Below are 57,047 nucleotides of genomic sequence, written 5' to 3'. Positions count from 1 at the left end.
CTTCGCGCCGGCTTCACGGGCCATCTGGATGATCTGCTTGCAGGTGGTACCGCGAACGATCGAGTCATCCACCAGCATCACGTTCTTGCCGCGGAACTCCAGCTCGATGGCATTGAGTTTCTGGCGCACGGATTTTTTCCGCGCGGCCTGGCCCGGCATGATGAAGGTCCGGCCGATGTAGCGGTTCTTCACGAAGCCTTCGCGGAACTTGACGCCCAAGTGGTTCGCCAGCTCCAACGCCGCGGTACGGCTGGTATCCGGAATCGGGATGACCACATCGATATCGTGATCCGGACGCTCGCGCAGGATCTTCTCGGCCAGCTTCTCGCCCATGCGCAGGCGCGCCTTGTACACCGACACACCGTCGATGATCGAGTCCGGACGCGCCAGGTAGACATGTTCGAAAATGCACGGAGTCAGTTTCGGATTGGTCGCGCACTGACGGGTGTGCAGCTTGCCGTCTTCAGTGATGTAGACCGCTTCGCCCGGCGCCAGGTCGCGAATCAGAGTGAAGCCCAGCACATCCAGGGACACGCTTTCAGAGGCGATCATGTATTCGACGCCTTCGTCGGTGTGACGCTGACCGAAAACGATCGGGCGAATACCGTGAGGGTCGCGGAAGCCAACGATGCCATAACCGGTGACCATGGCGACTACCGCATAACCGCCAACGCAACGGTTGTGCACGTCGGTCACGGCGGCGAATACGTCTTCTTCGGTCGGTTGCAGCTTGCCGCGCTGGGCCAGCTCGTGAGCGAAGACGTTGAGCAGGACTTCCGAATCGGAATTGGTGTTGACGTGGCGCAAGTCAGACTCGTAGATCTCCTTGGCCAGCTGTTCAACATTGGTCAGGTTACCGTTATGCGCCAGTGTGATGCCGTAAGGCGAGTTGACGTAAAACGGTTGAGCTTCGGCCGAAGTCGAGCTGCCAGCGGTCGGATACCGCACATGGCCGATCCCCATGTGACCGACCAGGCGCTGCATGTGCCGTTGATGGAAAACGTCACGGACCAGGCCGTTGTCCTTGCGCAGGAATAACCGGCCATCATGGCTGGTCACGATACCGGCAGCGTCCTGGCCGCGGTGCTGGAGGACGGTTAGCGCGTCATACAGCGCCTGATTGACGTTCGACTTACCGACGATACCGACGATGCCACACATGCGACGCAACCCCTACTTAATGAAACTGAACTGAACACATCTTACTGAGGCGTTTTGGCCGGTAAGAGTTGTTCCTTGAACGGTATTTCAGCGGGTACGCTGATACCGCTGGCCAGCCACTGACTGCTCCACCCCAATATGAGGTTTTTTGACCAGTCTGCAACCAATAGAAATTGTGGCACCAGTCGCGACTGCTGCCACCAGGAATCCTGTTGTACCGGCCCCAGGCTCAACAGCCCGACGGCCACGACCACCAGCAATGCGCCACGCGCCGCGCCGAAGGCCATGCCGAGGAATCGATCGGTCCCGGATAGCCCGGTGACGCGAACCAATTCGCCGATAAGATAATTGATCATTGCGCCCACGATTAAAGTGGCGACAAACATGATGGCACAGCCCGCGATCACGCGAGCCGAGGGAGTCTCGATGTATCCGCTGAGGTATTCGGACAGAGAGCCACCAAACATCCAGGCAACGACTCCTGCGACGATCCAGGTAAGCAGCGACAGCGCTTCTTTGACGAAGCCGCGGCTCAAACTGATCAAAGCGGAGATGGCGATGATTGCAACGATCGCCCAGTCAACCCAGGTAAATGGCACAGTGCAGCCTACAGACGGATAAGGCGGCGCATTTTAACAGAGCGCATGGCCGTCGGTAAGCTGCGATTCACTGTGCTTTGCAAATCAAGGCGATAGCCTTAACCGCGCTCAGGCTGGAAGCGCACGACAAAACCCTTGAGGTTCTGCTGACGGCTCAGCAAATCGCGCAGGCGGTCTGCCTCGGCCCGCTCGATCAATGGACCGACGAATACCCGGTTCTTGCCATCGGCGGAACGGATATAAGCGTTGTACCCCTGGCTGCGCAGGGTTTTCTGCAGGTTCTCGGCGCTTTCCCGACTGGACAGGCTGGCCAGTTGCACCGACCAACTGACCGACAGGCCGTTTGCATCGACACGGCTTGGGGTCGCATCGGGCTTGGCTGGCGCTGCGGCAATCGGCTGGGCCGGAGCCGGCTTGGGGGCTGGCGCCGGAGGTGGAGTCACGGGCTTGCTCGCGGCGACTGGCGGTGCCACCGGGACTGGAGCCGGAGCAACCGGAGCGCTTGGCGCAATCGGCATCGAAGGCGCGGCCTGCTGGGCCACTTCTTCATCGCTGGGTACCGGCTCCTGTGGCAGCGCCTGCGGCTCTGGCACCACCACTGGCTCGACTTGCACCTGGGTTACAGCAGGCGCCTGAGGCACTGCTGGCGCCTCGACATTGATATGCCGCTGCTCATCTTCGCGGGAAAACAGCATCGGCAGGAAAATCACCGCCAACGCCACCAGAACCAAGGCCCCAACCATTCGCTGCTTGTAGACGTTATCCAGCATAGCCATGTGCAGCTTCCTCCGTGGAGCGCCGAGCGAGCCACTCGAGCGCCTCGGCAACACAATAAAAAGATCCGAACAGCAGAATCTCGTCTTCGCCCGTAGCCTGCGCACACTGCCCTTCCAAGGCTGCGGCGACACTTTCATAAGACGCTACCGAAGCCCCAAGGTTCTGCAGTGCCGCCTGCAAGTCCGCAACGGGACGCGCACGGGCAGAATCCAGCGGCGCCACCGCCCAATGCTCGACACAGGCATCCAGGCGGGCAACCACGCCCTCCAGGTCCTTGTCCGCCAACAGGCCGAATACCGCCAGGCGCTTGCCCGCCACTGGTCGGCGCATCAGGCGCTCGGCCAGATACTCCGCGGCATGGGGGTTGTGCCCGACATCCAGCAACAGGTTCAGGCGCTTGCCCTGCCATTCGAACTGACGGCGATCCAGGCGCCCGACCACTCGCGTCTGCTGCAAGGCTTCGGCGATGCGTTCGGCCTGCCAAGGCAGCCCCAGCAACAAATAGGCCTGCAAGGCCAGCGCGGCGTTCTCCATGGGCAGATCGAGCAGCGGCAAGTCGCGCAGCTCGACAGCATTGCCCCGCGCATCGAGGCCCCGCCACTGCCAGTTCGCCTCGGTGATCCCCAGGTCGAAATCACGACCGCGCAGGAAGAACGGGCAGTTCAATTCACGCGCCTTATCCAGCAGGGGCTGAGGGGGATTCAGGTCACCGCAGAGCGCAGGCGCGCCCTGGCGGAAAATCCCGGCCTTCTCGAAGGCCACGGATTCACGGGTGTCCCCCAGGTAATCGGCATGGTCGACGCCGATACTGGTGACCAGCGCCAGATCCGCATCCACCAGGTTGACCGCATCCAGGCGCCCACCCAGGCCGACTTCCAGCACCACGGCATCGAGACCGGCACGCTGGAACAGCCAGAAGGCCGCCAGAGTACCCATCTCGAAATAGGTCAGGGAAATTTCACCGCGTCCGGCTTCGACCGCGACAAAGGCCTCGCACAGCTCGGCATCGCTGGCTTCGACGCCATCGACCTGCACGCGCTCGCTGTAGCGCAACAGATGGGGAGAATTGTAGACACCGACCTTCAGCCCCTGGGCTCGCAGCAAGGACGCCACGAACGCACAGGTAGAACCCTTGCCGTTGGTACCGGTCACCGTGATGACCCGAGGCGCCAGCCTGCCCAACCCCATGCGGGACGCTACTTCTTGCGAGCGCTCCAGCCCCATGTCGATGGCTGACGGATGCAACTGCTCAAGGTAGGCAAGCCAGTCGCCAAGGGTACGCTCGGTCATATGTTTGCAGGCACCGGTGGCACCACGATCGCCTCGACAGGCGCGGCCACGAACTCAGGCGTCGGCAAGCCCATCAGTTGAGCCAGCAGGTTGCCCAGGCGCGGACGCAGCTCCTGGCGCGGGATAATCATGTCGATAGCGCCATGCTCCAGCAGGAACTCGCTGCGCTGGAAACCTTCCGGCAGTTTTTCACGCACGGTCTGCTCGATCACGCGAGGACCGGCGAAACCGACCAGGGCCTTGGGTTCGGCGACAATCACGTCACCCAGCATCGCCAGGCTGGCGGAAACGCCACCGTAGACCGGGTCGGTCAACACGGAAATGAATGGCAGGCCTTCTTCACGCAGACGCGCCAGCACCGCGGAGGTCTTGGCCATCTGCATCAGGGAGATCAGCGCTTCCTGCATCCGCGCACCGCCGGAAGCGGAGAAGCAGACCATCGGGCAACGCTTTTCCAACGCGTAGTTGGCAGCACGCACAAAACGCTCGCCAACGATGGCGCCCATGGAGCCGCCCATGAAGGAGAACTCGAACGCTGATACCACCACCGGCATCCCCAGCAGGGTACCGCTCATGGAAATCAGCGCGTCCTTTTCACCGGTCTGCTTCTGGGCCGCGGTCAGGCGATCCTTGTACTTCTTGCCGTCGCGGAATTTCAGACGGTCTACCGGCTCCAGGTCGGCGCCCAGTTCGGCACGGCCTTCAGCGTCGAGGAAAATGTCGATACGGGCGCGAGCGCCGATACGCATGTGGTGGTTGCACTTGGGGCAGACGTCCAGGGTCTTTTCCAGCTCCGGACGATACAGCACCGCCTCGCAGGACGGGCACTTGTGCCACAGACCTTCAGGCACCGAGCTTTTCTTCACCTCGGAACGCATGATCGAAGGGATCAGTTTGTCTACTAACCAGTTGCTCATGCTTTCTTTCTCCAGTACCGGCGGCCCGAACACTCTGGTTCGCGGCCCCGCGTATGCCCTTGAGCTAAATTCATGTGTGCGGCGATGATCTGTTCGCTACCGCGGTCAGCGCGAGCTTGACCTGCCTGTACCGAACGGCTCCTCAGCCATCCCGACAACCCCCGGATAGAGCGGCTGCCACTTCGATTTCGGCCCGCCCAGCGACGGTGCCGGCCTGTTTTGTACAGTGGTGTTATGGACGGCGGCAGACTGCCAGCCGTCACATCGACTAACAGCTGCCGCGAACGGCCTGCATAAATGCGCGAATCTTTGCGTGATCCTTGATGCCCTTGCTCTGCTCCACCCCGCCGCTTACATCCACGGCGTACGGGCGAACCTGCGCTATTGCCTGGCCGACATTCTCGGCAGTCAAGCCACCGGCCAGGATAATCGGCTTGCTCAAGCCTTGCGGTACCAGTGACCAATCGAAGGCTTCGCCGGTTCCACCCGGTACGCCCTCGACATAGGTATCGAGCAGGATGCCGCTGGCCCGCGCATAAGCCGCGCAACGGCTGGCAATATCGTCGCCGGCCTTGACCCGCAGCGCCTTGATGTAGGGCCGGTGATAGCCCTCGCAGTCCGCCGGTGTTTCATCGCCGTGAAACTGCAACAGGTCCAGCGGCACCGCGTCGAGGATCTCGCCCAGCTCGCAGCGGCTGGCATTGACGAACAGGCCCACGGTGGTCACGAACGGCGGCAGCGCGGCAATGATCGCCCGCGCCTGCTGGACGTTCACCGCCCGCGGGCTCTTGGCGTAGAACACCAGCCCGATGGCATCGGCCCCGGCCTCGACCGCCGCCAACGCATCCTCAATGCGGGTAATCCCACAAATTTTGCTGCGAACGGCTGACATGTCGTTTAAACCTCAGGGCAAATCCGGGGAAAGTCCCGGATGGTAGCAAATGCTTTTCCGGGCGTCAGCCGTCAAGTTCCGAGAAGCCGGTGAGGAAATGTGGCCCGATGTATCGCTCGGGCAGCTCGAACTCATCGTGATACTCGACCTGCACCAGATACAGTCCGAAAGGATGCGCCGTCACCCCGCCCGTGCGGCGAATCCGGCTCTCCAGCACTTCCCTGGCCCACTCGACCGGACGCTCGCCCGCGCCGATGGTCATCAGCACTCCGGCGATATTGCGCACCATGTGATGCAGAAACGCGCTGGCACGGATATCCAGGACAATCATCTTGCCGTGCCGGGTGACCCGCAGATGGTGGATTTCCTTGATCGGCGACTTGGCCTGGCACTGCCCTGCACGGAATGCACTGAAATCATGGGTGCCCACCAGATGCTGGGCAGCCTCGGCCATCCGCTCGACATCCAGCGGGCGATGATTCCAGGTGATCTCCTCGTTCAAGTGCGCCGGACGGATCTGGTCGTTGTAGATCACGTAGCGATAGCGGCGGGCAATCGCCTTGAACCGCGCATGAAAATGCGCCGGCATGACCTTGGCCCAGCTCACGCTGATGTCGTGGGGCAGGTTGATATTGGCCCCCATCACCCACGCCTTCATCGACCGCTCGGCCTGGGTATCGAAGTGCACCACCTGCCCGCAGGCGTGCACGCCGGCGTCGGTACGCCCGGCGCAAGACAGCAGCACCGGCGAGTCCGCCACCCGGGACAACGCCTTCTCGAGGGTTTCCTGGACACTCGGGACACCGGAAGCCTGACGCTGCCAGCCGCGATAACGCGAACCCTTGTATTCGACACCCAACGCGATTCTGAAAAAGCCTGCGGCCGCCATTTCGGCGGCCGCGTTATCTATATTTGCCAAGAACTTACAGCCTGCTGATATGCGCAAAGGCGGCCATTATAAGGCGCGCGCAAGCAGACGCCATGCGCGGCCCGCTTTTAGTTGATGTTTGCCCATTAAGCGCCAGCGAGCGCAAACAGGATTGCGTGAAAACCAGGACAAACGCTATATAGATCGATATATAACGAAAACCATAAATCCACTCGACCGGGACCTGAGACCAATGACCGCCATCAACAAGGAGGCCGTGGGCCTCGCCTACAGCCTACAAGGCATGCTCCACGCCAAGCGCAAGACCTGGGAAGCCATCGCGCAGATAGCCGCGCGCATCCAGCCAGGCATGCTCGAATCCCAGGCTCGCGCCTTGGGGCTAGAGGTGCTTGCGGAATTGGGCATGGACCGGATCTGGCACCCGGCGCTGGTGCGCTTTGGCGAAAACACCCTGAAGACCTTCAAGCAACGCTCCGAAGGCGATCCGATATTGGGCGACAACGACATCTTCTTTATCGACCTGGGGGTGGTCTGGGACCGCCACGAAGGCGATTGCGGCGCCACCTTCGTCACCGGCAACGATCCCGAGATGCAAGCCTGTGCCACGGCGGCCCAAACCCTGTTCGAACGGGTTCGTGATCACTGGAGCGAGCACAAGGTCGCCGGCCCCGCCCTGTATCGCTATGCCGAAGAACAGGCGAGCGCCATGGGCTGGGTGCTGAACCTGGAGATCACGGGTCAGCGACTTCCCCCATGCCATTTATCGAGCGGGTGACCTGGGCAACTTCGAGGCATGCCCCAACGTTGGCCTGTGGATTCTGGAAATCCAGATCGCCCACCCTACCCGGCCGTTCGGCGCCTTCTACGAAGACCTGCTGGCCTAACCGCGCAAGCGCTGCCACGGGCCCAAAAACAAAAACGGCAGCCTCGATGGCTGCCGTTTTTTTGCTGCTAGCGCCGACTCAGGCCAGACGCGCGAGCATTTCCTTGGCTTCGCTTTTCTGACCGTCGTTACCTTCGCTGATGACTTCGCCGAGAATATCCCGCGCGCCATCGTTATCGCCCATGTCGATGTAGGCCTGGGCCAGATCGAGCTTGGTCGCCACTTCATCGGCGCCGGAAAGGAAATCGAAATCCCCTTCGTCGGCACTGCCCGCGGCGTCTTCCGCGGTAAAGGTTGGCTCGGCCAGGTCCGGCTGCTCGAGGCTTTGCGACAAGCGATCCAGCTCGGCGTTGACACCGTCCAGCTCGGAAGCGAAAGCATCCTTGGCAGCGGGTTGTGCATCCATCTCGTCCGCCAGGGACAAGTCGAAGTCCGCAGGCAGCTCAAGATCGTCGAGCGCGGCTTCGGTCACCGTAGGCACTTCGGCAGCCGGCAGATCCTTCAGGTCGTCATCCAGGCTGAGCAGGAAATCCTCATCGGCTTGCGCCGCGGCAGGAAGATCCTCACCCAGATCCAGGTCGAAATCCGACAGATCGTCCAGGCTTTCCTTGGCTTCGGTTTGCTGCTGCAGCACCGACTCGAAGCTCAGGTCGTCATCCAGCGGGAAGTCGTCCAGCTCGGGCTCAACTTGAGCAGGAACAGCCGGAGCAACCGGCGACGCCGCAGAGGCGGCCTCCAGATCGTCCAGGCTCAGATCGAAGTCGGTATCCAGGTCGTCGACAACCGGTGCCGGCGCTGGCTCCTGCGGCTCGTCGAGCAACAGTTCCTTGACGTATTGAGCATCCAGCGCCGCCGCCACGGCCGCAGCGCCGAGACCCGCGGCCGCCACAGCAGCCATTGCCGGGAAGCGACTTTTCAGCTGTTCGACTTCAGCGTGATTCTTGCCATTGGCCACCAACTGACGCTCCTGGGCCACAAAGGCGCTGCGATCGCCCTGATGACCGTAGACTTCCATCAGCTTCAAGCGCACCTCGCTACGCTGCGGCTCCAGCTTGACGGCCTCCTCCAGGATCGCCGCCGCCTGGTTCAGGCGACCGCCATCGATATGGGACTGGGCCTGATCCAGCACATCGACCGGGTGCTCGACTGCGGCAGCCACCGGCGCCGCGTCCACCACAGGCGCCACGACCGGGGCTGGAGCTGGAGCTGGAGCTGGAGCTGGAGCTGGAGCGAGCTTGACGCTCGGCGGTGGAACTTCAAGGCCTTCGAAGCTGCTTTCCGGCAGATCCAGATCCTTGGACAGATCAGACTCTTCGGACAGGGCGCGAGCCATGCGCAGATGCTTTTCCGCCTCCTGCTGAGCCTTGCGACGGCGAGCCAGCAACAGCAGCAACAACAGCACCAGCACTGCCCCGCCGCCCGCCAGCCCCAGGAGGATCGGATTGGTCAGCAGGTCGTTGAATTTGTCCTCATCGGACGCCGGTGCTTGCGCCTGGGCCGGTGCCGCTTCAGCCGGGGCCTCGCCCGACGTTGCCGCAGGATCGGTCACTGGCGCCGCCGGGGTCGCAGGCTGCTCAGCCAGTTGTGCCGGCATGGCCGCGGTCGGTTGTGCTGGCGCCACGGCACCCGCCCCTTGCGCCTGCAATTTGGCCAACTGGTCGTTCTTCAATTCGATCAGGCGTTGCAGCTTGTCCAGCTGGCTTTGCAGGTCCGTCAGACGGCTTTTCAGCTCGGCGTTGTCACGCCGGGCCGTATCGAGGCTTTCCTGAGTCACCGCCAGCTTGTTGCTCAGTGCCTGGCTGTCGCCAGCCGCACCCTTGCCCCGCGCCTTGCCGGACTCGGCAGACACCAGGCTCAGATTATCCTTGGCCGCGCCTTGTGCAGGCGCCTTGTCCGCGCCCGCGCGCCGGGTGCCATCCAGTTGCTGCTGAGCGCCACGCGGCGCCAGGCGGCGCCCCTGACGCCACGCCGTATTCTGCGCGGCGACCTCGGCGATCGCTTGCGGCTGCGGCAGGCTGGTGCTCTGCACGGCATCGGGCAGGCGCAATACCTGCCCGGTCTTCAGCCGGTTGATGTTGCCGTCGATAAAGGCATCCGGATTCAGCGCCTGGATGGCCAGCATGGTTTGCTGGACCGAACCGCCATTGCGGGCCTTGGCCGCAATTTCCCAGAGGGTATCGCGGGCCGAGGTGGTGTATTGAGCAGGCTTGCCGACACCTGTGACCGGCGCGGCAACCGCTGGAGCCTGTGCCGCGGATTGCGCGGCCGCTTCAGCGGTTTGCGGGGAAAACTTGGAAGGGTCGAGCAGGACGCTGTAGTCGCGCAGCAGACGGCCATTGGGCCACATCACCTGCACCAGGAACTTGACCATCGGCTCGGAGAGCGGCTGGCTCGACGTGACCCGCAGCACGCTCTTGCCGCTGGCATTGAGCACCGGCGTAAAGCTCAGGTCGTTGAGAAAGGCCTGGCGATCGACGCCCGCCTTGGCGAAATCTTCAGGCGAGGCCAGGCTCGGCACCACCTCGGCGGCGGTGAGATCCTTGACGTCCAGCAACTCGATTTCTGCAACCAGTGGCTGGTTCAGAGTCGACTTCAGGGTCAGCTCCCCGAGCCCAAGCGCCTGCGCCATACCGGAGGACAGCGCCGACGCGGCCGCTATTGCTAACACCAGTTTGCGAACTTGAACCATAGCCTCATCCTTTGTTTGAACATTCCTCGGCCAGCGAGAAGGTGTTGTAGCGCTGCCGTAAGGCATTGCGTGCGGCCTGAAGGGCCGCTTCGCGCGATATATGTCTGCATGCCTTGGAAGCCCGCGACAGCAGCTCACCTCCAGCAACCAGCCAAGCATAGCGCCCAGCTAGAATCATTCTGCAAATTGTTGCCAAGTATCTTTTACAGAAGGTCTTTTATCAACAACTCAGCCAGTTGCACGGCGTTGAGCGCAGCCCCTTTGCGTACGTTATCTGACGTCAGCCAGAGATTAAGTTCCGCCGGGTCGTCGATCCCCGCGCGCACCCGACCAACGTAGACCACATCCTGCCCCACCGCATCGCCCACCGCGGTCGGGTAGTCGCCCGCCTCCACCAACTCGATGCCGGGCGCCGCTTCGAGCGCGGCATTGACCGCGTCCAGGTCGATCGCCGTGGCTGACTGCAGGGTCACGCTATAGCTATCGCCAAAAAACACCGGGGCTTGAACACAAGTGACAGAAATCTTTAATAAAGGCTGCGCCAGCACCTCGCGCAACTCCCGGACCAGGCGTTTTTCCAACAAGGTGTGACCTTGCTCGTCGGGCGTGCCGACCTGCGCCAACAGGTTGAATGCCATCTGCCGGTCGAAGAATCGCGGCTCCAACGGACGCGCATTGAGCAGTTCGGCGGTCTGCCGCGCCAGCTCGGTTACCGCTTCACGGCCCTGGGTGGACACCGCGAGGCTGGCGGTCAGGTTGACCCGCTGGATCTCGAACAGGGCCTGCAACGGCGCCAGGACCACCGCCAGCGACGTGGCTGCGGCGCTGGGGCTGCTCAGTTGAACGGGCTTTTCCAGGCTGCTCAGCACCCGCTCGTTGGCTTCCGGCACCAGATTCGGTGCCTGGGCCGAAGGCAATGCGCCCGACAGGTCGATCACCGCGCAATTGGCCGCCGTGGCCCGAGGGGCGAAGCTCAGGGTCACCGCAGGGCCGGCAGCGAAAAACGCCAGCTGCACCTTGCTGAAATCGAACTCGTCGACCTCACGCACGCGCACATTTTTTCCACGAAACGGCACCGAGTGCCCCGCCGACTCGCTGCTGGCCAACAGGTGCAGGTTGGCGATCGGAAAATCGCGCTCTTCGAGAATCTGGACGAGGGTTTCGCCGACAGTACCGGTGGCACCGATCACGGCGATATCGAAGGACTGGTTCATGGTGCTACCTCTGGCGAAACGGGGGGAGCGGCACTTTACCCGGCGCTTGGGGGCGAGGCAATTTATCAGATCTGGCACATCAGACTTTTCGCAAACATGCTCATAGCCAGCAATCAGAGCTGCTCCGATATGAAAAAAGCCCGCGCCTCTTGCAAGGCGCGGGCTCTTTCAACGGATCAGAGCATCAACGCTCAAGCAGGATCCGTAGCATGCGGCGCAGCGGTTCGGCGGCGCCCCACAGCAGTTGGTCGCCGACGGTGAACGCGCCGAGGAACTGCGAGCCCATGTTCAGCTTGCGCAGACGGCCTACCGGGATGTTCAGGGTGCCGGTGACCTTGGTCGGGCTCAGCTCCTGCATGCTGATGTCGCGCTGGTTCGGTACCAGCTTGACCCAAGGGTTGTGCTGGCTGATCAACCCTTCGATATCGGCGATCGGCACGTCCTTGTTCAGCTTGATGGTCAGCGCCTGGCTGTGGCAGCGCATGGCGCCGATCCGCACGCAGATGCCGTCGACCGGGATCGGGCTCTTGAAGCGGCCGAGAATCTTGTTGGTCTCGGCCTGGGCCTTCCACTCTTCGCGGCTCTGGCCGTTCGGCAGTTCCTTGTCGATCCACGGGATCAGGCTGCCGGCCAGCGGCACACCGAAGTTCTCGGTCGGGTAGGCATCGCTGCGCATGGCTTCGGCGACCTTGCGGTCGATGTCGAGAATGGCGCTGGCCGGATTGGCCAGGTCATCCGCCACGGCGGCGTGGGTCGCGCCCATCTGCTTGATCAGTTCGCGCATGTTCTGCGCGCCGGCACCGGAGGCCGCCTGATAGGTCATGGCGCTCATCCACTCCACCAGACCGGCTTCGAACAGGCCGCCCAGGCCCATCAGCATCAAGCTGACGGTGCAATTGCCGCCGATGTAGTTCTTGGTGCCGGAGTCCAGCTGCTGGTCGATGACCTTGCGGTTCACCGGGTCGAGGATGATCACCGCGTCATCCTGCATGCGCAGGCTGGAAGCGGCATCGATCCAGTAGCCCTGCCAGCCGGCTTCGCGCAGCTTGGGGAAGACTTCGCTGGTGTAGTCGCCACCCTGGCAGGTCAGAATCACGTCGAGGGTCTTCAGCTCTTCAATGCTGTAAGCGTCCTTGAGCGGAGCAATGTCCTTGCCCACGGACGGGCCTTGGCCACCGACATTGGAAGTGGTGAAAAACACCGGCTCGATAAGATCGAAGTCTTGCTCTTCCAGCATCCGCTGCATGAGCACGGAACCGACCATACCGCGCCAACCGATCAGACCTACACGTTTCATCGCAACTACACCTATACAAAAGTGGGCCACCGTCTGAGCGGTGGGCCCGAAAGATTACAGATTCCGCAGCGCGGCGACTACTGCATCGCCCATTTCCTGCGTACCCACCTTGGTGCAACCGGCCGACCAGATGTCGCCGGTGCGCAACCCCTGGTCCAGTACCAGGCTCACGGCCTGCTCGATGGCATCCGCCGCGTCGTTCAGGTTGAAGCTGTAACGCAGCATCATCGACACCGACAGAATGGTCGCCAGCGGGTTGGCGATGCCCTGCCCGGCGATGTCCGGCGCCGAACCGTGGCATGGCTCGTACATGCCCTTGTTGTTGGCATCCAGCGACGCCGACGGCAGCATGCCGATAGAACCGGTGAGCATCGACGCTTCGTCGGAAAGGATGTCGCCGAACATGTTGTCGGTGACCATCACGTCGAACTGCTTCGGCGCACGCACCAACTGCATGGCGGCGTTGTCGACGTACATGTGGCTCAGTTCGACATCCGGGTAATCCTTGGCCACCTGCTCGACCACTTCGCGCCACAGCTGGCTGGACGCCAGGACGTTGGCCTTGTCCACCGAGCAGAGCTTCTTACCGCGCACGCGGGCCATGTCGAAGCCGACCCGGGCGATGCGGCGGATTTCACTCTCGCTGTACGGCAGGGTGTCGTAGGACTGACGCTCGCCGTTTTCCAGCTCGCGGGTGCCACGTGGCGCGCCGAAGTAGATGCCGCCGGTCAGCTCGCGAACGATGAGGATGTCCAGGCCGGACACGATTTCCGGCTTGAGGCTGGAAGCATCGGCCAGTTGCGGATAAAGGATCGCCGGACGCAGGTTGCCGAACAGGCCCAACTGCGCGCGAATTTTCAGCAGGCCGCGCTCAGGGCGGATATCACGCTCGATCTTGTCCCATTTCGGGCCGCCCACGGCGCCCAGCAGGACCGCGTCGGCAGCCCGCGCACGATCCAGGGTCTCGTCGGCCAGCGGCACGCCGTGCTTGTCGATGGCCGCGCCACCGATCACGTCATGGCTCAGCTCGAAGCCCAGGTTGTACTTGGCGTTGGCCAGCTCCAGCACCTTGACCGCCTCGGCCATGATTTCCGGGCCGATACCGTCGCCTGGGAGAATCAGAATCTGCTTGCTCATGCTTTCCTCATTTGCTCTGTCGGTGTGCTGGTTGGCACGCCCGGAAAAATGCTGTTACCTGGCCTGCGGCGTCCGCTCACTCGTAGAGAACGAAGCACTGGCCCGAATATCAAGCCGTCATGGCTTTTTTGGGCGGTTGCAGCGAGCAAAAAGCTCGCTCCTACAGGTTGTGTGTCCTCTCCTGCCGGAGCGAGCTGGCTCGCCATCAATGCATCACTTTAACGCCGATCAGGCGTCGCGAAACAACCACGGCTGGCTGGCCCGATGCTTGGCCTCGAAGGCGGCAATCGCGTCGCCGTCCTGCAAGGTCAGGCCGATATCGTCCAGGCCGTTGAGCAGGCAATGCTTGCGGAACGCATCGATCTCGAATTTCAACACCTTGCCATCGGGACGGGTCACGGTCTGGGCCTGCAGGTCGATCTGCAACTGGTAGCCCGGATTGGCCTCGACCTGCTGGAACAATTCATCGACTTCAGCATCGCTGAGGATGATCGGCAGCAAGCCGTTCTTGAAGCTGTTGTTGAAGAAGATGTCAGCGTAGCTCGGGGCAATGATGCTGCGAAAACCATATTCTTCCAACGCCCAAGGCGCGTGCTCACGGCTGGAGCCGCAGCCGAAGTTTTCCCGGGCCAGCAATACACTGGCGCCCTGGTAGCGCTCGGCGTTGAGCACGAAATCCTTGTTCAACGGACGCTTGGAGTTGTCCTGGTACGGCTGGCCAACATCCAGGTAGCGCCACTCGTCGAACAGGTTCGGGCCGAAGCCGGTGCGCTTGATCGACTTGAGGAACTGCTTGGGAATGATCTGATCGGTGTCGACGTTGGCACGATCCAAAGGCGCGACAAGACCGGTGTGCTGGGTGAAAGCTTTCATGCTGCGCTCCTTAGATCAATTCACGGACGTCGACGAAACGGCCGCTGACGGCGGCGGCCGCGGCCATGGCCGGGCTGACCAGGTGAGTACGGCCACCGGCGCCCTGGCGACCTTCGAAGTTGCGGTTCGAGGTCGAAGCGCAATGCTCGCCGGACTCCAAACGGTCCGGGTTCATCGCCAGGCACATCGAGCAGCCCGGCTCGCGCCATTCGAAGCCCGCTTCGAGGAAGATCTTATCCAGGCCTTCCGACTCCGCCTGGGCCTTCACCAGGCCCGAACCCGGGACCACGATCGCCTGCTTGATGGTCGAAGCCACCTTGCGGCCCTTGGCGATGACCGCCGCGGCGCGCAGGTCTTCGATCCGCGAGTTGGTGCAGGAACCGATGAATACCCGGTCCAGCTGGATGTCGGTGATCGCCTGGTTGGCGGTCAAACCCATGTATTTCAAGGCACGGACGATGGAGTCGCGCTTGACCAGGTCCATTTCCTTGGCCGGGTCCGGCACGTTCTGATCGACCGCCAACACCATCTCGGGCGAAGTGCCCCAGCTGACTTGCGGCTTGATCTGCGCGGCATCCAGCTCGACCACAGTGTCGAACTTGGCGTCGGCGTCGGACACCAGGTCCTTCCAGGCTTCGACGGCGAGGTCCCATTCCGCGCCCTTGGGGGCGAATGGACGACCCTTGACGTATTCCACGGTCTTTTCGTCCGCCGCCACCAGGCCCACACGGGCGCCGGCTTCGATGGACATGTTGCAGATGGTCATGCGGCCTTCGACGGACAGGTCGCGAATCGCGCTGCCGGCGAACTCGATGGCATGGCCGTTACCGCCAGCGGTGCCGATCTTGCCGATCACAGCCAGGACGATGTCCTTGGCGGTCACGCCAAATGGCAACTTGCCCTCGACCCGCACCAGCATGTTTTTCATTTTCTTGGCGACCAGGCACTGGGTGGCGAGCACATGCTCGACCTCGGAGGTGCCGATACCGTGCGCCAGGGCGCCAAAGGCACCGTGGGTCGAGGTGTGGGAGTCGCCGCAGACCACGGTCATGCCGGGCAAGGTGGCGCCCTGCTCCGGGCCGATGACGTGAACGATGCCCTGACGCACGTCGTTCATCTTGAATTCGACGATGCCGTATTCGTCACAGTTGTCGTCGAGGGTCTGAACCTGCAAACGCGAGACCTGGTCGGCGATGGCGCTGATGCCGCCCTTGCGCTCCGGCGTGGTCGGTACGTTGTGGTCCGGGGTCGCGATGTTGGCATCGATGCGCCAAGGCTTGCGCCCGGCCAGACGCAGGCCTTCGAAGGCTTGCGGCGAGGTCACTTCGTGGATGATGTGACGATCGATATAGATCAGCGCCGAGCCATCGTCGCGCTGCTTGACCAAATGCGAATCCCAGAGCTTGTCGTAGAGCGTTTTGCCGGCCATCAGACGGTTCCTCATCATTTTCTATGCCGCGGGTCTCTGACACCGGTCAATAACCCCTTGGCTTGTGAGGCTGATGCTATGGCGTTACATTAAATAACTCAAATTCATATTTTTTATACTTTGGATAACCGACTGGAATACGACCATGGACCTGGCCAACCTCAATGCCTTTATCGCGATTGCCGAAACCGGCAGCTTCTCCGGAGCCGGCGAGCGCCTGCACCTGACCCAGCCGGCCATCAGCAAGCGCATCGCCGGCCTTGAGCAACAGCTCAATGTCCGGCTGTTCGATCGCCTGGGCCGCGAAGTGGGCCTGACCGAGGCCGGACGCGCCCTGCTGCCGCGGGCTTATCAGATCCTCAACGTGCTGGACGACACCCGCCGGGCGCTGACCAACCTGACCGGCGAAGTCAGCGGCCGCCTGACCCTGGCGACCAGCCACCATATCGGTCTGCACCGCCTGCCGCCCCTGCTGCGCGCCTTTACCCGCCGATACCCGGAAGTGGCCCTGGACATCCAGTTTCTCGACTCGGAAGTGGCCTATGAAGAGATCCTCCATGGTCGCGCCGAGCTGGCGGTGATCACCCTGGCCCCCGAGCCCCATACGCTGGTCAAGGCCACGCCGGTGTGGAACGACCCGCTGGACTTCGTCGCCGCCCCCGAGCATCCGCTGGTGAGCAACGGCACGGTCAGCCTGGCCGATATCGCCCTGCATCCGGCGGTATTTCCCGGCGGCAACACCTTCACTCACCATATTGTCCAGCGCCTGTTCGAGGCCCAGGGCCTGACCCCGAACATCGCCATGAGCACTAACTACCTAGAAACCATCAAGATGATGGTGTCCATCGGCCTGGCCTGGAGCGTCTTGCCGCGCACCATGCTCGACGAACAGGTGGCGCGCATTCCTTTACCGGGCATACAGCTCACTCGCCAGCTAGGCTATATCCTGCATACCGAACGGACGCTGTCGAATGCTGCGCGGGCTTTCATGGCCTTACTGGATGCACAAGTCGATTGGCCAGGGACCAAGGCGTAAGCGTCCCGGCATGACTTATGCCACCTCTTTGCTTGCCTGAACCTGCGCCTAACGCTCTTTTCAGCCCAAGGCCCGCTGCTCATGCCAAAACCCGCTGACCGTCTACCGCCCATGCCGCGCGTTCACGCGCTCGACCCGAAACAGTCGGAGCAAAGCTGGGAGAGTGCCCCGCAGTTGCTTGCCGCACTCAATGGCGCACGGCTGGGCGCCTGGTACTGGGACATCGAAAGCGGGCAAATCAGCTGGTCGCGAGGCACCCAGGCGCTGTTTGGCTTCGATCCGCGCCAGCCGCTGCCCAAAGACCTGGAATACCTCGACCTGCTGCCCGAGGAAGACCGCGCCAAAACCATTCGCGCCTTCCATTCGGTGCTGGCCGGCGCGCCGCTGGAACAGGCGATGCATCACCGCATCCGCTGGCCCGACGGCAGCCTGCACTGGCTGGAAATCAATGGCAGCGTGCTGCCGGACAAACATGGCAAGCCCCGAATGATCGGGGTGATTCGCGAAATCACCCACCAACGCCAGCGGGAACAAGCCCTCAGCAGCTCGGAAAAACGCTTTGCCACGCTGTTTCACCTGTGCCCGAACATGGTGCTGCTGACCCGCCTGGAAGACGGCCTGATCAGCGAAGCCAACCAGTACTTCGAAAGCCTCTTCGGCTGGCCGGTGCAGCATGTCATCGGCCGCACCACCCTCGAACTGGGCCTGTGGGTCGACCCGGAACAGCGCGCACAAATGGTCAAGGCAGTACAAAAGCGCGGCCAGGCCGCCACCCTCGAGGTGCAACTGCGCGCCAGCAACGGGCAGATTCACGACGGTATTCTCAGTGCCCAGAAAGTCGAGCTGGAAGGCCAGGCCTACCTGCTCAGCACCTTTCTCGACACCAGCGAACGCAAGCTCGCCGAACAGGCCCTCAAGGACAGCCAGGAGCGCCTCGACCTGGCGCTGGACTCGGCCCAGCTCGGCACCTGGGACTGGCACATTCCCAGCGGCATGCTCTACGGCTCGGCCCGCGCCGCGCAGTTGCACGGCCTGGAGCCGATGCCGTTCCATGAGTCCTTCGATGCATTTTTCGAGGGCGTGCCCGACGAAGAGCGTAACAGCATGCGCGATGCCTACCGCAGCCTGCGCGAAGGCCCGGCCGGCAATTATCAACTGACCTACCGCGTGCAACTGGCCGATGGCTCGTCACGCTTTCTGGAAAGCCGCGCCCGCCTCTACCGCGATGAGCAGGGCCATCCGCTGCGCATGGCCGGGACCTTGCTGGACATTACCGAACAGGTCGAGCGCGAGCAGCGCCTGGTGACGTCCGAGGAAAAGTTCGCCAGCCTGTTCCAGGTCAGCCCGGACCCGATCTGCGTCACGCTCCAGGAAACCGGGCAGCTCATCGAGATCAACTCCAGCTTCACCCAGACCTTCGGCTGGACCGCCGACGAAGTGCTCAACCGCAGCGCCGACGAAATCGGTCTCTGGGACGACTCCGCCCAGCGCCTGCAACGGGTCGAACAGGTAATCCGCGAACAGGCGCTGAACAACGTCGCGGTGGTGGTCCGGCACAAGGACGGGCACCCCCTGGCCTGCATCATTTCCAGCCGGCAGATCACCGTCGACAAACAGCCGTGCATTGTCACCACGCTGCGCGACATCACCCAGCAACAACGCTCCGAGGCCGCGCTCAAGGCCAGCGAAGAGAAGTTCGCCAAGGCGTTCCACTCCAGCCCCGACGCCATCACCATCACCGAACGCGACACCGGGCGTTACCTGGAGGTCAACGACGGCTTCTGCCGGCTGACCGGCTACCGCGCCGAAGAAGTGATCGGCCGCACCGTGTATCAGGTCGGCATCTGGGCCGAGGAAAAACAGCGCTCGATCCTGCTCGCCGAGCTGCAGCTCAAAGGTCGGGTCAATCACCTGGAAATGCTCGGCCGCAACAAGCGTGGCGATATCCTGACAGTCGAGGTCTCGATCGAACCCATTACCCTCAATGAAACCCCCTGCCTGCTGTTCACCGCGCGGGACGTCAGCCTGCTGAAAAATGCCCAGGCGCAGATTCGCCACCTGGCCTACCACGACCCGCTGACCAACCTGCCCAACCGCGCGCTGTTGATGGACCGCCTGAGCCAGCAGATCGCCCTGCTCAAGCGCCACAACCTGCGCGGCGCCCTGCTGTTTCTCGACCTGGACCATTTCAAGCACATCAACGATTCCCTCGGCCATCCGGTGGGCGACACCGTGCTGAAGATCGTCACCGCGCGGCTCGAAGCCAGCGTGCGCATGGAAGACACCGTGGCACGCCTGGGCGGCGATGAGTTCGTGGTCCTGCTCAGCGGCCTGGAAGGCAGCCGCAGCGAAGTCAGCGAGCAGGTGCGTGAACTGGCCGATACCCTGCGCGAGCTGCTCTCCGAACCGATGTTCCTCGATGGCCAGCGCCTGCAGGTGACCCCCAGCATCGGCGTGGCGCTGATTCCCGATCATGGCTCGACCCCCACCGACCTGCTCAAGCGCGCCGACATCGCGCTGTACCGGGCCAAGGACTCCGGGCGCAACACCACCCAGATGTTCCACAACACCATGCAGAAAGCCGCCAGCGAGCGCATGCGCATGGAAACCGACCTGCGCCTGGCCCTGTCCCGGGGCGAGTTCAGCCTGCATTTCCAGCCCCAGGTCGATGCCCGCGACAACCGCATCGTCGGCGCCGAGGCCCTGGTGCGCTGGCACCACCCCGAACTGGGGGCGCAATCGCCCACCGAGTTCATCAAGGTCCTGGAAGACAGCGGCCTGATCCTCGAGGTCGGCACCTGGATTCTCGACGAAGCCTGCCAGGCCTTCAGCCAGCTGATCGCCGAAGGCCTGGTGGACCCGCTCGACTTCAGCCTGTGCGTGAACATCAGCCCGCGACAGTTCCGCCAGAACGACTTCGTCGAGCGTATAGAGCACAGCCTGAGCCATTACCAGCTGCCGCCTTCGCTGCTGAAGCTGGAGATCACCGAAGGCATCGTGATCCAGAACCTGGAAGACACCATCGGCAAGATGCGTCGCCTGAAAAAACTCGGCGTGAGTTTCGCCATGGACGACTTCGGCACCGGTTATTCGTCGCTGACCTACCTCAAGCGCTTGCCGGTGGATGCGCTGAAGATCGATCAGTCCTTCGTCCGCGATGCGACCCACGACCCCAACGACGCGGAGATCGTGCGCGCCATCGTCGCCATGGCCCGCAGCCTGGACCTGAAGGTGATCGCCGAAGGCGTGGAAACCGCGGAGCAGCTCGAGTTCCTGCAAGGCCTGGGCTGCCACTTGTATCAGGGTTACCTGCACAGCCGACCGCTGCCGCTGGAGGGTTTGAAAGCCCTGCTGGTCTGAGCGGGCGACATGCAATCGCCGGCCTGACAGATCAACGGGGCAGCAATTGCCAGTGTTTGGCACAACCTGTAGGGTCGCGTTTTTTGTGACGCCCACGAGATCGATCATGCAGGATGCAACCCTCCCCCGCCCGGCCCTGCTGGGCATTGACCTTGGCACCACCAACAGCCTGATCGCCGTCTGGCAGGACGGCCGCGCCCAGTTGATCCCCAATGCCCTCGGCGATGTCCTGACCCCGTCGGTGGTCAGCCTCGATGAAGACGACAGCATCCTGGTGGGCAAGGCCGCGCGGGCCCGCCTGACGACCCACCCGGAACGCACGGCCGCGGCCTTCAAGCGCTTCATGGGCAGCGACAAGCGCCTCGAGCTGGGCGGCCGGCCGTTCAGCCCGGAAGAACTCTCGGCGCTGGTGATCGGCTCGCTCAAACAGGATGCCGAAGCCTTTCTCGGCCATCCGGTGCAGGAAGCGGTGATTTCGGTGCCCGCCTACTTCAGCGACGAACAACGCAAGCGCACGCTGTTCGCCGCCGAACTGGCTGGCCTGACGGTGTCGCGGCTGATCAACGAGCCGACCGCGGCCGCCATGGCCTACGGACTGCACGAACAGAAGTTCGAACGCACGCTGATCTTCGACCTGGGCGGCGGCACCTTCGACGTCACGGTGCTGGAATACGCACTGCCGCTGATTGAGGTGCATGCCTCCACCGGCGACAACTTCCTGGGCGGCGAGGACTTTACCGAGGCCTTGTTGCAGGCCTGCCTCAAGGACTGGCAACTCACCCCGGCGCAGATCGACGTCCAGGGCATGGCCAGCCTGGGCGACGCCCTGGAGCAGCTCAAGTGCACACTCGCCGAAGGCACTCAGTCACTGAGCTGGCGCCATGGGGACACCTCGTATGAATGGACGCTGGACGAAGCGCTGGCACTGAAGATCTGGGAACCGCTGCTGGCCCGCTTGCGAGCGCCCATCGAACAGGCCCTGCGCGATGCCCGCCTCAAGCCTCGCGACCTCGACAGCCTGGTGCTGGTAGGCGGCGCCACCCGGATGCCGGCGGTGCAGCAGATGGTCGCCACCCTGTTCGGCCGCCTGCCTTACCGCCATCTCGACCCGGATACGATCGTCGCGCTGGGCGCCGCCACCCAGGCCGCCTGCAAGGCCCGGGACGGGGCTATCGAAGAACTGATCCTGACTGACGTCTGCCCCTACACCCTGGGGATTTCCACCCGTCGCGGCGAACAGGTCAGCGGGGCCTTTTCACCGATCATCGAACGCAACACGGTAATCCCGACCTCACGGGTGCAGCAGTTCTACACCACACATCCGCATCAGGCGTTTATCCGCATCGAGGTGTACCAGGGCGAACGGCCCTGGGTACGGGACAATATTTTCATCGACGCCTTCGACGTGCCCCTGACGCCCAGCGAACAGATCCAGTCCCTGGACGTGCGCTTCAGCTATGACATCAATGGCCTGCTCGAAGTCGACGTCACCCTGCTGGCCAGCGGCGAACGCCATAGCCATAGCATCGACCGCAGCCCCACCGGGCTCGATGCGCAATCCCGGCAAACCAGCCATGAGCGGCTGACCGCGCTGAAAATCCACCCCCGCGACGCCCTGCCCAACCGCACCCTGCTGGCACGCCTGGAACGGGCGTGGGCGCAAAGCCTGGGCGACGAGCGCGAACAGATCGCCGACTGGCTGGGCACCTTCACCACCGTGCTCGGCGACCAGCAACCAGCGCAAATCGCCAGCCATCGAACCCAGCTGAACAAGGCGCTGGACCAACTGCGTCTCTAGCCGTTGAGCCGCCGCAAACTGGCCTGCAAACCACCGGGCAGCGCGTCTTCACCCGCGCTGTCCGGCGGTACGCCATAGCGGTTGGGCAGCTTGTCGCCGGGAAAGGCGAACAGGATCAGCGACAGAAATGGAAAGAACACCGACAGACCGCCCAGCACCAGCAAGGTCGGGATACCACGCCCCATGTCATGCAGGCGGCGCAGAATCACCCCGAGTAAAAACAGGCTGCCCAGCAATGACACGACAAGCGCGGACAGCGACGTGCCGCTGAACAACGCGGCCAGCGGGGTGACCAGCACAGCGCCCAGCACCTGCCAGAAAAACGCCCCGCGTCCCAGCCGTGTGCCCAGGCGCCAGAAAGCCGTGGCGGGCGTCGGACGGCTGTCGCCCTTGGCCAGCAGCAGACGCTCGCTCCAGGACAGCAGCGCACTGAAGGCAAACCGCAGGCCGAGCCCGTGTTCCGGATTGTCCTTGGCCCGCTGCATGCGCAGCAGCACTTTCTGCCGAGGCACACCGGCACCGCCGTAACGCACCAGCCCCTTGAGCACATCGAGGGCCAGGTAAAAGGCCTCGCTGTCGATCCCTTCGTCTTCGACCAGCGCCTGCTGCGGCGGCCGTGGCGGCTCGCCCTTGATCAAGCCGTGGCGGAAGCCGTCGAACCAGTCCTGGGGATTGGTGACTTCGGTAATCCGGTCGAGCAGATATCGACGCTGCTGCGCGTCGATCACCGGGTCGTGATACAGCACACCGCTCAAGAGCATGCGCCCGAGCAAATCGTCCGCGAAGGCGTGCAGGTCGCTGCGCAGGCATGCGAACAAGCGTTCATTGCTCAACAACCGCGCACTGTCGAGCGCTTCCTGGACGCCAAGCAATTGCCGGTCGAGCAAGGCATGCAGCGGATCCGCCAATTGCAGCCAGCCGAGCAAACCGCTCAGGTCACCCTGTTCGCGCTGTAATTGGGCAAGCTGCGGCTGCAGCCGGCTGAGCGGATGGGACGGATTGAGCGCCAGGCGCTCCAGGCACCGCGAGTCGATCAATTGCCACCAGCGTTCCGGCTGCTCCAGCAACGCCTTCAGGAACAGCGTATCGGCGTACCAGTGCCAGACCGCCTCTCCCGTCCCTGGCGGCGGCAACGCTACGCCATGCTGGCTCAGTTGCAGCAGCAGGTTCAGTTCCGACAAATCGCTAGCGGCATCCGTATCGCTCAATTCGAAAGACTCGGCGATACGCTCCAGGGCAGCGTGACCGTAAGGACGCAATCGGCGCAGCCACACACGGCAGATCTTATGCGGCTCACCGGTTGTCAGCGCAGCGGCCAGTTGTGCCGAGGCCGCGCCCTCATCGATGAAGGCATTCATCGCCAACGGAATCGGTGCCTGGCTCAACCAGCGCAGGTGCTGCCCGGCCTGGTCCTTGAACCCGCTCAGCACCAGGCCTTCGAGGGCATCCAGCGGCTGCGGCTCGTCCAGCACCTGTTGCAACAGGTCTGCTGCGCCACGGTGCAAGGCCCAGGCATGCCGGTACAGGCGCAACAACCGGGTGTCGGTGTTCTGGCCCAGCAACTGTGCCAGCAAGGGCAACTCGTCGCCGGTCATCCGCCAGTCGATAAAGGCCTGCGCCAACCCCTGCAGCTCGAGCCGGCCAACGCCGAGCCAGCGGATCAGCGTCTCGGGACGTTGTGAAGGGCTGCCGTATTCCTGGGTGACATGGGCGAGATCGGTGGACCAGCCGCTGAAATGCTCCAGACGATCAAATGCCTGGATCAGCAGCGGCAAAAAGTCCGGCTGACGTTTGGCACACAACGCCAGCAATTGGCTCTCGGCCTTGGGATGACGATGCTCCTGCCAAAGCCGGACCCAGCAAGGCAACGCCTGATCGTCCAGCCCCAGCAGGCTGTTCTGGCACGCCAGCAAGTAAAGCCAGTCCATATCATCCGGGGCTTCGCGCTGCTGCTCGATGCACAACTGCAACAGCCCCTGGCCACCGATGCCGGCCTGGGTGAATTGCACCAGCAAGCGCTTGATGAAGAGCGCATCGTTCGGCAACGGTAGGCAGGTGTGTTGGCTGGCGAAGCCTTCGTATTCGTGGAGCGGTCGCCGGTCGAAGATGAAGTCGAGACTGCGCGCGTACCACAGGCTTTCGGTCTGCACCGGTTCCGACCAATTCCCCATCAGCACCGTATCGAATGGGTCCGGGGTCTTGATCCGCTCCAGATAGTCCTCGACATGACGGGCCTGATCGAACCCCAGCTCCAGCAACTGATGCTCCCAGCCCATGCGCTGGGCCAGCAGGCCCGCGCAACGATGGGACAGCGGCCCGGCGTTGGCCGTCCGCCCGAACAACTCCCAGCGCAGGTCATCGAGCATACCGAGCGGCAATTGATCCAGTGTCTTGATAAAGGCCTGCCAGGCCTCAGGATTGAAACGTCGCGCCGGATCACTCAGCAGCGCATCAAAATCGAGGATGGCCTGCGCAGGCTCAGGCTCGTTCTCCTGCGCCGCTTCAAGTTCCTGCTCGTTGTCACGCACCAGCCGCAGGGCACTCTCGTAGGCCTGGCGCAGTGCCTGGAATCCTTCGGGATCGGTCTCCGGGTGATGCTCCGGCAGACGGGCACGATAGGCATTGCGAATCAGCGTTTCATCGGTGGTAGGGTCGATACCCAGCTTTATCCAGCAACTCATGACCAGTCGAACTCCTCAAGCGACGCCGGACGCTGCGGCAAATCGAGATCCAGGTGCCATGGCAAGTCCGCCAGACAATCCGCCATGTTTTGCGCAAGCCCCTGGGCGATCATCAGGCTGTTGGGGTTCTCCCCCTGTCGATCCAGCTCGTAAGCCAGTTCGTCGTCGCTATTGCCCAGGCAACCCCAAAACGCGCGGCCAACCAGGAAACCATTGAAATAGGCGAACCAGCTGCCGTAGTGGTATTGCGCCCTGACCGCCAGCCGGCCGTGCAGCCACAGGCTCTCGGCCAGATCGATCCACTGGTTACGCACGCCGCAACGCAAGAGAAAACCCATGCGCCCGTAATCCCAGGCCAGGATCCCGCCCGGGCCGCAAGCACCAAAGGTACGGCTGGCGAACTCATGCAGGATGCGTTCACGGGGCTCGAGGGTCTCGAGCAGGGCCTGCCACTCGCTCGGCAGGCAGCGCTGCCAGGCGCGATAGGCGTCGTCGAGGCGGGCGGCATGACCGTGGTCAGTCATCTTTTCCAGCATGTCCAGCAACTGCCGTCGGTCACCAATGCCCCAACTGCCTTGCAGGTCGATGGAGTCCGGGCCGGGGTAGAACGCGGGGTTGTCGTATCCGGCGCGAGGGTTGAGCGCAACCATCGGCGCAGAAAGACCCCACAGCCAGCGCTGTTGTATCTCGTCCATGAAAAAGGCTCCAGGCCGACCGGTAAGGAGGGGGGTCGGCAAAACTGCGGCGGATTGTAGAGAAAGCGCCGCAACGCGGCAAAGGCGAACGATGATTTTCCCAGGCATAAAAAAGGCCCCAACTTGTCGGGGCCTTTTTCAGCGACTCAGCGCTCGATCAAACGCCTGTGTGGCGGCGCATGGATCAATGCTGCAGGGCTGGCTTCTGCGTCCCGTTGATCGGGATGCGCTTGGCTTTCGCCTCTTCCGGGATCACCCGCAACAGGTCGATGCTCAACAGACCGTTGCTCAGGCCGGCGGCCTTGATCTCGATGTGATCGGCCAGACGGAAGGACAGCTTGAACGCACGCTGGGCGATGCCCTGGTGCAGGAAGGTGACGCCTTCGTTCGCGTCGCGTTTGCCACCACTGATGGTCAGCACGCCCTTCTCGACTTGCAGCTCCAGGTCTTCTTCCTGGAACCCGGCGGCGGCCACGACGATGCGGTACTGGTCGTCACCGTGCTTTTCGACGTTGTAGGGCGGATAGGTGCTGCCTGGCTCATTGCGCAGGGCGGTTTCGAACAGGTCGTTGAAACGGTCGAAACCCACCGAGGAACGGAACAGTGGCGCGAGGGAAAATGCAGTACTCATGGTTCAAATCTCCTGAAAACAATCAGCAAGTTTTTTTGTCTCCGCGACCCGAATTCGGCATCGCGTAACCCTTAGATAGGGACCGCCGATTGCATTTCAAGAGACTTTTCGCAGATTTTTTTCAGGCCGCCTCGGCCACCGGCAAGCCCAGCAAACGCGAGACTTGATCCGGCTCGGTTTCGCGACGCAGGACGGTGAACAGCTCCACCGCCTCGGGATAATTGCGGGTCAGCATCGCCAGCCACTGCTTCAGGCGACCCGGCGATTGGCGAGCCGTCATCTGCGCCTTGGCTTGCAGCCAGAAGTCCTGGATCAACGGCATCAGCTCGGCCCAGGTCATCTCGACCACCTCTTCCCCGGCCCGCGCGGCGGCGATTTGCCGGGCCAGGTCCGGACGCGACACCAGGCCACGGCCGAGCATGATGTCTTCCACGCCGCTGATTTCGCGGCAGCGGCGCCAGTCTTCGACGCTCCAGATATCACCGTTGGCGAACACCGGCACCTTGACCACATCCTGCACCCGCGGAATCCACTCCCAGTGCGCCGGCGGCTTGTAGCCGTCGACCTTGGTCCGCGCATGCACCACGATATGTTCCGCGCCGCCTTCGGCCAGCGCCGTGGCGCACACCAGCGAGCCATCCGGGCTATCGAAGCCGAGGCGCATCTTGGCGGTCACCGGGATGTGCGCAGGCACGGCACGCCGCACCTGCTCGACGATCTGGTTGAGCAGCTCCGGCTCCTTGAGCAGCACCGCACCGCCACGGGATTTGTTGACGGTCTTGGCCGGGCAGCCGAAGTTCAGGTCGATGACTTCGGAACCGAGCTCACAGGCCAGGGCGGCGTTTTCCGCCAGGCACACCGGATCGGAACCCAGCAGTTGCACCCGCAGCGGCACGCCGGACGCGGTACGGGCGCCGTTCAACAACTCGGGGCCGAACTTGTGGAAATAGGCCGGTGTGAGCAACTGATCGTTGACCCGGATGAACTCGGTCACGCACCAGTCGATACCACCGACCCGGGTCAGTACATCCCGCAGGATGTCATCGACCAACCCTTCCATGGGCGCCAAAGCAATTTGCATGAATCACACTCAACGTAAAACGCGGTAAAAAAACGTGCGGCAGTTTACTGGGTTTCGCTGGGAAGCAGGTATTTCAACGGGTGGATGGTCGCGGGCCGGTTCAGCTCGCCCCTTGCAACGCCGGCCCATAACCCTCGAGAAACTCCGCCGGCATGCGCTTGGGCTTGCCGCTGGACAGCTCGATGCAGACAAAGGTGGTCTGGGCCCGCAGCAAGGTAGCGCCATCGCTCGGACGCACCAGTTGGAAGCGTCGCGACATCTTCAGGCGCTGATCCCAGTCGACGATCCAGGTCGCCAGTTGCAGCTCGTCGCCTTCATAGGCCGCCGCCAGGTAGTCGATCTCGTGGCGTACCACCGCCATGGCCCGATCCAGGCGGCGGTATTCGCTCAGGTCCAGGCCCAGGCGCTGGGAATGACGCCAGGCGCAACGCTCGAGCCAAGTGACGTACACCGCGTTGTTGGCATGCCCCAAGCCGTCGATGTCTTCGGCACCCACCTGCAGATCGATGATAAACGGCGTTGCCAGATCCCAGCCCATGCCCCACTCCCGGTCAGATTATTCGACCGGGGCAGTGTAACGGATTGCTCAGGCGGATTGGCGCGCTTGCAGGCTGCGGCCGGCCAACAGCGTCAGCACACCCTCGATCAGCCGCGGATCGGCCAATACGCGCTGATGCCCACCCTCCTTCAGGCGCAACAAGCGGCTGTCGAACCAGGCGTCGTGGATCAGTTCGGACTCCTTGACCGGGACAAAGCAATCATCTTCGGCATGCACGATCAACCCGGGCATGTCCAACTGGTAATGCGCGACATCCATGGCCGCGGCGCGCATGCCGACATCCTGCTCCACCTGGCGGATAAAGGCCGAGCGTGCCTTGGGTGGCAGGCGCACATAACGGGCGAAGCCGCGCAGGACGCCGAGTATCCGCGCCGGGGCGGCGATGCTGACCAGGGTCTCGGTACGCAAGCCCAGCTGTACCGCCAGCATGGCACTAGCGCCCCCCATGGAATGGCCGATGACCGCGCGCAGCGGCGGCAACTCCGCGGCGGCTTCGAGCATGGCCCGGGCAAACAGCACCACATTGGCCTCGCGACCGGGAGAACGCCCGTGGGCGGGACCGTCCAGCGCCACGACGCTGTAGCCGGCGCCCACCAGCGCATCGATCAGGCTGGCAAATTGCGTGGGGCGGCCTTCCCAGCCGTGCATCAGCAGCACCGCCGGCCCCTGGCCCCAGCGCAATGCCGAGAGCCCGAAGCGCAGGGTAATGCGCTCCGAACGCGCCAGCAGCGGCAGCTCCCAGTCACGCGGCAGCCGCTCGCGCGGCGTCATGAAGGCCAGTCGCATCTTGCTGGCGACCAGCTTCGGTGCAACCCAGCCCAAGGTGCCGTTAACGCCACGAACCCAACTTAACGTGCTCATCGCTTCTCTCCTCAGGCCAGCGCCTCAGGTCATAGCACCGCCGACTTGGCAGCGCGCAGTAAACGGTCCGACAGCTCACCGGCTCCCAGCGCCCGGGCCAGGGACAAGCCGCCCACCATCAGGGCCAGATCGGCCAGGGCCTTGTCGGTGTCTTCGGGGGTGGTCGCCAACTGAGCCAGCATCAGCTCGATGTGTTCATTCAGGACTTTGCGGAAATCGTCCGGCAGGCGCCCCATTTCACCGACCGACGCGGGGATCGGGCAGGCCTGCTCGGTGGAATCGCGGTGCTTGCGCGACAGATAGAACGCTGCCACCAGCGCTCGCCGCTCCTCGCCGGTCAACGATGCGTCCATATCGGCAATCAGGCCCCGGCGCTGGGCCAGCAATTGACTGAACGCTTCCAGCATCAGGGCGTCCTTGCTTTCGAAATGCGCGTAGAAGCCACCGACCGTCAGGCCCGCGGCACCCATCACTTCGCCCACGCTCGGCTCGGCCGGGCCACGCTGCACCAGCGCGGTGCTGGCGGCCTGGAGAATGCGCTCGCGGGTTTGAGCTTTTTTATCGTTCATCGTTGCCTCCGAATATTACGATCAAAATATTATTCTCATAATAAATTTTCGCAAGTCGTTAGTGTGACCGTCGGTCAGGAGAACAGTGTGGGGAGAAAGGGAGAATTGGCCAAACGCCAGACAAACAAAAGGGCCATTCAATAATTGAATGACCCTTATAAATCCCGCAGAGCGGGTAAACGTGGCGTCCCCTAGGGGACTCGAACCCCTGTTACCGCCGTGAAAGGGCGGTGTCCTAGGCCACTAGACGAAGGGGACACAAACCCTTCTATACAACTGATCAGTGCTGAGAGCTGATCGATTCAAGGCCGGTGTGGCCAGACCTTGAACTGTAAAATTGGTGGAGCTAGACGGGATCGAACCGTCGACCTCTTGCATGCCATGCAAGCGCTCTCCCAGCTGAGCTATAGCCCCAGATTTTTCGCCTCGCGGCGGAGCGACATCTTGCAACATCGCTTCTGTAAAACTGGCGTCCCCTAGGGGACTCGAACCCCTGTTACCGCCGTGAAAGGGCGGTGTCCTAGGCCACTAGACGAAGGGGACGCAAACCCTTCTAACAACTGATCAGCGCTGAGAACTGATCGATTCAAGGCCGGTGTGGCCAGACCTTGAACTGTAAATTGGTGGAGCTAGACGGGATCGAACCGTCGACCTCTTGCATGCCATGCAAGCGCTCTCCCAGCTGAGCTATAGCCCCTCGTCGGTGAGGACGGGGCGAATCTTAAGGGCGTATCGGAAGGCTGTCAAATTTTTTTTCAGCTTTTTTTAAAAAAATTTGCCGGCATAACAATCACTTACCGTCCTCCCCCGTAAATCCGGGGCTTTTTCCGACCGTTGTGCCCTCCAGCAACGGTCGCGATCTCACTTCTTGCGCAGGTCCGTGGGAGCCAGCATGCCGGCTCCCGCGAATCAGCAGGCTGAATCAGGCGATCGCGCCCAGCAGCTTTTCCCACTCTTTGTTTTCTTTCTTCGACACGCCACCCAGCAGGTCGATGGCCTGGCGCAGGCGGAAACGGGTCAGGTCCGGGCCCAGAATTTCCATGGCATCAAGCACCGAGACCGAGCTGGCCTGACCGGTGATCGCGGCGAACATCAGCGGCATGGCATCACGCAGCTTCAGCTCCAGGGATTCGACCACGGCCTGGATGGTCGCGGTGATGCTGTCCTTTTCCCACTGGCGCAGGCTTTCCAGCTTCCACAGGATCAGTTGCATCAGCTGCCGCACCTGATCGCCCGAAAGCTTCTTCGATTCGAACAGCTTGGCATCCGGGGTCACGCCACCGGCGAAGAAGAACCCGGCCAACGGCGCGATCTGGCTGAAGGTTTCCACCCGGCCTTGCACGTGCGGCGCGATCTTCATCAGGTATTCAGGGTTCAACGCCCAGGTCTGCACGCGGCTGGCAAACTCTTCCACCGGCAGGTCGCGCAACCACTGGCCATTGAGCCACGACAGTTTCTCGATATCGAAGATCGGCCCGCCCAGGGAGACCCGCGACAGGTCGAAGTTGTCGACCATTTCCTGCAGCGAGAACTTCTCGCGCTCGTCCGGCATCGACCAGCCCATGCGGCCCAGGTAATTGAGCATGGCTTCCGGCATGAAGCCCATGCGCTCGTAGAAAGTCACGGAGGTCGGGTTCTTGCGCTTGGACAGCTTGCTCTTGTCCGGGTTGCGCAGCAGCGGCATGTAGCACAGCTGCGGCTGCTCCCAGCCGAAATACTCGTAGAGCAGAATCAGTTTCGGCGCCGAAGGCAGCCATTCTTCGCCACGCAATACGTGGGTGATGCCCATCAGGTGGTCGTCGACCACGTTGGCCAGGAAGTAGGTCGGCAGGCCATCGGTCTTCATCAGCACCTGCATGTCCATGCGATCCCACGGGATCTCGACATCACCACGCAGCATGTCCGGCACCACGCAGACGCCTTCGCTCGGCACCTTCATGCGGATCACGTGCGGCTCGCCAGCGGCCAGGCGCCGCGCGACCTCTTCCTTGGACAGCAGTAGCGCGCGACCGTCGTAGCGCGGCGTCTCGCCACGGGCCATCTGCTCGGCGCGCATCTGGTCCAGTTCTTCGGCAGTGCAGAAGCACGGGAAGGCATGGCCCATGTCGACCAACTGCTGGGTGTACTTCTGGTAGATCTCGCTACGCTCGCTCTGCCGGTAAGGACCGTGCGGGCCACCTACGTCCGGGCCTTCGCTCCAGTTGATGCCCAACCAGCGCAAGGCGTCGAAAATCTGCTGCTCGGACTCGCGGGTCGAACGCAGTTGATCGGTGTCTTCGATGCGCAGGATGAACTCACCGCCATGCTGCTTGGCGAAGCAGTAGTTGAACAAGGCGATGTAAGCGGTACCTACGTGGGGATCCCCGGTAGGCGATGGCGCGATGCGCGTGCGGACGGTGGTCATGGCATGTCTCGGAAAGAATATGAAAAGCGAAGATCAAACAAGAGGCGAATGGTAACAGGCGATACCGGCCCCGCTCCAGTGAGCAGGGCATTTAAGCCAAGGTTGAGGCTACTCGAGTCGCCCGGGCCGCCGAACCGTCGATTGTCCGCCCGTGGCATTTACCACTGGTCGGCCGTATGCCAGATTCGCCCTCTGACAAATTTCCTTACATTTACCTGAGCTCAGCCTGCCGCCCCATGCCAGTTCAACTCAAGCGTCGCCTGTTTATTTTCCTGTTCCTGGTCCTGCTGATTGCCCTGGGCTTTCTGGCGCAGTGGTTTTTCCATGGACGCTTTTATGAAAGCACCGATAACGCCTATGTCCAGGGTGAAATCACCCGCGTTTCCAGCCAGCTTGGCGCGCGCATCGACGAGGTGCTGGTGCAGGACAACCAGCACGTCGAAAAAGGCCAACTGCTGATCAGGCTCGAAGGCGATGATTTCCACTTCGCCGTGGATCGCGCCAATGCCACCCTGGCCACCCGCGAGGCCGAACGCCTGCAAGCCCAGAGCAGACTCACGCAACAGGCCAGCCTGATCGCCGCCGGCGAAGCCCAGGTGGCTTCCAGCCAGGCCAGCCTCGGGCGTTCGCAGATCGACCTGTCCCGCGCGCAAACCCTGCGCAAACCGGGTTATGTCTCGGAAGAGCGGGTCACCACCCTGTCCGCCGACAACCATATCGCCCGCTCGCAAGTGGCCAAGGCCCAGGCCGACCTGCAAGGCCAGCGCCAGCAGGTCAATGCCCTGAGTGCCGAGATCAAGCGCCTCGACGCGCAGATCGCCAATGCCCGCACCGACCTGGCCCAGGCCGAGCTGAACTTGACCCGCAGCGACATCCACGCCCCCATCAGCGGCCTGATCGGCCAGCGCGCGGCGCGTAACGGCCAGTACGTGCAGGCTGGGGCCTATCTGCTGTCGATCGTGCCGGACCAGGACATCTGGGTTCAGGCCAACTTCAAGGAAACCCAGATCGGCCATATGCAACCGGGACAAAAGGCCGAGCTGCTGTTCGACGCCTACGGCGACACGCCCATCGAAGCCCGCGTCGACAGCCTGTTCGCCGCCTCGGGCGCGCAGTTCAGCCTGCTGCCGCCGGACAATGCCACCGGCAACTTCACCAAGGTGGTGCAGCGCATTCCGGTGAAACTGACCTTTGCCGCCGACAACCCGCTGCACGGCAAGATCCGCCCGGGCATGTCAGTCACTGTCAAAGTGAATATCCAGCCCCTGAACCCAGAACCCTCGAACGATGGCCGGTGACCAACTGTTGCGCCCGGTCGGCGAACCGACCCGGCGCGACTGGATCGCGGTGATGAGCGTGATGCTCGGCGCCTTCATGGCGGTGCTGGACATCCAGATCACCAACGCCTCGCTCAAGGACATCCAGGGCGCGCTGTCGGCAACCCTCGAAGAAGGCTCGTGGATCTCCACTTCCTACCTGGTGGCGGAGATCATCATGATCCCCCTCACCGCCTGGCTGGTGCAGCTGCTGTCGGCGCGGCGCCTGGCGGTCTGGGTGTCGGCGGGTTTCCTGATCGCCTCCCTGCTCTGCTCCATGGCCTGGAGCCTGGAAAGCATGATCGTGTTCCGCGCCCTGCAGGGCTTTACCGGCGGCGCGCTGATCCCGCTGGCGTTCACCCTGACCCTGATCAAGCTCCCCGAGCACCATCGCGCCAAGGGCATGGCCATGTTCGCCATGACCGCCACCTTCGCCCCGTCCATCGGCCCGACCCTGGGGGGCTGGCTCACGGAGCACTGGGGCTGGGAATACATCTTCTATATCAACATCCCGCCCGGCCTGATCATGATCGCCGGCCTGCTCTATGGCCTGGAGAAGAAGGAAGCCCATTGGGAGCTGCTGAAAAGCACCGACTACGCCGGCATTCTCACCCTGGGTGTCGGCCTCGGTTGCCTGCAGGTGTTTCTCGAGGAGGGCCATCGCAAGGACTGGCTGGAATCGAACCTGATCGTCAGCCTGGGCAGCATCGCCCTGCTGAGCCTGATCACCTTTGTCATTGTCCAGGTGTCCAAGCCCAACCCACTGATCAACCTGGGCATCCTGCGCAACCGCAACTTCGGCCTGTCGAGCATTTCCAGCCTGGGCATGGGCGTCGGGCTGTACGGTTCCATCTATCTGTTGCCGCTGTACCTGGCGCAGATCCAGAACTACAACGCCTTGCAGATCGGCGAAGTGATCATGTGGATGGGGGTGCCGCAGCTGTTCCTGATTCCGCTGGTGCCGAAGCTGATGCAGTTCATCTCGCCCAAATGGCTGTGCACCCTGGGCTTTGGCCTGTTCGGCCTGGCGAGTTTTTCTTCGGGGGTGCTCAACCCGGACTTCGCCGGACCGCAGTTCAACCAGATCCAGATCATCCGCGCCCTGGGGCAGCCGCTGATCATGGTCACCATTTCTTTGATCGCCACCGCTTACATCCTGCCGCAGGACGCCGGCTCGGCCTCCAGCCTGTTCAACATCCTGCGCAACCTCGGCGGCGCGATCGGCATCGCCCTGCTCGCGACCCTGCTGGATGCGCGGACCAAGACTTACTTCGACTACCTGCGCGAATCCATAGTGCCGAGCAACCCGCAAGTGGCCGAACGCCTGGCGACCCTGGCCGAGAAGTTCGGCAGCGATACCGCCGCCCTCGGCAAACTCAGTGAAATCACCCACCAGCAGGCGCTGATCATGGCCTACAACGACGCCTTCCATTTTGTCGGGATCGCCCTGGGCGTCAGCATGCTGGCGATTCTGCTGACCAAGGCGCTGCCGGCCGGGATCAAGGCCGGGGAAGCGCACTGACTTGCCAGGGTAACCGCTGCAGCCGCTGCCGCAGGCTGCGATAGGCCCGAAGGACCTTCAGCGGTAGTGATATCGCCACGGCCGTACCGGCCGATCGCAGCCTGCGGCAGCGGCTACAGGTGAGGCTCAAACCGTCAGCAAACGCTCGCGCAGCTTGCCGATTTCGTCGCGCATCTGCGCCGCGGCTTCGAACTCCAGGTCGCGGGCCAACTGGTACATCTTCTCTTCGAGCTGGCGAATGCGCTTGGTGATCTCGCTGGGCGAGCGCAGTTCGTTTTCGTAGCGGGCGTTTTCCTCGGCGGCCTTGGCCATGCCTTTGCGCTTCTTGCTGCGCGAACCCGGCACGGTGGCGCCTTCCATGATGTCGGCGACGTCCTTGAACACGCCTTTGGGGGTGATGCCATTGGCCAGGTTGAAGGCGATCTGCTTGTCGCGACGGCGCTCGGTCTCGCCAATCGCCCGCTCCATGGAGCCGGTAATGCGGTCGGCGTAGAGAATCGCCCGGCCGTTGAGGTTACGCGCGGCACGGCCGATGGTCTGGATCAGCGAGCGCTCGGAGCGCAGGAAACCTTCCTTGTCCGCATCGAGAATCGCCACCAGCGACACTTCCGGCATGTCCAGGCCTTCGCGCAGCAGGTTGATCCCCACCAGCACATCGAAGGTGCCCAGACGCAGGTCACGGATGATCTCGACCCGCTCCACGGTGTCGATGTCCGAGTGCAGATAACGCACGCGCACACCGTGATCGGCAAGGTAATCGGTCAGGTCCTCGGCCATGCGCTTGGTCAGGGTGGTCACCAGGACCCGCTCTTCCACGGCCACGCGCTTGGTGATTTCCGACAGCAGGTCATCGACCTGGGTCAGCGCCGGACGTACTTCCACCTGCGGGTCGACCAGGCCGGTCGGGCGCACCACCTGCTCGACCACGCGGCCGGCATGCTCGGCTTCATAGTTGCCCGGCGTGGCCGAGACAAAGATGGTCTGCGGGCTGACCCCCTCCCACTCGTCGAAGCGCATCGGCCGGTTGTCCAGCGCCGAGGGCAGGCGGAAACCGTACTCCACCAGGGTTTCCTTGCGGGAGCGGTCGCCTTTGTACATGGCGCCAACCTGCGGCACGCTGACGTGGGACTCGTCGATCACCAGCAAGGCGTCCGCCGGCAAATAGTCATACAGGGTCGGCGGCGCCGCCCCGGCAGGCCGCCCGGACAGGTAGCGCGAGTAGTTTTCGATGCCGTTGCAGTAGCCCAGCTCGAGGATCATCTCCAGGTCGAAACGGGTGCGCTGCTCCAGGCGCTGGGCTTCCACCAACTTGTTGTTGCTGCGCAGGTACTCCAGGCGCTCCTGCAACTCGACCTTGATCCCCTCGATGGCATCCAGCAGGGTTTCCCGCGGCGTCACGTAGTGGCTCTTGGGATAGAAGGTGAAGCGCGGCAGCTTGCGGATCACTTCGCCGGTCAGCGGGTCGAAAGCGGAGATGCTTTCCACCTCGTCATCGAACAGCTCGATGCGGATTGCTTCCAGGTCGGATTCCGCCGGGTAGATATCGATCACATCGCCGCGCACCCGGAAGGTGGCGCGGGCAAAATCCATGTCATTACGGGTGTACTGCAGGTCGGCCAGGCGGCGCAGCAAGGCGCGCTGGTCGAGCTTGTCGCCGCGATCGACGTGCAACACCATCTTCAGATAGGTTTCCGGGCTGCCCAGGCCGTAGATGCACGACACCGTGGTGACGATGATGGCGTCCTTGCGCTCCAGCAGCGCCTTGGTCGCCGACAGGCGCATCTGCTCGATATGGTCGTTGATCGAGGCATCTTTCTCGATAAAGGTGTCGGACGAAGGTACATAGGCTTCCGGCTGGTAGTAGTCGTAGTAGGAAACGAAGTACTCCACCGCGTTGTTCGGGAAGAACGCCTTGAACTCCCCGTACAACTGCGCGGCCAGGGTCTTGTTTGGCGCCAGTACCAGGGTCGGGCGCTGTACCTGGGCGATCACGTTGGCGATGCTGAAGGTCTTGCCCGAGCCGGTCACACCGAGCAGCGTCTGGTGCGCCAGCCCGGCCTCGATGCCCTCGACCATCAGCCGGATGGCCTCCGGCTGGTCGCCGGCGGGCTGGAAGCGGGTGACTAGCTGGAATTCAGACATAACGTACCTCTGGGTTCACTCCAGCACGACGCCGCCGCACAGGAACGAGAAAGACCACAAACGACGAGTGTCGCCGGGAAAATACTGGATTGTGCTGGATGTGGAGGCAAATTCCACAGCTTTCAAGGCAAAGGTCCCTGGGACCTGTACGACTTTGACGTTGCAATAAGACTAACGGTCGAAAAATAAACCGAAAAACTTGCCGGAAAAGCCCTTTCAGCTGTCGCCGCGCGCAGTGATGTGCCTCTATACTAGCTCCCCGTTTGTGCACCGCTCTAGTGCATTCGGCTGGAGCGCGACACGTCCCTCCACACTCCATTCAGAGCCGCCGTAATAATGAGCCTGTTCTCCGCTGTCGAAATGGCACCACGCGATCCTATCCTGGGCCTCAACGAAGCATTCAACGCCGATACCCGTACCAACAAGGTCAACCTGGGGGTCGGTGTTTACTGCAACGAGGAGGGGCGAATTCCACTCCTGCGCGCCGTTGTCGAAGCCGAGACGATCCGCGCCGCTCAACATGCCTCCCGCGGCTACCTGCCAATCGACGGTATCGCCGCCTACGACCAGGCCGTGCAGAAGCTGCTGTTCGGCAACGACTCGCCGCTGCTGGCCGCCGGTCGCGTGGTCACCACCCAGGCCGTCGGCGGTACCGGCGCGCTGAAGATCGGCGCCGACTTCCTCAAGCAGTTGCTGCCTGACGCGGTCGTGGCCATCAGCGACCCAAGCTGGGAGAACCACCGCGCGCTGTTCGAAACCGCCGGTTTCCCGGTGCAGAACTACCGCTACTACGACGCCGCCACCCACGACGTGAACCGCGTCGGCCTGCTGGAAGACCTGAATGCCCTGCCAGCCCAGTCGATCGTGGTCCTGCACGCCTGCTGCCACAACCCGACCGGCGTCGACCTGAGCCCGGAAGACTGGAAAAACGTGCTGCAGGTGATCAAGGCGAAAAACCTGGTGCCGTTCCTCGACATGGCCTACCAGGGCTTCGGTGACGGCATCGCCGAAGACGCCGCCGCCGTGCGCCTGTTCGCCGAATCGGGCCTGACTTTCTTCGTCTCCAGCTCGTTCTCCAAGTCGTTCTCGCTGTACGGCGAGCGCGTTGGCGCCCTGTCGATCGTCAGCGAATCGAAAGAAGAAAGCGCGCGCGTGCTGTCGCAGGTCAAGCGCGTGATCCGCACCAACTACTCCAACCCGCCGACCCACGGTGCAAGCATCGTCGCCGCCGTGCTCAACAGCCCGGAACTGCGCGCCCAGTGGGAAGCCGAACTGGCCGAAATGCGCCTGCGGATCCGCGGCATGCGCCTGCAGATGGTCGACCTGCTGGCCAAGGGCGCGCCACAGCGCGACTTCAGCTTCGTGGCCCGTCAGCGCGGCATGTTCTCCTACTCCGGCCTGACCGTCGAACAAGTGACACGCCTGCGCAACGAGTTCGGCATCTACGCCCTGGACACCGGCCGTATCTGCGTGGCCGCGCTGAACCAGAACAACATCGACGTCGTGACCAAGGCCATCATCCAGGTGATCTGAGCCACGCGCGGTGAGTGAAAGGGGGAAGCCTTTGGGCTTCCCCCTTTTTTGTGGGCCGCCCTCGCCGACCCGATGCCCACTAGACCGAATTCAGCTTGCCTTCTTCCCTATCGCTTCCCTATCGAGAGCACCCCATGAGACACGACGACCTGCGAGCCGACCGCGACGAACTGGACCACTTCCCCCGCCCGCAGAAACGCGAAAGGAACCTGGTCCTGCAAATTGCCCTGGGGGTATTTCTCGGTGGCCTGGCGCTGTGGCTGGTGCAACTGGCCGCCACCTCGCTAGCCGCGAAATTCATGCTGGGCACCTTCACTTTCGGCGGTTGAGAACGCTCAACCGGCCAGTTCAGCGCTGCGCTGGCTGGCGGCATCATCGAAGGCCACGTACAGCGACTCGGCGACCTGGCTCTTGATGGCCTTGGCGCTTTCCAGCCCGAGGACAAAACCTTCGGCCTTGCCACCCGCGCGGTTCAATTCAGCGGCCGACCCGGCCTGGGTAATGGCATCCCACAGTTTCATGGCCTGGGGACCGACACCTTTGGGCAGGCTGATCTGCTCGATGCTCATAAAACCTCCTCAGGCAGAGGCGACAGGGCAAGCAGTGTGGCGGGTAAAAACTTGAACAGGGTCATGAGCGTTACCTTTTCGGCTGGAAGCCGGGAGCGCGTGAAACCACTGCCGGGGCGCCATGGTAGACCTGTGCCGCGATTCCGGTAACCGCCCACGACCAAATAGCCGCGGATTGGCACAATGGCCAGGGTCGACCAGGCTCACTCAAGCGGAAAATTATTTGGGGATGCTTGACTTCTCCTTCTTAATCAGTAAGATACGCCGCATTCCGCGATAGCTCAGTTGGTAGAGCAAGTGACTGTTAATCACTGGGTCCCTGGTTCGAGTCCAGGTCGTGGAGCCATCTTCCTACACTGATTGGCCAGCAACACTTCAAGGAGCGCCCTGCTCCTGCGGCGAATCAGTTCAGCGTCACCCTCCCCCAAGATCGATTCAGCGCATGCCAGACCGGCATGCGGATACGCGTTTGCGCTGCAGCCGATTGCCTGTCTCCGATTGCCTGGCGCCAGCGCCTGAAGTAGGCTGTGCCCCTTCTCACGCCAGCCGTCACGACTCATGTTTTTCCCCGCACAGCTCCATCACAGCTTTCTCTCGATGAGCCCATCGCAGACCTTCGCGGTGTCGCAATCCGACTGCGCGATCAATCGACGCCGCCGCAGCGTGCTGTTCGCCTTCACTTTCTCCCCTCACGCCTGACCCCCACCGTTGCGCCTGAAGCCGGCGCGGACCTGATACAGCTGCAGCGCTTGTTCGCTGCGCACTGCCCCATCCGCCGCTTTGCACCGCAGAACCCCGGCCCGACCTACGCCCGCGTATGTCGAACCGCAACCCTGCCCGAGCAAAAGCGCCGCGCCACAACAAACCGTCTTTAAGCACCCGCCCCATCGGGTGCAGGTGTATTCCATGAATAAAACTCTGTTGGCCGCACTGATCCTCGGCATCTCGATTGTCGGCCTGAGCATCGGCTCCACCGTGCCGGTCATTGCCTTGCGCCTGTATCAGGCCGGCGCCTCGAACACCCAGATCGGCATCATGTCGGCCCTTCCCGCCGCCGGCATGATGCTGTCGGCGTTCCTGGTGAACGGCCTGTGCCGGAAACTCAGCCGCCGGCAGATCTACCTGCTGTGTTTCAGCCTGTGCGCCCTCAGCATCGGCGCCCTGGAACTCCCCGGGATCAGCCTGACCGGCCTGGGGCTGGCGCGGATCGTCATGGGCTTCGGCGCCGGGCTGATCATCATCCTGGGAGAAACCTGGGTCAACGAGATGGCCGCGGACGCCGTGCGCGGCCGAGTGATCGCGGTCTACACCACCTGTTTCACCGTGTTCCAGATGATCGGCCCCGGCCTGGTGGCCCTGCTCGGCCCCGAGGGGCCGGCGGTGATCGCCACGGTCAGCACCGGTTACCTGCTGGCCATTGCGGTGATCTGGCTGACCCTGCCACGCCAGCGCCCCGTTGCCGGACATACCGAGAACCAGAGCTTCTCGGTGCTGGGCTTTATCCGGGTGGCGCCAGCGCTGTGCGTGGGCATCCTGTTCTTCGCCTTCTTCGATACGGTGATTCTCTCGCTGTTTCCGGTCTACGCCGCGACTCACGGCTACGCCATCAAGCTCGCGGCGCTGATGGTCAGCATCATTCTGCTGGGGGATGCGGCGCTCCAGTTTCCTCTGGGCTGGCTGTCGGACAAGGCCGGACGCGCCGCCATCTACCTGGGCTGCGGCGTGGTGTCGTTGGTGATCGGCCTGGGGCTGCCGCTGCTGATGAACTACCCGGCGCTGCTCTGGCCGAGCCTGGTGATACTCGGCGCGGCGGCCGGCGGGGTGTACACCCTGGCGATCATCCTGATCGGCCAGGAGTTCAGCGGCCCCGACCTGGTCACGGCCAACGCCAGCGCGGGCTTGTTGTGGGGGATCGGCAGCCTGCTGGGGCCGCTGCTCAGCGGTGCAGCCATGAGCGGTGGCGCCCACGGCCTGCCCTTGACGCTGTCGGCGGCAGCCGCCGTGGTCGTGCTGTTCGCCTTGGCGCTGGTCCGGCAAGGGCTGCCGGAGCGGGTCGCGGAGTAGCTAGCCGGCCAGGACTGGACTGATTGCGTCCAGCCTGGCGATTCGGCCGACCCTAGACCTTGCTGGTTTCGACCGCGCCCGAGGCATGGGACGACGCCTGATGAGCAGCCGGAGAATGCTCGCCATGGGACGTATCCACCACCGGAATCTCGTTGCCCTCGGCATCGTGCAGCTTGCCGCCGCTGAAATAATCGCCCTCACGCAACGCTGCCAGGTCCTGGTAGCGCAGGGTGCGCTCGGACGCCACGGCAAACACCGATTGCTGGTCCGAGTTGCCCAGGGTGAAGTGGTTGAAGGTGAGGTTCAGCACAATGGCCATGATCGCCGAGGAGCTGATGCCGGAATGGAAGATGGTGGCGAACCAGCTTGGGAAATGGTCGTAGAAGTTCGGCGCGGCGATGGGAATCATGCCGAAGCCGATCGAGGTGGCAACGATGATCAGGTTGACGTTGTTGCGGTAGTCGACCTTGGACAGGGTCCGGATGCCGCTGGCCGCCACGGTGCCGAACAGCACGATACCGGCCCCGCCGAGCACCGAAGTCGGTACGGCGGCGATCACCCGCCCCATGAATGGCAGCAGGCCGAGGATCACCAGGAACACCCCGCCGGTGGCCACCACATAACGGCTCTTGATCCCGGTCACTGCCACCAGCCCGACGTTCTGGGCAAAGGCGCTCTGGGTGAAGGAGCCGAAGATCGGCGCGATCATGCTTGACAGCATGTCAGCGCGCAGGCCGTTGCCCAGGCGCTTGGAGTCGACCTTGGTGTCGATGATCTCACCCACCGCGAGGATGTCGGCCGAGGTTTCCACCAGGGTCACCATGACCACGATGCACATCGACAGGATGGCGGCGAAATGGAAAGTCGGCATGCCGAAATGAAATGGCGTCGGGAAGCCGAACATCGGCCCCTGGGTGACCATGGAGAAATCGGCCATGCCCAGGAACACCGCGATGATCGTGCCCACCACCATGGCCAGCAGGATCGACAGCCGGGAGATGGTCGCACTGCCGATCTTGCTCAGCAGCAACACCAGGACCAGGGTGATCGCCGCCAGGCCGATATTGGCCATGCTGCCGAAGTTTTCCGCATGGCTGTTGCCACCCATGGCCCAGCGCGCCGCCACTGGCATCAGGGTCAGGCCGATGGTGGTGATCACGATGCCCGTGACCAGCGGTGGAAAGAACTTGGTGATGCGTGAAAACACCGGAGTGATCAGCAGACCGATCAACGAGGCGGCGATCACCGCCCCGAGAATCGACTGGAAGCCCCCTTCGCCACCGCTGCTGACAATCGCCACCATGGTCGCCACGCCCGAGAAGGACACGCCCTGGACCAGCGGCAGCTGACAGCCGAAAAACGGCAGGCCGAGGGTTTGCAGGAGAGTTGCCAGACCGCCGGCGAACAGCGACGCCGCGATCAGCAGACCGATGTCCGCCGGCGCCAGGCCGGCGGCCTGGCCAACGATCAAAGGCACCGCAACGATACCGCCGTACATGGTCAAGACATGTTGCAGGCCGTAAGCCATATTCGCGCCAAGACCCAGGTTTTCATCTTCAGGCCGTTGCGGTGAAACAGAGGGCGTTTTCATGGTTGGGGGGTTCCCTGGTTTTTGTTATGGGGCACACTGTATTCAACAGTCGGGACAAATGTCTATAGAGTTGTATACACTTTATTCGGCGCCGCCCAACCTCAAAAACCAGCGAAACCTGATCGCCAGCCTCTGCCTTTTTCCCGCCGAACCCCGTCCCAGACAGCCACCCTGATAGAATCCCAGCCCCCGCGGCGCCCACATAGGTGACGCCCTCCGTCCGCGCATGGAAGCGATCGAATGAATCATCTCTGGCATACCTTCCGCCTCGCCTATGGCAGCTTCCGCACGGTGCTGGCCTTGCAAGGCTTTGTGCTGGCCGTGTTCAGCACCAGCTTCGCCGACAGCCTGTGGCAAGGTTTCTGGGCTGGCCTGGGGACCTTTGCCCTGTTCGTCGCCAGCGGTGCGATATTCGGCTTTCTGCCCATGGCGCTGGCGTTTACCCCGCTGTACGCCCTGCTCTGCGCCAAAGGCCTGGCCAATTGGTTCAGCAGCCTGCTGCTGGGGCTGTCGATCGCCGGTGTACTTTGCCTTCACCCGGCCTTGCGCCTGCTGATGCCGCTCTGGCTGCTGGACAGTGCATTGATTGCGCTGCTGACTCACTGGACGTATCGCCGCCAGCTGAAGGATGGTTATGAGCAGATGCCTTTATGGCGCTGACCCTGAGCTGGCTGGGGGCTTTGCTCAGCAAAAGAGTGCTCAGCCTGGAAGGAATCGCCACGTGAACAGATGCCTCTCGATCCTGATCAGCCCTGCGTTATTGATGCTGGCGTCCGGCGCCCAGGCCGCGCCGGTCTGCGGCGACTTCCTGGCACGGATCGGCAACAAACCCGCCTTTATCGAGTTCCTCGAATGTCACGCCGAACCCGAGTTGCAGACCAAGCCGCTGCGCGCCACCTATCGCCTGGCTGGGCGTGATGCCCAGGCTGCCGAACGCTACCTGGGCGAGCAGTTCCGGATGCCGCCCCTGCGGCGCTCCTGTTGTGTCTGGGATGCGCCGCCTGGCTTCTACCGCGACCCGCGCAGCCAGTTGGGCTACAGCCTATTCATGGGGTCGGCGGAAACCTTCGTCGATCGCCGCGAAGCCTGGGGGGATATCGACTATTTCTATCTGACTATCGACCTCGACACCGAGGAACCCTGAAGCCCGGACCGATCAGGCCGGTTGCGGCAGCGCGAGCAATTCGCCAAGGACCTCTCGCAGCCGCGGGTGCTGCGGCACCCGAATGGCGAACTCGTTCTGCAACAAGGCAATCAACTCGTCGGGGTCGGTGATCTGCCGGCGCTCGCTGTCCTGGCCCAGGCGATGCACGGCGTAGCTGCCGTTATTCAGGGTCCGGCGCAGGCCTTCGCCCATCAGCGCGACTTTCAGTTGACCGAGAAACGGCGAGTTCTTGTGGGTCGAGACGAACCAGTTACCCATTTCGTAATCCACGGCTTCCTGCCGCTGCAGGTCAAATACATACATCGCCCGCCACTCGCCGGCGACCTTGGCGCGCAGGGTGTAACTGCCATCACGCTGGGTGATGCGATAGGGCTCGTGGGGCGTGGCCTGCTCGTCCTCGGTATCGAGCAGCAGCGGCGCGGTGGGCACCATGCCGCCAAAGCCGACATCCGAGACATAACGCACGCCGTCCAGGATCAGCAGTACCAGGCGGTGAGCGCGCGCGGACCAGGCATCTTCCGGCCCGCCCATCACCACTCGCCCGGTAATGCCCCGCGTCTCATAGCCCAGGTGCTGCAACAGCACCTGGTACATCTGGTTGAGTTCGTAGCAGTAGCCGCCACGGCCCTCATGCAGGACCTTGTGCTCCACCGAAGCCAGGTCGATCGGCACCGGCACGCGCAACAGGGTCGACAGGCTTTCAAAAGCGAAGGTGCTGGTGTGGCGCAACTGCAGCTCGCGCAAGGTCGCCAGGGTTGGTGGCGGCGCGCTGTCGTAGCCGAGCCGTTGCAGGTAAAGCGCGAAATTCATCAGGTGGGGCTGACTCATGGGGTGGTCCTTATGCATGAGGTGTCGCGTATCGGCGCTATGTATAAGCCATTGAAGCCCCGAAACGACAATTGATTTGGCCAATATCCCTGCTCGAAACAGCCCATGAATGGACCTTGCCAAGGCTTAGGTGTCTGCCTGTAATAGACGGCCGAAGCCCACTCCTTCACTGCTGGAAAAAACCTGCCATGGACATACTGGAAGGCCCGCGAATCCTCCTGCGACCGCTGCAACTCTCCGACGCCGACGCCCTGGTCAAGGCCGCCGAGGATGGCCAGTTGTGGAACCTGCCGTTCACCGTGGTGCCGTCCAGCGCGACGGTGGACGACTATCTGCAGATCGCCCTCAGCGGTCGCGACGCCGGTACTGTCCTGCCCTTCGCCACGATCCTCAAGGCCAGCAACGAGGTGATCGGCTGCACCCGCTTCTGGAAGATCGACCGCAAGAACCGCAAGCTGGAAATCGGCAGCACCTGGATCGCCACGCGCTGGCAGAAAACCTTCGTCAACACCGAAGCCAAGTACCTGATGCTGCGCCACGCCTTCGAGAGGCTCGACTGTGTGCGGGTGCAGTTCACCACCGACGAAATCAATGAAAAGTCGCGTAACGCCATTCTGCGCCTGGGAGCAAAACAGGAAGGCATCGTGCGCCATGAACGGATCATGCCCGATGGCCGCAAGCGCAACTCGGTGCGTTTCAGCATCATCGACGATGAATGGCCTGGCGTAAGGCAACACCTCGAACACAAGCTGGGCTACCTGGATCAAGACTGAGCGCCCAAAGGCACAGGCAACGAGCTGTCAGCGATCCGAGCGGGCCAACGGTTGGCTGACGCTCTCGATCGCCACCCGATTGCGTCCGGATTTCTTGGCCTGGTACAGCGCGGCATCGGCGTGCTCGAGGAACGCTTCGATGCTGTCGTGCCCGTTCGGCACGAAGCAGTAGCAACCCAGGCTGAGGGTGACTCGTGCAAAGGGCGAGCCGGTATGCGGGATGTTTTTCTCCATGACGCCGCAGCGAATCTGCTCGGCCATGGCCAGCGCCCCGTGCATCTCGGTATCGGGCAACAGGATCACGAATTCCTCCCCGCCATACCGCACCGCCAGGTCGGCCTTGCGCTGACAGCAATCCCTCAGCACCTGCGCCACCTCGGCCAGGCACTGATCCCCGGCGACATGGCCGTAGGTGTCGTTGTAGCGCTTGAAGAAATCGATATCGAGCATGATCAGGCTCAGCGGGCTCGCCTGCCGCCCGCAGCGCCCGAACTCGGTTTCCAGCGCCCGCTCGAGCAGCCGGCGATTGGCCAGGCCGGTCAGGCTGTCATGGGTCGCGATCACCTCCAGCGCTGCCTGTGCGGTCCGCAGGTCGGCCTCGATACGCTCGCCGTTGCGTACCTGGTGCACGAAGACCCAGCCGAACAGGCCGATCCCCAATACCACCAGGGCGACAATGGCGCTGGACTGGTAGGCGCTGGCGTACCAGTCCTTGAGGACCGCATCCTTCGAACTCGCCGCGCTCACCACCAGCGGGTAGGCGTCCAGTTGCCGATAGCCGTAGAGCCGCATCTTTCTGTCGACCAGCGAACGAATCATCGCAGTGCCCGAAGAAGACTCAGGCAAGTACTTGCTGAAAATTTCCCCGCGCGCCAGGGATGCGCCGATCTGCCGCTCCTCCAGCGGACGCCGCGCCAGCAGGGTGCCATCGGACAGGGCGAGGAACATGCTGCCGTTGTCATCGATGTCGAAGCTTTTGAAGAACTGGTCGAAATAGGCCAGCCGGATACCGGCCAGCAGCACGCCTTCGAAATTGCCCTGCTTGTCGTTCAGGCGCCGCGTCAGTGGAATGATCCACTCGCCGTTTTCCCGACTGCGGATCGCAGGCCCGACGTGGGCCAGCAAGGAAGCGTTCTGCTGATGAAAGCGGAAGTAATCGCGATGGGCCGCGCCTGCGCTGCGTGGCAAGCGCTCGAACGAGGTGACCACCCAATGCCCCGCCCGGTCGAACAGGAACAGGCCATGCAGCTGTTTGAGCGCTTGCGCCCTCTGCGCAAAGATCTTCTGCAGGAAAGGCTTCTGCTCAGGGCCATAACCATCCTTCTGAATCCAGTCGGCCAGGCTGGCCAGCACCAGGTCGGCCTCGATGAAGGTGTCCTCGGCCTGTTGCGCCATGGCCCGGGTCAGGTTCGACGAGGCGACCTGCGCCCGCGCCATATCGTAGTGATAGGACTGCGCCAGCTGCAGATAAAGCAGGCCGCACAGGCACAGGCAAACCATCGAAATGAATACCACCGCGGCCTTGAGCAGCGGAAGCCGTTTCAAGGTTCGATCGGAGGCATGGTGAGGATCGTGAATCGGGATAGGCAAAGCATCATCCTGGCAGGGTAAGGCATCCAATGCAGCCGGGCCGGCCAATCCTAAGAGGTAATAGCGGACAGTTCAGGGTGGCGACGTCTGAAAATGTAGAGCATTTTTCTGATGCTCATCAGGGATATATAAAAAACACCCTGCCACAATACAAACATCGGCATCCAACAGATGGTCATGAATCGCTGGCCACCCTCCGCCAAGGTAAAGTACCTTCCGAGACTACACTTACCCTCACATCACGATAGGAAGTCGGAATGAGTAAGGTCGATGAACTCGCCGCAAGGCTGAAACAAAAACAGGACAGCTGGGCCAAGGAAGACATCTCGGCAGACAAGGCCATCGAGCTGTGGCCTGCACAGGTCTATGAGATGTACCACCAGGTCGAGACCTGGCTGACTCCACTTTCAGAGGTCGGCCTGAATATCCGGCGCGTCCCCACTCGCGTGTTCGAGAGCCACCCCTCTGGTGCGACCTTCAACTATGCCATCGATCAACTGCTGATCGAGGGCAACCATAAAAGCATCCTCCTCGACCCTATCGCCCGCTTCACCACCGGTGGCGCCGGGCGTGTCGAAATCCACGGCAAAGGCCCTGAACGCTACCTGCTGCGCAACGGCAGCGAACATGGAGAGGGGCACTGGCTGATCCAGACGGTTCCCGGCTCCGGTAAATCCAGGCCGGACCCGCTCGAACTCAATGAAGACACCTTGTTGTCCGTGATCCAGGAAGGCCTGGATCTCTGAACCCCGCTCAAGCGACTGCCCCTCGGGCAGTCGCGTCGCTGAAGCCGACGGCTAGAGCCGCCGCGCCGCACAATACGCCACTATCACCCGGGACAACGCAGCCACTATGCCCTGATCGGCGTCCTTGGCCGTGAACAGCCGAAACTCCGCGTCAGGCAGTACCGGCAAGCCATGCTCAGCCCCCAATACCGCAAGCCCTTGCCCCAGCTGGCTGGTGGCTATCGGCGCCACCGCGAACCCGGAGAGGGCCGCCGTGCGCAACGCCGCGGTGCTCGGGCAAAGCATTGCCGTGCGCTGGGCGATTCCCGCTTGCGCCAGACGCTGCAGGGCTACCGCCCGATAAGGGCATGGCTCGGGAAACAGTGCCAGTGGCAGCGGAGTCGGCAAGCGACCCACCAGATACGCGGAACTGGCCCATACCAGCGGCTCCTGCCACAACAGCAGGCCCGGCTCACGGGTTTCACACAGCGAACCTATGACCACCTCCAGGCCGCCCTGCTGCATGCGCTCCAGCAGCGTGCCGGGAATATTCACCTGTATATCGATTTCCATGCCCGGATACTGCGCCGCGAACTCCTGCAAAAGGCGCAGCAGGCGGGGCTCGACAAAGTCCTCGGACATGCCGATCCGCACCCGGCCGTGAAATGGCGAACGCGTCAGCTCGGCCCAGGCATCGCGGTTCAAGGCGAGGATGGCTCGCGCATAGGCCATCAGGCGCTCGCCATCGGCAGTCAAGTGCTGGGAACGCGTGGTACGGGCCAGCAGCGGCTTGCCGACCTGCTCTTCCAGGCGTCGCAGATGCCCGCTGACCGCCGACTGTGTCAGGTGCAGCCGTTCGGCGGCACGGCTGAAACCTTCCTCGTCCACCACCGTTACAAAGGTCTTGAGCAACAGAACATCGAACATATAAAGATACGTGATCAATCAGCCATTTATTTACAATTTATATTCCGTAAATCGCTATGTTGCAATGTCGGCATTCCTCATCCGAGATACCGCCATGACCCGCCTGCTGCATATCCAATGCTCCCCCCGCAAAGAGCGCTCCGCCTCGCAACAAATCGCCCGAGGCTTTATCGACCGCTATCAGACCCACCATCCACACACCGAAGTCAGCACCCTGGACCTGTGGAGCCTGGACCTGCCGGAATTCGACCAGCACGCCATGGACGCCAAGTACGCCGGCCTGCAAGGCATGGCCCTGTCCCCCGACCAGCAAGACGCCTGGAACACCCTCGAAACCCTCGCCGCCCACCTGCACCACGCCGATCTGCTGGTACTTTCCGTACCCCTGTGGAACTACAGCATCCCCTACAAGCTCAAGCACTTCATTGACCTGGTCACGCAGAAAGACATCCTCTTCAGCTTCACCGCCGAACACGGCCTGCGCGGCCTGCTGCACAACAAAACCGCGGTCGTCGCCTACGCCCGCGGCCTCGACTTCTCCCCACAATCCGACACGCCTGCGGAGCGCTTCGACTTCCAGAAGCCCTACGTCGAGGCCTGGCTGAAGTTCGTCGGAGTCACCCAGGTGCACGCGCTGATCGTGGAAAAGACCATCCTGGGGCATGAGGTGGATCAGGTGGCGCGGCGAGAGGCCGGGAATCGGGCCAGGGAACTGGCGGACAACTTCAAGTGATTTAAATGCAGCGAACATTCGCCTAGCCATGCGGCTATCGAATCACACAAAAAAAGCGGGTGACCTTAAGATCGCCCGCTTTTTACTAGCCTGCCGTTGTTCATACAACCGACCGGAATATAGGAACCGAAGACCATTCATCCTCCTGATACGCGCGCCCTTCCAACCCCGGAACTCCATTCCTGATAAACTTCCCCTCCTTCGCCTCACCCATCCAGATTGCCCAATGCTCTTATCTCCTGCTCCAACTGCCTCGCCAGCCCTCTCCCGCCGCTTTTCCGTGGCACCGATGATGGATTGGACTGACCGCCACTGCCGCTTCTTCCTGCGCCTGCTGTCCAAGCACGCCCTGCTCTACACCGAGATGGTCACCACCGGTGCGTTGCTCAATGGCGATCATGAGCGTTTTCTGCGTCACGACGAGTCCGAGCATCCCCTGGCGTTGCAGTTGGGTGGCAGTACGCCGGCGGATCTGGCGGCTTGCGCGCGGATGGCGCAGGAGCATGGTTACGACGAGGTGAACCTCAACGTCGGCTGCCCGAGCGATCGGGTGCAGAACAATATGATCGGCGCGTGCCTGATGGGGCATCCGGGCCTGGTGGCCGATTGCGTGAAGGCGATGCGCGATGCGGTGAGCATTCCGGTGACGGTCAAGCATCGGATCGGCATCAATGGCCGCGACAGTTATGAAGAACTGTGCGATTTCGTCGGCCAGGTGCGGGAGGCTGGGTGCACCAGTTTTACCGTGCATGCGCGGATTGCGATTCTCGAAGGGCTGTCGCCGAAGGAAAACCGCGATATTCCTCCTCTGCGTTATGACGTAGCTGCACAGTTGAAAGCGGATTTCCCCGAGCTGGAGATCGTCCTCAACGGCGGCATCAAGACCCTGGAGGCCTGCCATGAGCATCTACAGACTTTCGACGGGGTGATGCTGGGCCGCGAGGCCTATCACAACCCCTACTTGCTGGCCGAGGTGGATCAGCAGCTGTTCGGCAGCACCGCACCGGTGATTTCCCGGGCCGAAGCGTTGGCGCAGTTGCGGCCTTATATCGCCAGGCACCTGGCCACGGGCGGCGCCATGCACCACATCACTCGCCATGTGTTGGGGTTGGGCACCGGTTTTCCGGGAGCGCGCAAGTTCCGCCAGCTGCTCTCGGTGGACATTCACAAGGCCAAGGATCCGCTGGCGCTGCTGGATCAGGCCGGGCAGTTGCTCGAAGGTCGCTAACGGTCGCTCGGGTTGAACCTGATGGGTGTTTTGGCATCGTAGTAAACGGATAGCGCCCCAGCATTCAAACACCTGTTTTTCAGGTTGTTGCCCTTGGGGCTCGTTTAGGCATCCGGTTACGCATTCGCGCCCTTGAGCGGCTGTCAGCGCTCGGGTAATGTCAACAGACCCATAGGACAGAGCACTCTCATGACTTCCAAGCTGGAACAACTCAAGCAGTTCACCACCGTGGTTGCCGACACCGGCGACTTCGACGCTATCGCCCGGGTCAAACCGGTAGACGCCACCACCAATCCTTCCCTGTTGCTCAAGGCCGCGGCCATTCCGGGTTACGCCGAGCTGCTGAACGCCTGCGTCAGTGACGTCAAGGGCGATGTCGGCCTGGCCAGCGACCGTTTTGGCGTCGCAGTGGGCAAAGAAATCCTGAAAGTGATCCCCGGCCGCATTTCCACCGAAGTGGATGCCCGCCTGTCGTTCGACACCGATGCCATGCTCAAGCGCGCCCATCGCCTGATCGAGCTGTACGACAAGGCCGGCATCGGCCGTGACCGTGTGCTGATCAAGATCGCCTCCACCTGGGAAGGCATCCGCGCCGCCGAGCAACTGGAGCGCGAAGGCATCCAGACCAACCTCACCCTGCTGTTCTCCTTCGCCCAGGCGATCGCCTGCGCCGAGGCCGGGGTGTTCCTGATCTCGCCATTCGTGGGCCGCATCTACGACTGGTACAAGAAGGCCAGCGGCAACGACTACACCGGCGCCGACGATCCGGGCGTGCAGTCGGTGACCCGCATCTACAACTACTACAAGGCCAATGACTACAAGACTGTGGTCATGGGTGCCAGCTTCCGCAACCTGAACCAGATCGAGCAACTGGCCGGCTGCGACCGTCTGACCATCAGCCCGGACCTGATCGAGAAACTGGCCGCCGACACTGGCAAGCTGGAGCGCAAACTGGCGCCGGGCCATGCCGGCGAAGCCCGCCAGAGCCTGAACGAAGCACAGTTCCGCTGGGCCTCCAATGAAGACGCCATGGCCACCGAAAAACTGGCCGAAGGCATCCGTCAGTTCGCCCGCGACCAGGAAAAACTCGAGGCACTGCTGGCCGCCAAGCTCTGATCGAGCGAGCGCCAACGCAAAAAGGGCGGACCCTCACGGGTTCGCCCTTTTTTATGTGCTGCCGCTTTATAGGATCAGTTGCGTTCCAGGGCATTCACCAGATCGTGGAAAGCCTCGCGGTTGGAGTCGTTCAAGCCCATGAGGATCTTGTGCGCTTCCAGCACCTTGAGCCGCACCACCTCTTCCGACTGGTCCTGGGATGGCAGGTCGGTCAGGCATTCCGGGCATGGGATCGGACGGTCAACGATGTTGAACACCTGATCGAAGCCCATGGACTGCAGCAGTCGGGTGATGTCTTCGTGGGTGGTGACGACGGTCGGCAACAGGCCGACCTTCTGCCGCGACAGGATCGACAGCTTGGCCAGCAGGCCCAGGGTGGTGCTGTCGATGCTGCGGGTTTCGGTCAGGTCGATCACGATCGCCGAGAAGTTCAGCGCCGTGAAGATTCGCTCAATAGTCGCATCCAGCGCCGAACACAGGGTCAGGCGCACTTCACCGATAAACTTCAGGACAAAGGTGCCGTCCTGCTCGGCGAACTGGATTCTACCGGTACTCATTAAAGATTCCTGCTCAACACCAACAGGGCGATATCATCCGGCATCTCCCCTAGCGTGGCCAATCCAAAAACTTGCCGCAGACCATCCAGGCTGCCGCCGGCCGTTCTCACCCGTTCAGGTAAGGCGGCCTCTTTCTCTTTGAGTGTGGGTTCCGGCAAAAGGTCCAGAATGCCATCAGACATCAGCGTCAAGCTGAAGCTCGGAGGCAGTTCCAGAATATGGTCTTCATAGGTGGCTTCATTGAACAAGCCTACCGGCAGACCCCGCCCTTCCAGGTAACGCACACTGTCTGGCGTGTACAACACAGGCAATGGCAGGTGTCCGCCAATGCTATAGGTCAACAAGCCCGTCTCCTCGTCGATGACGCCACCGACCATTGTCACGTGTTTGCCCAGCTTACAGCTGATCAGGCCACGGTTGATATGGCCCAGGACTTCCGACGGCTTGAATTCCGGCAAAGTGCCGTTGCGCTTGGACTCGAACAGCAAGCGCGTGGTCATGAACTTGAGCAGCACCGTGACAAAGGCCGAAGACGCGCCATGCCCGGAAACATCCGCCAGGTAAAAGGCTACGCGGCGCTCGTCGACACGAAAGTAGTCGACGAAATCGCCGGACAGGTACAACGACGGAATGATCTGGTGCGCGAACTTGAACTCATCAATGGTCCATGGGCTCACCGGCAGCATGTTCATCTGCACCTGGCGCCCGGCGTTCTGATCTTCCTGCAGCAGGCTCAGGCTGGCTTCGAGCTCGCGGTTGGCGGCTTCCAGCTTCTCCCGGTAGCGCTGGTTTTCCAGCAACAGGCGCGCGCGATCCAGGGCCCGGCGCACCGAGTGCTCCAGCACCGCGAGGTCTTCCAGCGGCTTGATCAGGTAGTCCGCCGCGCCCAGGCGCAAGGCCTCGACGGCATCGTTCATCACACCGGCACCGGAAACCACGATGACCGGGGTTTGCGGTTCAATGTCGGTTACCTGACGGATAAGTTCGAGGCCGCCCATCTGCGGCATGCGCAGATCGCAGATCACCAAGTCGGGCTTTTCCTGCTCGAACACCTGAAGTCCCTGCTGACCGTTACTGGCCTGCAGGACGCTGAAGCCACTGTCTTCCAAATAGGCCGCGAGGCTCGCGCGCACTACTTCGTCGTCATCGATTATCAGCAGCGTGGCACTGGTTTTTGGCATGTGGGCAAACGGCGCCAGAATTAGGTTGGCGTAGGTGGCTGGGCACGAGGCCTGGACACACACTACTGGATTCGCTTTCTAGCCACTCTGGAAATGGAGTCAGGGCCCGTAGCCCTGCACGCTCGACCATCAGAGGTGCCCTTCTAAGGCGCAGACGGTACTCCCATCCGCGGGGCGTTTCAAGCTCATGCCGATGGTCGCCGGACGTCTTTACACCTCAAATCACCGGGAGTTATAAGAACAGGCAAATCCGCAACTTAAACGCAGGTTGGAGCCTATGAGCCCAAACGATCGTGACTACAGTGAAAAGCGCGATTACATCCGCATGCGAGTGGATGCAGAGGTCACGCTGATCCACCAGGGCCAGGTGATTGCGGCCGTCTGCATCGACCTTTCCAGCGGTGGCATGCAGGTTCAGGCTCCGCGCTCATTCAAGGTCGGCGACCTGCTCAGCGTGCGTATCGACTCCGAGCACGCCGCCCTCAGGGGACTGGAAGCGGACACCGAAGTGGTCTGGGTCACCGAGCTGGAAGGCAACGGCCAGAAACTTGGCCTTACAATCCTGAAGATGAACTGATTCTAAGATCAACAAAAAAGGCGGCCCCAAGGGCCGCCTTTTTCATGGACAGGTCGCTTAAAAATCGTCTTCGACCTTGCCGTCCTTGACCTTGAATTCGCGGTTCTGCAGGTACGCATTGCGAATGAAGGTGTACTTGTCGCCACTGATCAGCTTCTCGCTCGACAGCAGGCTCGCGCGGGTGTCGACGACCTCCAGGGCAAACACGCTGTTACGCACCGGCACGTCGTTCACATAACGGTAACCGTCGGTGAAGCTGTCCACATACTTGGCCGGCGCATCGCGCAGGGTGCTCGGACCGAAGAACGGCAGCATCACGTAAGGACCACTGCCGACGCCCCAGTAACCCAGGGTCTGGCCGAAGTCTTCATCGTTACGTTGCAAGCCCATCTTGGTGCCCACATCGAAGAAACCCGCCACACCAATGGTGGTGTTCATCAACAGCCGCGCGGTGTCGACGGCAGCGGCATGGGGCTTGGCTTGCAGGATATCGTTGGCCAGGTTGCCGACATCACCGATATTACGGAAGAAGTTGTGAATGCCGTCTTCGAGAAACTGCGGCGTTACTGCCTGATAACCTTGCGCCAGAGGTTTCAGCGCATAGGTGTCGATGGTGTCGTTGAACGTGAAGATCGGGCGGTTGATGCTTTCCCACGGATCGTCTTCCGCAGCGTGGGTCATAACCGGCACCAGCAGCATGCCGGCACACATAAGCTGAACGAGACGATTGCTCCAGCGCATAGCAGAAACTCCTTGGATTGTACTGTCGCGGGCGCTATGCCCTGGCGGTAAGCGCGCTAGTATAAGTCGGATATATCCATTTATGCAGCACTGGTGCAGTGCTTCGCCCTCTCCCCCTCGTTTGCATGGCCTGTTCACAGGGATGTCATCCAACGGTCATCTGTCGCCGATACTCTTGCAAGGTATTTCAGGGACGTCACGATGCCTCACGCCGAAGCCTTGCCTGTATCCGCCCCCACCTTGACCGCCGTGCTCTTTGGCCTCAGCGGTTGCCTGGTGGATTTCGGCGCGCGGATGCGCCTGCATAGCGCCGACCACCCGGTCCTGGAACAGGCCCACGCCACTCACGGCGCCCTGGACATTCTGCACAGCCTGCAACACCAGGGCGTGCCCTGCGCCTGGCTCGACGAGTTGCCCGCCCCCCTCAGCCAGCACCTGGCAAGTTCACTACCCGACTGGGTCACCCCCTCCCCCAACACAGGCTCCCGCTGGCCGGCTCCCGATGCCTGCTGGCAGGCGCTGATGGCCCTGAATGTCAGCCGGCTGGACGGCTGCGTGCTGGTCAGCGGCGAACCGCGCCTGCTGCAATCTGGCCTCAACGCCGGCCTGTGGACCATCGGCCTGGCGTCCTGCGGTTCGCTCTGCGGCATGAGCCCGACGCAATGGCAGGCGCTGAGCCAGCAGGAGCGCGAGCTCAAGCGCGGCAAGGCCACCCTGCATCTATTCAGCCTCGGCGTGCACTCGGTGATCGACCATCTGGGCGAGCTGCCAACCTGCCTGGCCGATATCAGCCAGCGTCGCCAGAAAGGTGAAAAACCCTGACTTGATCAAGATCATGCACATTGCCCGCGAGTGGATTACGCTAAGGCTCAGACATGGACCTTTAGCGAATCGGCGCGGTCCATGGCTGTGCCTATCAATGAAGGGAGAACGCCATGCCTGCCCGCGAACTGCAAGAACAGCTCAATACCCTGCGCGAGCAATTGGAGCAGAACCCACCGCTTTCGGAAGCAGAACGCGCCAATCTGCAGGAATTGATGCAACAGATCGAGCTCGAGCTCAAACTGGAAAACGCCACCCAGGACACCAGCCTGGCCGACGGGGTCAACCTCGCCGTCGAACGCTTCGAGCTTGAACACCCCGCCATTGCCGGCACCTTGCGCAACATCGTGCAAACTCTCGGCAACATGGGGATTTAACCCCTTACAGACAAAAAAGCCCCACTACCAGAGCGGGGCTTTTCATTACTGGCGAACCAGTCGGAAGTTGGCGAAACTCGCGGTTTCGGTGCTGCGGTACGGGTTAATGTCCAGGCCGCCTCGACGCACATAACGCGCGTACACCGTCAGCTTCTCCGGCTGCAGCAAACGCTGCAGGTCGAGGAAGATCCGCTCCACGCATTGCTCATGGAAGTCCGAGTGCTGGCGGAAGCTCACCAGATAGGCCAGCAGGCTGGCGTGGTCCAGCGCCGGGCCACGGTACTCCACCACCACGCTGCCCCAGTCCGGCTGGCTGGTGACTGGGCAATTGGATTTGAGCAGATGGCTGTGCACGCTCTCCTCGACGATTCGCGACCTGTCGCACTGCAGCAGTTCCGGACGTGGGTGTTCATAGCTGCTGACGCTGATATCCAGCTCATCGATGCAGGCACCCGGCAAGGCCACCACACCTTCCGCCTCCACTTCGCCCAGGCTGCGGATGCGCACGCCCACCGGCTTGCCGGCCGCCGCAGAGAGGTCGGCACGCAAGGTTTCCTCCAGGCTCTGGCGATCCGCGAAAGGGGTCTGGTTCAGCGAGTTGAGGTACAGCTTGAACGACTTCGACTCGATGATGTTCGGTGAGTCCGCCGGAATGCTGAACTCGGCGATGGCCACCACCGGCTTGCCGGAGGGTAACAGCCACGACAGCTCGAAGCAGTTCCAGAAGTCCACGCCTTTATAAGGCAGGGTGTCGGCGCTCAGGCCCAGCTCGGCCCATTTTGCCGCCCGCGGGATTGGGAACAGCAAGGATGGCGTGTAGGTGGAGACGTATTCACTGGACTTGCCCAGCGGCGAATGTTCGGCTGCGGGATGCATGGCGGAAACCTGACTGAAGAATCAGGCGATTCTATCAGTCTTTGCCTCCGCCTTTGAGCCCCAGGCGCTTACTGGCTGACCGTCAGCTTGCCGACCATACCTGCCTGATAGTGCCCCGGGATATTGCAGGCGAACTCCAGGCTGCCGGCCTTGCTGAAGGTCCAGGTCAGCTCAGCGGTCTTGCCTGGCTCCACCAGCACACTGTTCGGGTCATCGTGCTTCATACCGGGCATCGCGCCATGGCCCATGGCGGCGTGATCCATGGCCCCGGCGGGCATGCTCTTCATCGCGGTGGGCGTGAGCATGCCGCTCTGCTGCATCTTCAGCATTTCCTGCTGGTGCTCGGCATGCATGGTCGCGGTACCGATATTG

General features: G+C 62.3%; 50 protein-coding genes, 5 tRNA genes and 1 pseudogene (2 of these 56 cut by a window edge). 20 read left to right on the top strand and 36 right to left on the bottom strand.

All coding sequences use genetic code 11. The annotated features are described in order from the left end of the window. From purF to truA, 7 genes are all read right to left on the bottom strand, one after another. On the bottom strand, positions 1-1,161 hold the 5' portion of the coding sequence (purF, locus tag J4E58_RS01825) for an amidophosphoribosyltransferase (RefSeq protein ID WP_007921973.1). The gene continues 345 nt to the left of window position 1, outside the view; 1,161 of the gene's 1,506 nt are visible here — the first part of the coding sequence; it begins with the start codon at positions 1,159-1,161; its stop codon lies beyond the left edge, outside the window. Positions 1,162-1,202: 41 nt separating this feature from the next. Next, positions 1,203-1,760, bottom strand: a complete 558-nt coding sequence (locus J4E58_RS01820) for a CvpA family protein (RefSeq protein WP_007921975.1) — start codon at positions 1,758-1,760, stop codon at positions 1,203-1,205. Positions 1,761-1,858: 98 nt separating this feature from the next. Continuing rightward, the gene (locus J4E58_RS01815; RefSeq protein ID WP_087088522.1) at positions 1,859-2,536 is read right to left on the bottom strand and encodes an SPOR domain-containing protein; all 678 of its coding nucleotides are present in this window, start codon (positions 2,534-2,536) and stop codon (positions 1,859-1,861) included. Further along, positions 2,520-3,827 carry a bifunctional tetrahydrofolate synthase/dihydrofolate synthase gene (folC, locus tag J4E58_RS01810; RefSeq protein WP_087088524.1) on the bottom strand — a complete coding sequence of 436 codons (1,308 nt, stop codon included), beginning with the start codon at positions 3,825-3,827 and terminating at the stop codon, positions 2,520-2,522. Before folC ends, J4E58_RS01815 begins: the two co-directional genes overlap by 17 nt. Next, positions 3,824-4,744: an acetyl-CoA carboxylase, carboxyltransferase subunit beta gene (gene accD / locus J4E58_RS01805; protein WP_007921980.1), complete on the bottom strand. Its 921-nt coding sequence runs from the start codon at positions 4,742-4,744 to the stop codon at positions 3,824-3,826. Before accD ends, folC begins: the two co-directional genes overlap by 4 nt. Positions 4,745-5,012: 268 nt before the next feature. Continuing rightward, on the bottom strand, positions 5,013-5,636 hold the full coding sequence (locus J4E58_RS01800) for a phosphoribosylanthranilate isomerase (protein WP_087088526.1): 624 nt from the start codon (positions 5,634-5,636) through the stop codon (positions 5,013-5,015). 64 nt (positions 5,637-5,700) lie between these two features. Beyond that, on the bottom strand, positions 5,701-6,525 hold the full coding sequence (truA, locus tag J4E58_RS01795) for a tRNA pseudouridine(38-40) synthase TruA (protein WP_016704910.1): 825 nt from the start codon (positions 6,523-6,525) through the stop codon (positions 5,701-5,703). 232 nt (positions 6,526-6,757) lie between these two features. Here truA and J4E58_RS01790 point away from each other — a divergent pair. Further along, positions 6,758-7,409: pseudogene (locus J4E58_RS01790) on the top strand (M24 family metallopeptidase). Positions 7,410-7,487: 78 nt separating this feature from the next. On the opposite strand, the gene J4E58_RS01785 reads toward J4E58_RS01790, so the two are convergent. The 6 genes from J4E58_RS01785 to leuC all read right to left on the bottom strand — a co-directional run bounded on the left by J4E58_RS01785 (position 7,488) and on the right by leuC (position 16,047). Beyond that, a complete protein-coding gene (locus J4E58_RS01785; protein ID WP_087088528.1) occupies positions 7,488-10,097 on the bottom strand; it encodes a FimV/HubP family polar landmark protein in 2,610 nt (869 codons plus the stop codon). Positions 10,098-10,300: 203 nt separating this feature from the next. Beyond that, on the bottom strand, positions 10,301-11,311 hold the full coding sequence (locus J4E58_RS01780; RefSeq protein ID WP_087088530.1) for an aspartate-semialdehyde dehydrogenase: 1,011 nt from the start codon (positions 11,309-11,311) through the stop codon (positions 10,301-10,303). 184 nt (positions 11,312-11,495) lie between these two features. After that, positions 11,496-12,608, bottom strand: coding sequence for an aspartate-semialdehyde dehydrogenase (gene asd, locus J4E58_RS01775; protein WP_007921989.1), 1,113 nt, complete (start codon positions 12,606-12,608; stop codon positions 11,496-11,498). A gap of 54 nt (positions 12,609-12,662) precedes the next feature. Then, positions 12,663-13,745 carry a 3-isopropylmalate dehydrogenase gene (gene leuB, locus J4E58_RS01770; RefSeq protein WP_087088532.1) on the bottom strand — a complete coding sequence of 361 codons (1,083 nt, stop codon included), beginning with the start codon at positions 13,743-13,745 and terminating at the stop codon, positions 12,663-12,665. Between the two features lie 228 nt (positions 13,746-13,973). After that, positions 13,974-14,618 carry a 3-isopropylmalate dehydratase small subunit gene (leuD, locus tag J4E58_RS01765; RefSeq protein ID WP_007921993.1) on the bottom strand — a complete coding sequence of 215 codons (645 nt, stop codon included), beginning with the start codon at positions 14,616-14,618 and terminating at the stop codon, positions 13,974-13,976. Positions 14,619-14,628: 10 nt separating this feature from the next. Continuing rightward, entirely contained in the window at positions 14,629-16,047 is a 1,419-nt protein-coding gene (gene leuC / locus J4E58_RS01760; RefSeq protein ID WP_025804176.1) for a 3-isopropylmalate dehydratase large subunit, read from the bottom strand. Positions 16,048-16,192: 145 nt separating this feature from the next. On the opposite strand from leuC, the gene J4E58_RS01755 reads away from it, so the two are divergent. The 3 genes from J4E58_RS01755 to J4E58_RS01745 all read left to right on the top strand — a co-directional run bounded on the left by J4E58_RS01755 (position 16,193) and on the right by J4E58_RS01745 (position 22,241). Then, positions 16,193-17,083 (top strand): LysR family transcriptional regulator, encoded by an 891-nt coding sequence (locus J4E58_RS01755; RefSeq protein ID WP_087088534.1) that lies wholly within the window; start codon positions 16,193-16,195, stop codon positions 17,081-17,083. 81 nt (positions 17,084-17,164) lie between these two features. After that, a complete protein-coding gene (locus J4E58_RS01750; protein WP_087088536.1) occupies positions 17,165-20,443 on the top strand; it encodes an EAL domain-containing protein in 3,279 nt (1,092 codons plus the stop codon). A gap of 106 nt (positions 20,444-20,549) precedes the next feature. Further along, entirely contained in the window at positions 20,550-22,241 is a 1,692-nt protein-coding gene (locus tag J4E58_RS01745) for a molecular chaperone HscC (protein WP_087088538.1), read from the top strand. Here J4E58_RS01745 and J4E58_RS01740 read toward each other — a convergent pair. From J4E58_RS01740 to gltX, 12 genes are all read right to left on the bottom strand, one after another. Continuing rightward, on the bottom strand, positions 22,238-24,922 hold the full coding sequence (locus tag J4E58_RS01740; protein WP_087088540.1) for a DUF805 domain-containing protein: 2,685 nt from the start codon (positions 24,920-24,922) through the stop codon (positions 22,238-22,240). The two genes, J4E58_RS01745 and J4E58_RS01740, sit on opposite strands and share 4 nt — an antisense overlap. Beyond that, entirely contained in the window at positions 24,919-25,617 is a 699-nt protein-coding gene (locus J4E58_RS01735) for a DUF1266 domain-containing protein (protein WP_087088542.1), read from the bottom strand. Before J4E58_RS01735 ends, J4E58_RS01740 begins: the two co-directional genes overlap by 4 nt. A gap of 184 nt (positions 25,618-25,801) precedes the next feature. Next, positions 25,802-26,248: an Hsp20 family protein gene (locus J4E58_RS01730; RefSeq protein ID WP_007922004.1), complete on the bottom strand. Its 447-nt coding sequence runs from the start codon at positions 26,246-26,248 to the stop codon at positions 25,802-25,804. A gap of 121 nt (positions 26,249-26,369) precedes the next feature. Next, complete coding sequence (locus J4E58_RS01725) at positions 26,370-27,329, bottom strand: tRNA-dihydrouridine synthase (protein ID WP_053260332.1); 960 nt, start codon at positions 27,327-27,329, stop codon at positions 26,370-26,372. A 100-nt stretch (positions 27,330-27,429) separates the two neighbouring features. Beyond that, on the bottom strand, positions 27,430-27,867 hold the full coding sequence (locus tag J4E58_RS01720) for a thioesterase family protein (RefSeq protein WP_007922008.1): 438 nt from the start codon (positions 27,865-27,867) through the stop codon (positions 27,430-27,432). 48 nt (positions 27,868-27,915) lie between these two features. Further along, positions 27,916-28,749: an alpha/beta fold hydrolase gene (locus tag J4E58_RS01715; RefSeq protein WP_007922011.1), complete on the bottom strand. Its 834-nt coding sequence runs from the start codon at positions 28,747-28,749 to the stop codon at positions 27,916-27,918. Between the two features lie 29 nt (positions 28,750-28,778). Beyond that, positions 28,779-29,318: a TetR/AcrR family transcriptional regulator gene (locus J4E58_RS01710; RefSeq protein ID WP_007922012.1), complete on the bottom strand. Its 540-nt coding sequence runs from the start codon at positions 29,316-29,318 to the stop codon at positions 28,779-28,781. Positions 29,319-29,500: 182 nt separating this feature from the next. Continuing rightward, a tRNA-Glu gene (locus tag J4E58_RS01705) sits at positions 29,501-29,576 on the bottom strand. An 80-nt stretch (positions 29,577-29,656) separates the two neighbouring features. Next, a tRNA-Ala gene (locus J4E58_RS01700) sits at positions 29,657-29,732 on the bottom strand. 53 nt (positions 29,733-29,785) lie between these two features. Continuing rightward, positions 29,786-29,861 (bottom strand) — tRNA-Glu (locus J4E58_RS01695). Between the two features lie 78 nt (positions 29,862-29,939). Continuing rightward, positions 29,940-30,015: transfer RNA gene (locus tag J4E58_RS01690), tRNA-Ala, on the bottom strand. 225 nt (positions 30,016-30,240) lie between these two features. Beyond that, a complete protein-coding gene (gltX, locus tag J4E58_RS01685; RefSeq protein ID WP_007922014.1) occupies positions 30,241-31,722 on the bottom strand; it encodes a glutamate--tRNA ligase in 1,482 nt (493 codons plus the stop codon). Positions 31,723-31,958: 236 nt separating this feature from the next. Here gltX and J4E58_RS01680 point away from each other — a divergent pair, with 236 nt between their 5' ends. Next, a complete protein-coding gene (locus tag J4E58_RS01680) occupies positions 31,959-33,020 on the top strand; it encodes an HlyD family secretion protein (protein ID WP_087088544.1) in 1,062 nt (353 codons plus the stop codon). Positions 33,021-33,069: 49 nt separating this feature from the next. Continuing rightward, a complete protein-coding gene (locus J4E58_RS01675; protein ID WP_172962986.1) occupies positions 33,070-34,560 on the top strand; it encodes an MDR family MFS transporter in 1,491 nt (496 codons plus the stop codon). Between the two features lie 126 nt (positions 34,561-34,686). On the opposite strand, the gene uvrB is transcribed toward J4E58_RS01675, so the two are convergent. Beyond that, positions 34,687-36,702, bottom strand: coding sequence for an excinuclease ABC subunit UvrB (gene uvrB / locus J4E58_RS01670; protein WP_007923725.1), 2,016 nt, complete (start codon positions 36,700-36,702; stop codon positions 34,687-34,689). Between the two features lie 336 nt (positions 36,703-37,038). Between uvrB and J4E58_RS01665 the strand changes: the two genes are divergently transcribed. Then, positions 37,039-38,235 (top strand): amino acid aminotransferase, encoded by a 1,197-nt coding sequence (locus J4E58_RS01665; RefSeq protein ID WP_007923727.1) that lies wholly within the window; start codon positions 37,039-37,041, stop codon positions 38,233-38,235. A 134-nt stretch (positions 38,236-38,369) separates the two neighbouring features. Next, complete coding sequence (locus J4E58_RS01660) at positions 38,370-38,564, top strand: hypothetical protein (RefSeq protein ID WP_007923732.1); 195 nt, start codon at positions 38,370-38,372, stop codon at positions 38,562-38,564. Between the two features lie 6 nt (positions 38,565-38,570). On the opposite strand, the gene J4E58_RS01655 is transcribed toward J4E58_RS01660, so the two are convergent. Continuing rightward, positions 38,571-38,804: a hypothetical protein gene (locus J4E58_RS01655; protein ID WP_007923734.1), complete on the bottom strand. Its 234-nt coding sequence runs from the start codon at positions 38,802-38,804 to the stop codon at positions 38,571-38,573. Between the two features lie 270 nt (positions 38,805-39,074). Between J4E58_RS01655 and J4E58_RS01650 the strand changes: the two genes are divergently transcribed. After that, positions 39,075-39,150, top strand: a tRNA-Asn gene (locus J4E58_RS01650). A 560-nt stretch (positions 39,151-39,710) separates the two neighbouring features. Beyond that, entirely contained in the window at positions 39,711-40,868 is a 1,158-nt protein-coding gene (locus tag J4E58_RS01645) for an MFS transporter (RefSeq protein WP_087088546.1), read from the top strand. 52 nt (positions 40,869-40,920) lie between these two features. Here J4E58_RS01645 and J4E58_RS01640 read toward each other — a convergent pair whose 3' ends face one another. Beyond that, entirely contained in the window at positions 40,921-42,459 is a 1,539-nt protein-coding gene (locus J4E58_RS01640; protein ID WP_087088548.1) for a nucleobase:cation symporter-2 family protein, read from the bottom strand. A gap of 240 nt (positions 42,460-42,699) precedes the next feature. Between J4E58_RS01640 and J4E58_RS01635 the strand changes: the two genes are divergently transcribed. Then, the gene (locus tag J4E58_RS01635; RefSeq protein WP_087088550.1) at positions 42,700-43,119 is read left to right on the top strand and encodes a hypothetical protein; all 420 of its coding nucleotides are present in this window, start codon (positions 42,700-42,702) and stop codon (positions 43,117-43,119) included. 61 nt (positions 43,120-43,180) lie between these two features. Further along, entirely contained in the window at positions 43,181-43,603 is a 423-nt protein-coding gene (locus J4E58_RS01630) for a DUF4952 domain-containing protein (RefSeq protein ID WP_087088552.1), read from the top strand. A gap of 12 nt (positions 43,604-43,615) precedes the next feature. On the opposite strand, the gene J4E58_RS01625 is transcribed toward J4E58_RS01630, so the two are convergent. Further along, a complete protein-coding gene (locus tag J4E58_RS01625) occupies positions 43,616-44,452 on the bottom strand; it encodes an arylamine N-acetyltransferase (RefSeq protein WP_087088554.1) in 837 nt (278 codons plus the stop codon). Positions 44,453-44,640: 188 nt separating this feature from the next. On the opposite strand from J4E58_RS01625, the gene J4E58_RS01620 reads away from it, so the two are divergent. Beyond that, entirely contained in the window at positions 44,641-45,225 is a 585-nt protein-coding gene (locus J4E58_RS01620) for a GNAT family N-acetyltransferase (RefSeq protein ID WP_087088556.1), read from the top strand. A gap of 27 nt (positions 45,226-45,252) precedes the next feature. On the opposite strand, the gene J4E58_RS01615 is transcribed toward J4E58_RS01620, so the two are convergent. Continuing rightward, positions 45,253-46,815: a sensor domain-containing diguanylate cyclase gene (locus J4E58_RS01615; RefSeq protein ID WP_087088558.1), complete on the bottom strand. Its 1,563-nt coding sequence runs from the start codon at positions 46,813-46,815 to the stop codon at positions 45,253-45,255. Between the two features lie 257 nt (positions 46,816-47,072). Between J4E58_RS01615 and J4E58_RS01610 the strand changes: the two genes are divergently transcribed. Further along, positions 47,073-47,561 (top strand): hypothetical protein, encoded by a 489-nt coding sequence (locus J4E58_RS01610; RefSeq protein WP_087088560.1) that lies wholly within the window; start codon positions 47,073-47,075, stop codon positions 47,559-47,561. A 51-nt stretch (positions 47,562-47,612) separates the two neighbouring features. Here the strand turns inward: J4E58_RS01610 and J4E58_RS01605 are convergent, their stop codons facing one another. Beyond that, the gene (locus tag J4E58_RS01605; protein ID WP_087088562.1) at positions 47,613-48,467 is read right to left on the bottom strand and encodes a LysR family transcriptional regulator; all 855 of its coding nucleotides are present in this window, start codon (positions 48,465-48,467) and stop codon (positions 47,613-47,615) included. A 94-nt stretch (positions 48,468-48,561) separates the two neighbouring features. On the opposite strand from J4E58_RS01605, the gene J4E58_RS01600 reads away from it, so the two are divergent. The 3 genes from J4E58_RS01600 (at position 48,562) to tal (ending at position 51,544) form a co-directional block, all read left to right on the top strand. Further along, on the top strand, positions 48,562-49,200 hold the full coding sequence (locus J4E58_RS01600; protein ID WP_087088564.1) for an FMN-dependent NADH-azoreductase: 639 nt from the start codon (positions 48,562-48,564) through the stop codon (positions 49,198-49,200). Positions 49,201-49,426: 226 nt separating this feature from the next. Further along, entirely contained in the window at positions 49,427-50,428 is a 1,002-nt protein-coding gene (gene dusA, locus J4E58_RS01595) for a tRNA dihydrouridine(20/20a) synthase DusA (RefSeq protein WP_087088566.1), read from the top strand. Between the two features lie 189 nt (positions 50,429-50,617). Then, positions 50,618-51,544 (top strand): transaldolase, encoded by a 927-nt coding sequence (gene tal, locus J4E58_RS01590; protein WP_087088568.1) that lies wholly within the window; start codon positions 50,618-50,620, stop codon positions 51,542-51,544. Between the two features lie 74 nt (positions 51,545-51,618). Here the strand turns inward: tal and rssC are convergent, their stop codons facing one another. Further along, a complete protein-coding gene (rssC, locus tag J4E58_RS01585) occupies positions 51,619-52,101 on the bottom strand; it encodes an anti-sigma factor antagonist RssC (protein WP_007926970.1) in 483 nt (160 codons plus the stop codon). Continuing rightward, the gene (gene rssB, locus J4E58_RS01580) at positions 52,101-53,282 is read right to left on the bottom strand and encodes a two-component system response regulator RssB (protein ID WP_007926968.1); all 1,182 of its coding nucleotides are present in this window, start codon (positions 53,280-53,282) and stop codon (positions 52,101-52,103) included. The genes rssC and rssB overlap by 1 nt, the downstream gene beginning before the upstream one ends. Positions 53,283-53,559: 277 nt before the next feature. Between rssB and J4E58_RS01575 the strand changes: the two genes are divergently transcribed. Then, a complete protein-coding gene (locus J4E58_RS01575) occupies positions 53,560-53,859 on the top strand; it encodes a PilZ domain-containing protein (RefSeq protein ID WP_087088570.1) in 300 nt (99 codons plus the stop codon). A 57-nt stretch (positions 53,860-53,916) separates the two neighbouring features. Here J4E58_RS01575 and J4E58_RS01570 read toward each other — a convergent pair whose 3' ends face one another. Then, the gene (locus J4E58_RS01570; protein WP_370686803.1) at positions 53,917-54,570 is read right to left on the bottom strand and encodes a VacJ family lipoprotein; all 654 of its coding nucleotides are present in this window, start codon (positions 54,568-54,570) and stop codon (positions 53,917-53,919) included. 231 nt (positions 54,571-54,801) lie between these two features. Here J4E58_RS01570 and J4E58_RS01565 point away from each other — a divergent pair, with 231 nt between their 5' ends. Together J4E58_RS01565 and J4E58_RS01560 are read left to right on the top strand one after the other, a co-directional pair. Further along, on the top strand, positions 54,802-55,422 hold the full coding sequence (locus J4E58_RS01565) for a phosphatase (protein WP_087088574.1): 621 nt from the start codon (positions 54,802-54,804) through the stop codon (positions 55,420-55,422). 113 nt (positions 55,423-55,535) lie between these two features. Then, positions 55,536-55,799 carry a DUF4404 family protein gene (locus J4E58_RS01560; RefSeq protein ID WP_007926964.1) on the top strand — a complete coding sequence of 88 codons (264 nt, stop codon included), beginning with the start codon at positions 55,536-55,538 and terminating at the stop codon, positions 55,797-55,799. A 45-nt stretch (positions 55,800-55,844) separates the two neighbouring features. Here J4E58_RS01560 and queF read toward each other — a convergent pair whose 3' ends face one another. Beyond that, positions 55,845-56,675: an NADPH-dependent 7-cyano-7-deazaguanine reductase QueF gene (queF, locus tag J4E58_RS01555; protein ID WP_007926963.1), complete on the bottom strand. Its 831-nt coding sequence runs from the start codon at positions 56,673-56,675 to the stop codon at positions 55,845-55,847. Positions 56,676-56,743: 68 nt separating this feature from the next. After that, on the bottom strand, positions 56,744-57,047 hold the 3' portion of the coding sequence (locus tag J4E58_RS01550) for a plastocyanin/azurin family copper-binding protein (protein ID WP_087088576.1). The gene runs 251 nt beyond the window's last position; 304 of the gene's 555 nt are visible here — the last part of the coding sequence; its start codon lies beyond the right edge, outside the window; it ends in the stop codon at positions 56,744-56,746.

The organism is Pseudomonas sp. FW305-25, from assembly GCF_017351415.1.
Taxonomy (GTDB): domain Bacteria; phylum Pseudomonadota; class Gammaproteobacteria; order Pseudomonadales; family Pseudomonadaceae; genus Aquipseudomonas; species Aquipseudomonas chlororaphis.
Note: the sequence above shows the minus strand (reverse complement) of the source record. Positions and strands in the feature narration are given on the sequence as shown.

Bases quoted from the DNA above. Each gene is read 5' to 3' on its own strand.
- J4E58_RS01680 (WP_087088544.1), top strand. From the start codon at position 31,959: ATGCCAGTTCAACTCAAGCGTCGCCTGTTTATTTTCCTGTTCCTGGTC.
- J4E58_RS01665 (WP_007923727.1), top strand. From the start codon at position 37,039: ATGAGCCTGTTCTCCGCTGTCGAAATGGCACCACGCGATCCTATCCTG.
- J4E58_RS01740 (WP_087088540.1), bottom strand. From the start codon at position 24,922: ATGAGTTGCTGGATAAAGCTGGGTATCGACCCTACCACCGATGAAACG.
- J4E58_RS01785 (WP_087088528.1), bottom strand. From the start codon at position 10,097: ATGGTTCAAGTTCGCAAACTGGTGTTAGCAATAGCGGCCGCGTCGGCG.
- folC (WP_087088524.1), bottom strand. From the start codon at position 3,827: ATGACCGAGCGTACCCTTGGCGACTGGCTTGCCTACCTTGAGCAGTTG.
- J4E58_RS01655 (WP_007923734.1), bottom strand. From the start codon at position 38,804: ATGAGCATCGAGCAGATCAGCCTGCCCAAAGGTGTCGGTCCCCAGGCC.
- J4E58_RS01725 (WP_053260332.1), bottom strand. From the start codon at position 27,329: ATGCAAATTGCTTTGGCGCCCATGGAAGGGTTGGTCGATGACATCCTG.
- queF (WP_007926963.1), bottom strand. From the start codon at position 56,675: ATGCATCCCGCAGCCGAACATTCGCCGCTGGGCAAGTCCAGTGAATAC.
- J4E58_RS01635 (WP_087088550.1), top strand. From the start codon at position 42,700: ATGAATCATCTCTGGCATACCTTCCGCCTCGCCTATGGCAGCTTCCGC.
- rssB (WP_007926968.1), bottom strand. From the start codon at position 53,282: ATGCCAAAAACCAGTGCCACGCTGCTGATAATCGATGACGACGAAGTA.
- asd (WP_007921989.1), bottom strand. From the start codon at position 12,608: ATGAAACGTGTAGGTCTGATCGGTTGGCGCGGTATGGTCGGTTCCGTG.
- gltX (WP_007922014.1), bottom strand. From the start codon at position 31,722: ATGACCACCGTCCGCACGCGCATCGCGCCATCGCCTACCGGGGATCCC.
- leuD (WP_007921993.1), bottom strand. From the start codon at position 14,618: ATGAAAGCTTTCACCCAGCACACCGGTCTTGTCGCGCCTTTGGATCGT.
- J4E58_RS01660 (WP_007923732.1), top strand. From the start codon at position 38,370: ATGAGACACGACGACCTGCGAGCCGACCGCGACGAACTGGACCACTTC.
- J4E58_RS01720 (WP_007922008.1), bottom strand. From the start codon at position 27,867: ATGGGCTGGGATCTGGCAACGCCGTTTATCATCGATCTGCAGGTGGGT.
- J4E58_RS01730 (WP_007922004.1), bottom strand. From the start codon at position 26,248: ATGAGTACTGCATTTTCCCTCGCGCCACTGTTCCGTTCCTCGGTGGGT.
- J4E58_RS01800 (WP_087088526.1), bottom strand. From the start codon at position 5,636: ATGTCAGCCGTTCGCAGCAAAATTTGTGGGATTACCCGCATTGAGGAT.
- J4E58_RS01745 (WP_087088538.1), top strand. From the start codon at position 20,550: ATGCAGGATGCAACCCTCCCCCGCCCGGCCCTGCTGGGCATTGACCTT.
- J4E58_RS01715 (WP_007922011.1), bottom strand. From the start codon at position 28,749: ATGAGCACGTTAAGTTGGGTTCGTGGCGTTAACGGCACCTTGGGCTGG.
- leuB (WP_087088532.1), bottom strand. From the start codon at position 13,745: ATGAGCAAGCAGATTCTGATTCTCCCAGGCGACGGTATCGGCCCGGAA.
- accD (WP_007921980.1), bottom strand. From the start codon at position 4,744: ATGAGCAACTGGTTAGTAGACAAACTGATCCCTTCGATCATGCGTTCC.
- J4E58_RS01780 (WP_087088530.1), bottom strand. From the start codon at position 11,311: ATGAACCAGTCCTTCGATATCGCCGTGATCGGTGCCACCGGTACTGTC.
- truA (WP_016704910.1), bottom strand. From the start codon at position 6,525: ATGGCGGCCGCAGGCTTTTTCAGAATCGCGTTGGGTGTCGAATACAAG.
- J4E58_RS01815 (WP_087088522.1), bottom strand. From the start codon at position 2,536: ATGGCTATGCTGGATAACGTCTACAAGCAGCGAATGGTTGGGGCCTTG.
- J4E58_RS01570 (WP_370686803.1), bottom strand. From the start codon at position 54,570: ATGTGTGCCGGCATGCTGCTGGTGCCGGTTATGACCCACGCTGCGGAA.
- J4E58_RS01750 (WP_087088536.1), top strand. From the start codon at position 17,165: ATGCCAAAACCCGCTGACCGTCTACCGCCCATGCCGCGCGTTCACGCG.
- J4E58_RS01620 (WP_087088556.1), top strand. From the start codon at position 44,641: ATGGACATACTGGAAGGCCCGCGAATCCTCCTGCGACCGCTGCAACTC.
- leuC (WP_025804176.1), bottom strand. From the start codon at position 16,047: ATGGCCGGCAAAACGCTCTACGACAAGCTCTGGGATTCGCATTTGGTC.
- J4E58_RS01755 (WP_087088534.1), top strand. From the start codon at position 16,193: ATGGACCTGGCCAACCTCAATGCCTTTATCGCGATTGCCGAAACCGGC.
- uvrB (WP_007923725.1), bottom strand. From the start codon at position 36,702: ATGTCTGAATTCCAGCTAGTCACCCGCTTCCAGCCCGCCGGCGACCAG.
- tal (WP_087088568.1), top strand. From the start codon at position 50,618: ATGACTTCCAAGCTGGAACAACTCAAGCAGTTCACCACCGTGGTTGCC.
- J4E58_RS01575 (WP_087088570.1), top strand. From the start codon at position 53,560: ATGAGCCCAAACGATCGTGACTACAGTGAAAAGCGCGATTACATCCGC.
- J4E58_RS01605 (WP_087088562.1), bottom strand. From the start codon at position 48,467: ATGTTCGATGTTCTGTTGCTCAAGACCTTTGTAACGGTGGTGGACGAG.
- J4E58_RS01735 (WP_087088542.1), bottom strand. From the start codon at position 25,617: ATGGACGAGATACAACAGCGCTGGCTGTGGGGTCTTTCTGCGCCGATG.
- J4E58_RS01645 (WP_087088546.1), top strand. From the start codon at position 39,711: ATGAATAAAACTCTGTTGGCCGCACTGATCCTCGGCATCTCGATTGTC.
- J4E58_RS01600 (WP_087088564.1), top strand. From the start codon at position 48,562: ATGACCCGCCTGCTGCATATCCAATGCTCCCCCCGCAAAGAGCGCTCC.
- J4E58_RS01610 (WP_087088560.1), top strand. From the start codon at position 47,073: ATGAGTAAGGTCGATGAACTCGCCGCAAGGCTGAAACAAAAACAGGAC.
- J4E58_RS01565 (WP_087088574.1), top strand. From the start codon at position 54,802: ATGCCTCACGCCGAAGCCTTGCCTGTATCCGCCCCCACCTTGACCGCC.
- J4E58_RS01625 (WP_087088554.1), bottom strand. From the start codon at position 44,452: ATGAGTCAGCCCCACCTGATGAATTTCGCGCTTTACCTGCAACGGCTC.
- J4E58_RS01640 (WP_087088548.1), bottom strand. From the start codon at position 42,459: ATGAAAACGCCCTCTGTTTCACCGCAACGGCCTGAAGATGAAAACCTG.
- J4E58_RS01710 (WP_007922012.1), bottom strand. From the start codon at position 29,318: ATGAACGATAAAAAAGCTCAAACCCGCGAGCGCATTCTCCAGGCCGCC.
- rssC (WP_007926970.1), bottom strand. From the start codon at position 52,101: ATGAGTACCGGTAGAATCCAGTTCGCCGAGCAGGACGGCACCTTTGTC.
- dusA (WP_087088566.1), top strand. From the start codon at position 49,427: ATGCTCTTATCTCCTGCTCCAACTGCCTCGCCAGCCCTCTCCCGCCGC.
- J4E58_RS01560 (WP_007926964.1), top strand. From the start codon at position 55,536: ATGCCTGCCCGCGAACTGCAAGAACAGCTCAATACCCTGCGCGAGCAA.